The organism is Agrococcus sp. Ld7 (genome assembly GCF_045064095.1).
GTDB lineage: Bacteria > Actinomycetota > Actinomycetes > Actinomycetales > Microbacteriaceae > Agrococcus.
Genome location: NZ_JBISGY010000025.1, coordinates 1 through 56,607, shown reverse-complemented (window position 1 = coordinate 56,607; position 56,607 = coordinate 1). Strand labels below are relative to the sequence as shown.

The following is a 56,607-nucleotide window of genomic DNA, read 5'->3' as shown; positions in this document are numbered from 1 at the left end:
CCGTCCGCGAAGCGGACGAGCTCGTTCGCCATGACGCCGGGCAGGCCCTCGACGTGCGCGATGCCGTCCGCGGCGTCGATGACGTGACCGACCTCGGCCGTCGTCGAGGTGGATGCCTCGTAGGACGAGACGAAGTCGGCGAGGGCGCCCTTGATCTCGTCGGGGCTGATGGTGAGCTCTGACATGTGTCTTCCTCTTCGGGACTTTCGACCTAGCCGAGCTGCAGGCGGAGGTCGGTGAACTTGGAACGGACGGTGCCGTCGATGATGTCGTCGCCGATCGAGACGCGGAGCCCGCCAAGGACTGCCGGGTCGACGATCTGCTGCAGCTGCAGCGAGCGGCCGTACTGCTGCTCGAGGCCGGCACGGAGCCGGTCGAGCTGCCCGGCAGGGATCTCACGGGCCGTGGTCACGGTCGCGAGCGAGCGGCCCGCGGCCGAAGCCACCTCCGAGGCAGCACCGCGGAGCAGTGCGCCGATGCGACGGCCGCGCGGTGTGCGCACGAGGTGCTCGAGGATCACCGCGGCGGTCTCGCTCGACCTGCCTGCGAGCAGGCGCTCCACGAGCTGTGCCTTGTCGTCGGCCGAGCCGCGCAGGCCGCCGAGGGCCAGCTCCAGCTCGGGGTCGGACGCGACGATCCGCTGGAAGGAAGCGATCTCGCCCGCGACATCCGCGCTCCCCGCAGCCTGGACGGCGACGCGGATGCCCGCGCTGTCGATCGCGGTGAGGATGTCGTCAGCATCCGACCAGCGCTGGCGCGCCAGGTGCGCGACGATCGAGACCGTCGTGGACCCGAGCTGCCCGAGCACGCGCTCGGCGAGTGCCGCACGCGCATCCGGGGTCGAGACCGAGTCGGCGAGGGCCGAGAGCACCTGCGGGCTGCGCTCGATGGCGCGCGAGGCTCGGAAGAGCTCCCGTGCGTCCTCGAGCCCCGCATGGGGCTGCGCCCGAAGCGCCTCGTCGATGCCGGCTCGTGCCTGGCTGGTCGCGCTGCCCACTAGTGCTTCGCTCCCTCGCGCTCGAGGTCAGCGAGGAATCGGTCGACGATGCTCGCCGAGCGCGCGTCATCCATCGACTCGCCGACGACCTTCTCGCTGAGGTCAAGGGCGAGCGTGCCCACCTCGGACTTCAGCGAGGAGAACGCCGCCTGGCGCTCCTGCTCGATGCGCTGCTGCGCCTGCGCGGTGATCCGCTCGGCATCCTCGATGGCGCGAGCCCGGAGGTCGGCCTCGATCTTCGAGGCGTCGGCGCGAGCCTTGTCCTTGATGTGCGCTGCCTCGGCGCGAGCCTCCGCGAGCTGGGTGTTGTACGACTCCAGCGCTGCAGCGGCTTCCGCCTGCGCCTCCTCGGCCTTCTTGATGCCGCCCTCGATCGCTGCGGCGCGCTCGTCGAGCAGCGCCTGCATGCGAGGCAGGACGACCTTCCAGAAGATCGCGAGCAGGACGACGAAGACGACTGTCGACCAGAGAATGTCGTAGAAGGCGGGCAGCAGGGGGTTCGGTGCTTCCCCCTCCTCCGCCATCCTGAGTGCAGTTGTCAGCATCGGGTCCTCAGACCATGAAGAAGAACGTGGCGATGCCGATGAAGGCCAGCGCCTCGGTGAACGCGATGCCGATGAACATCAGGACCGTCAGGCGGCCCTGGAGCTCGGGCTGGCGCGCGACACCCTCGATCGTCTTGCCGACGACGATGCCGACGCCGATGGCCGGGCCGATCGCGGCGAGGCCGTAGCCGACCGTGCCGATGTTGCCGTTGATCTCGGCGAGAATGGTCGTGGCGTTGTCCACGGTGTTTCCTTCCGTTGTGTTCCGGGAGTCCGGGGGTTGGTCAGTGCTCTTCAGCCAGCGCGAGCTGGATGTAGACAGCGGTGAGAATGGCGAAGACGTAGGCCTGCAGCACGGCGACGAGCAGCTCGAAGGCTGTGAAGACGAAGCCGAACGCGAGGGTGCCGATGCCCAGCAGCGGGAACAGGCCCCCGGCGCTGAAGAGGAAGAACTGCGTCGCTGCGAAGAACAGCACCAGCAGCAGGTGGCCGACGAACAGGTTCATCATCAGTCGGAGCGTCAGCGTGACCGGTCGCAGGATGAAGGTGGAGACGACCTCGATGGGCGTGACGATGATGTAGAGCGGCCACGGCACGCCGGTGGGGAAGAGCGAGTTCTTGAAGAACGCGCCCGGGTGCTTCTTCACGCCTGCGTAGATGAACGCGATGTACGAGACGATCGCCAGCACGAGCGGCACACCGATCACCGACGTGCCTGCGATGTTGAGACCCGGGATCACGCCCGTGAGGTTCATCGCCAGCACCATGAAGAAGATGGTGGTGATGATCGGCAGGAACCGCTTGCCGTCCTTCTCGCCCAGCAGGTCGTAGGCGATGCCGTCGCGCACGAAGCCGAGGCCCATCTCGATGAGGCTCTGCCCGCGGGTCGGGATCAGGCGCAGCTTGCGGGTGCCGAGCACGAAGATGAGGATCACGGCCGCCGCGGCGATGAAGCGCACCAGCATGATGCGGTTGATGCCGAAGATGGGCGACTCGCCGTCGAACCAGGGGATGGTCGGATCCGCGAACAGGAAGACCTGCGGGAAGAAGTCGGCAATGCTCGGCGGGTGGAACGGCTCGGGCTCGGTTCCAGCAGAGGCCAGCAGCGTCATCAAGGCGTTCAGCGTTTCTTCCTCAACCTCATGGCGCCTGGCGCCGGTTCGACGTCGTTGCGCCCCCTCGGGCAACCAGGCTCACGAAGGAGCGGCGCAGTGGGGGGGAGCACTCAGAACACTATCAGAGCGGTGCGGCCCGGTCGGCCACGCCGCTCGCCGAATCAGGCTCGCGCACCGGATGCGGGACGCCCCTGCGTCTCGTCGTCGGCGTCACTGTCGATCGTGGGCTGCCGGCTGGTCGCGATCACGATCACGTCGATGGCGAGCGATCCCAGCACCGCCGCCAGCAGCGACCCGAAGGCGACGCCGCGGTGCAGCCACTCCTGACCGCCCAGCACGAACACGAGCACGATGAACAGCACGAACTTCAGCAGCCAGCCGCCCAGCACGATCCCGAAGAAGGCACCGGAGACCATTTCGCCCTTCGAGACCTTGAGCGCCAGCAGGATGCTGCCGGCCGTGAGCATGCAGAAGATGATCGCCAGTGCCGTGCCGACCAGCGCGGACGCGACGCCCGCACCTCTCGCCAAGAACCATCCGACCAGGCCGCCGATCACGGCGACCGCCGCGGCGAGCACGCCGCCCCACAGCAGGATGCGCTGCATGATCTGGCTCGTGTTCACCGGGTGTCTCCCTGCCGCTCGGTCTGTGCGTCGACGTGGGCGTCGATCTCGGTCGACTCGATCTTCCCATGAGGCGCGCGCCGCTCACGCATCACGCGCAGGGCAGTGCGCCAGATGCGCCTGCTGACGGGCGCTGCCGTGAGCAGCGCGGAGAACACGAACCCGACGAGCATCACGCCGACGGCGACCCACCAGGGCCAGATGAGGAAGAGCAGGCAGCCGGCCGACACGACCGTCGTCCAGGTGTAGAAGATGAGCACGGCGCCGAGATGCGAGTGCCCCATGTCGAGCAGGCGGTGGTGCAGGTGCTTGCGGTCGGGCGCGAACGGGCTGTTGCCGTTGATGACGCGGCGCACGACGGCCAGCACGAAGTCGGTCATCGGCAGCACCAGGATCGCCAGCGGCAGCAGCACCGGGATGAATGCGGGCAGGATCTGGCTGCGGCCGCCCATGGTGCCGAGGTCGATCTGGCCGGTGACCGCGATCGCGCTGGCTGCCGTGAGCAGGCCCAGCATCAGCGCTCCCCCGTCGCCCATGAACATCCGCGCCGGGTGCCAGTTCGTCGGCAGGAATCCGAGGCAGACGCCCACGATGATCGCGGTGATGAGGCTCGCGAGCGAGAAGTAGGCGTTCTGCTGACCGAGGTTCTGGCTGATCATCCAGATGTAGCCGAAGAACGCGGTCGATCCGATGATCGTGGTGCCGGCAACCAGCCCGTCGAGGCCGTCGATGAAGTTCACGGCGTTCATGACAGCCACGATGATGAGCACGGTGAGCACGATCGCCATCGTCGACGAGGGCAGCGTGAGGCCCGCGATCGGCAGGCTGACGATCTGCACGCCCCAGAACGCGACGCCACCGGCGACCAGGATCTGCGCGCCGAGCTTCAGCATCCAGTCGAGGTCGAACAGGTCGTCGAGCACGCCGACGGCGCAGATGGCGACGGTGCCGCCCAGCAGTGCCCAGACGCGCGTGGGCTCGGCGAAGATGCCGGCGAACTCGGGGATGAGCGCGGCGATGCCGAACGTGGCGAGCACGCCGACGGCCATCGCGACGCCGCCCAGGCGGGGCGTGGGGCGCGAGTGCACGTCGCGCTGCCGCACGGGCGGGTGGATGGAGTGCTTCAGTGCGAAGCGGAGCACGATCTGCGAGGCGACGAACGTGATGACCGCCGCCGCGACCGTGATCAGCAGGAAGCTCACGGCGTCATCCGTCGACGAGCAGGTCGCCCAGCACGTCCGCGATCTGCTCGCGGGGCAGCACGCCCTGCCGGACGATGCGGAAGACGCCCGGGCTCGAGCAGTCGAGGATCGTCGAGCCGTTCTGCTCGCCCGGCTGCGCGCCGCTGCCCACGGGACCCGCGTCGAGCACGACGGAGACGGACTCGCCGAGCATCTCGACCGCCTGCGCCGCGAGCGTGGGCGCCGGCTGACCGTGCAGGTTCGCGCTCGAGACCGCGAGCGGCCCCGTCTCGCGCAGCAGCTCAATGGCGATCACGTGATCGGGCACCCGGAGCGCGACGGTGCCGCCGGTGTCACCCAGATCCCAGCTGAGCGACGACTGCGCGCGCAGGATGACCGTGAGCGGGCCCGGCCAGTGCGCATCCAGCAGCGGCTCGAGTTCTGCGGGAACCTGCTCGGCGAGCGCGCTCGCCATCGCGCGATCGGCGACGAGCACCGGTGGCGGGGAACCGCGGTCGCGACCCTTCGCGGCCAGCAGTCCGGCGACGGCCTCGTGCGAGAAGGCGTCGGCGGCGATGCCGTAGACGGTGTCGGTCGGGATCACGATGCTCCGGCCGGCCGCGACCGCCGTGCGGGCCGCGCGGACGCCTGCGAGCAGGGACGCGGGATCGGCGCAGTCGTGGATGGCGGGCACCAGCCAATGGTACCGCCGGTGCTGCTAGCGGATGGCGGCGGTGACGCGGTCGCGGCCGCTGAGATCCGCGTGCGTGCGCGAACCGCTGAAGCCGCTCGCGTCGAGCAGCTGCCGCACGCTCGCCCCCTGCTCCTCCGTGTGTTCGAGGGCGACCAGGCCGCCCGGCTCGACAAGCTCCGCCGCGAGCGCGACGAGCTCGCGGACGAGATCGAGGCCATCCGCGCCGGAGTAGAGGGCGGCGGCCGGATCGTGGCCGCGCACCTCGTGGTCCGCCGGCACGGCAGCGTGCGGCACGTAGGGCGGGTTCGACACCAGCGCCGCGAGCGAGCCCGGTTCGACTCCGACAGCCGCGAGCGCCGCGCGGTCGCGGGCGTCGCCGTGCAGCAGCACCGTCTGGGGTGCCAGCGCCTGAATGTTCTGGCGCGCCCAGGTGAACGCCGCCGGGCTCGCCTCGACCGCGATCACCCGGGCGTCGCTCTCCCGGGCGATGGAGATCGCCACGGCGCCGCTGCCGGTGCCGACGTCGAGCACTCGCTTGGTGCCGCTGCGCATCCGGCGCAGGTGGTCGAGCGCGACGTCGACCAGCAGCTCGGTCTCCGGCCGCGGCGTGAAGACGCCGGGGCCGACCGCCAGTTCGATGTGGCGGAAGGGTGCGAGGCCCGTGATGTGCTGCAGCGGCTCGCGCGCGAGCCGCCTCGCGACGGCCTGACGGAAGCGCGCCAGCGCATCCGGCTCGAAGACCCGCCCCATCGCCATGGCGATGCGCAGCTCGCCGAGGCTGCCGCCCAGGGCCCAGGCCGCGAGCAGCTCGGCGTCGGGGCCGTCGATCCCCGCGTGGCTCAGGCGCGCACGCGCGTCGCGGATGATCTCGCCCACAGCCGGTTGCGCCACGGCATCACGCTACCGCCGGCCGGACCGCGATCGCGCCGCCCGGTGCCGCCGGCGCCGGACCGCGATCGCGCCGCACTCCGCTCGCGGGCTGCGGCGCCGGGAATGCGTGCGGTCCGTCCAGCGCTGGACCAGGCAGGCACGCGTAGAGTAGAAGCACTGCTTCCACCCGATGAAAGGCAACGATATGGCTCGCATCTCTGATGACATCACCGGAACGATCGGCGGCACTCCCCTGGTGCGCCTGCAGCGCATGGGAGAGACCGACGCGACGGTGCTCGTCAAGCTTGAGTCCCACAACCCCGGCGCGTCCGTGAAGGACCGCATCGGCAAGGCCATCATCGAGGCCGCTGAGGCATCGGGCGAGCTGCAGCCGGGCGGCACGATCGTCGAGGGCACCAGCGGCAACACCGGCATCGCGCTCGCGATGGTGGGCGCGGCCCGCGGCTACACCGTGATCCTCGCCATGCCCGAGACCATGTCGGTCGAGCGCCGCGCGATCCTGAAGGCCTACGGTGCCCAGCTCGTGCTGACGCCCGGCGGCGACGGCATGCGCGGCGCTGTCGAGCGCGCGCAGCAGATCGTCGCCGAGACGCCTGGCGCCATCCTGGCGCGCCAGTTCGAGAACGAGGCGAACGTCAAGGTGCACCGCGAGACCACCGCCGAGGAGGTCTGGGCCGACACCGACGGCGAGGTCGACATCTTCATCGCCGGCATCGGCACCGGCGGCACCATCACGGGCGCGGGCGGTCGGCTGAAGGAGCTGCGCGACGACATCCGCGTCGTCGCCGTCGAGCCGGCCGACTCACCCCTGCTCACGAAGGGGCAGGCCGGCCCGCACAAGATCCAGGGCCTCGGCGCGAACTTCGTGCCCGACATCCTCAACCGGGACGCCTACGACGAGGTGGTCGACGTCGAGCTCGACGACGCGGTGCGGGTTGGGCGCGAACTGGCGGCCAAGGAGGGCATCTTCGCGGGGATCTCGTCGGGCGCGATCGTCTGGGCCGCGATGGAGATCGCGAAGCGCCCGGAGTCGGCCGGCAAGACGATCGTCGCGATCGTGTGCGACACCGGTGAGCGCTACCTGTCGCTGCCGATCTTCGCCGACCTGGCCTGACGGCTGCCCATGGGCTGGCTCAACATCCGCGAGGACATCGAGAACGCGAAGCGGCACGACCCGGCCGCGCGCGGCCCCGTGACGATCGCGCTCACCTACTCGACCCTGCACGCGGTGTGGGCGCACCGCATCCATCACCGCATGTGGCATGCGGGAGCCCGGTCGCTCGCGCGCGCCGGCAGCCAGTGGATGCGCTTCGTGACGGGCGTCGAGATCCACCCGGGCGCGCGCCTCGGGCGGCGCTTCTTCATCGACCACGGCATGGGTGTGGTGATCGGTGAGACCGCCGAGACCGGTGACGACGTGATGCTGTACCACGGCGTCACGCTGGGTGGCACGGCGAACGCGTCCGTGAAGCGGCATCCCACGCTCGGGCACCGGGTGCTCGTGGGCGCTGGCGCGAAGCTGCTGGGCCCGATCGCGCTCGGTGACGACGTCAAGGTCGGTGCGAACGCCGTCGTGTTGCGCGATGCACCGTCGGGGACGACGCTCGTCGGCATCCCCGCGAAGCCGGTCGGGCAGCTCGCGCCCGCCGAGCTGCCGCACATCGAGTACGTGATCTAGCGCGCCGCGCGGCGCGTGCGGCGAGCGTGTGAGTGTGCGGCGAGCGCCGGACAACCGGTACGGCAATGTCGCGCCAGACCTGGTCGCGCGACGATCCGGTACCGCTCCCCGCACCGCACGCACCTCCCGCGGCACCGGTACGAAGATGTCGCTCCGAGCCCGCCCGCGCGACGATTCGGTACCGCTCCCCGTGATGCACGCAGGCAGCTCCCGCATCGCACGCACCGCAGGCGCCTCAGGCACCTCCCGCGGCACCGGTACGACAATGTCGCGCCAAGCCGGCCCGAGAGACGATTCGGTACCGCTCCCCGCACCGCACGCAGGCACCTCCCGCGGCACCGGTACGAAGATGTCGCGCCAAGCCCGCCCGCGCGACGATTCGGTACCGCTCCGGTGTCAGGGGTGCGGCGCGGATGCGTTGGGCGCGGATGCGTTGGGCGCGGATGCGTCAGGCGCGGATGCATTGGGCGCGGATGCGTTCGGCGCGGCGGGCGCGGCGGCGTCCGGGCGCTCGGTCAGGGCAAGCCCTGCCACGGCGATGAGGATCCCGGCGACGAACGCGAGCAGCAGCGGGTTCGCCGGCTGCGCACCCGTGGCGAGCGCCCAGAGCACGGTGAGCGCGCCGCCGACGCCGGTCCAGACCGCGTAGCCGGTCGAGAGCGGGATCACCCTCACCGCGCGCTCGAGGCCGAGGAAGCTCAGCAGCGCGGCGACGGCGAAGACGATCGACGGCACGAGCCGCGTGAAGCCCTCGGACTGCCCGAGCGCGGTCGCCCAGGCAGCCTCGAGCACGGCGCTGACCAGGAGCACGCCCCATGCGGTTCCCCGGCGCATCTCAGCTCACCAGCTGCAGGCCGACGAGGCAGCCGACGAGGAGCACGAGCAGCAGCGAGCGCACGAGCGACATCCGCTCCTTGCCGCGTGCCAGCTGCAGCAGCACGGTCGCGACCGCGCCGACGCCGACCCACACCGCATAGGCGGTGCCGGTGGGGATCTCGAGCATCGCGATCGCGAGACCGCCCATCGAGGCGGCCATGGCGAGCGCGAAGAGCACCGTCGGCCGCCACTTCCTGAAGCCCTTCGACGACTGCATCGCGGCGGCCCAGACCGCCTCAAGCAGTCCGGAGACGACGAGGATCACCCAGCTCACGCCCTCGCGCCCATCATGACCAGTCCCTGCTGGCCGTCTTGTCGCGATGCGGGTACGGCTCCCTCGTCCGCGGATCCTGCGTCGGATCCAGGCGCAAGACTAGCAAGCGGCCGGTCCCCCGGCACCCGCGCGGTCCTCAGACGTGCTCGAGCATCGCGGCCCTCGCCCGCTCGGCACCGGATGTCGCCACGAGCGATTCGCCCAGCGCCTGCAGCCTGCTGCGAGCGGGATCGGCGAGCGCGAGCAGCCGCTGCGCTGCGAGCGCGATCTCGGCGGGCGACGCGCTGTTCGGGTCGAGCGCCTCGCCCAGTCCCGCCCGCTCCAGAGCCGCCGCGCCTGCGAACTGGTCGGTCGACATCGGCAGGAGCAGCAGCGGCACCGAAGCCGTGAGCGCCTCGGTCACGCTGTTGTTGCCGCCGTGCGAGATCGCGAGCGCCGACCGCTGGAGCAGCCTGACCTGCGGCAGCACCTCGCGCACGAGCCAGGAGTCTGGCACGCGACCCAGCGCCTCGCGCGGCGTCGAGCCGTTCGCGAGGGCGACGCGCACATCCAGCGGTCGCAGTGCCTCGGCGATCGCCGCGAGCACATCCCCGCGCACCGAGAGGAAGCTGCCCAGACTGACATAGACGATCGGCCGGTCGTCGCGCGCGAGCCAGGCCTCGACCTCGATATCGGCGGGCTCGCTGCGCACCGCCGAACCGAGGAAGGCATGCCGCGGCAGGAGGCTCGCGCGAGCATCCGCGTGCAGCTCACCAGGGTAGTTCAGCAGCAGCACGTCGCCGGTCTCGGCGAACGCGTCGTCGGTCGGCGCGGCACCGGGGTCGAGCGCCGCGAGGGCGGTGTTCCACTGCTCGGTGAAGCCATCCCGCACGGCCTCGCACACCCCGCGCAGTCGTGCGAGCTCGGTCTCGGTCGGTCGGATCGCGTCGGGGAACACGGGCGGCAGCCCGTAGACCTCGTCGCCGACGGTGAGCGCGCTCGGATGCCCGAGCACGACGTCGGCGTGCCGCCGACCTGCCGCACCGAGTGCGATCCGCGCGGCGAAGGCGAGGTGGTCGACCAGGATGTGGTCCGGGCGCACCCGATCGACCACGGCCAGCACATCCCGCGCAACGCCCAGCGGGTTCCACAGCAGGTCGCTGCGCCGTGCGTGAGCCTGGAACTCGAGCGTCGCGATGGCACCGCGCCGGGTGGCGTCGAAGAACCCCCGGAGCGCAACATCCTCGCCCTTGGGCTGGTCCTCCGCCCGGATCACCCCGGGGTTGGAGCCGCGCCCCAGCTGCAGGTGCTCGCGCTCGTAGCCGAAGTCGCGCACGATGTGATCGGTCGCCGGGCCGGTCGCCACCACCACCCGCTCACCCGCATCCCGCCACGCCGTGGCCAAGGTCGCCAGCGGGTAGAGGTGCGAGGCGTAGTCGGGGGTGATCACGAGCAGCGTCATGATGCGCCCTCGTCGGTCTCGGTCGCCCGGGTCCAGCCGGACGCCGACGACCGCGCGGCCGCCGCGTAGACGCGCTCCAGCGCCTGCGCCATGGTGCCGATGCCGAAGCGCTCGCGCAGCCGATCGCGCGCCGGCTCCGCATGTGCTGCCACTGCCGGATCCCGAGCGAGCCCGAGCGCACGAGCGATGGCGGCCGCGAGCGCGCTGCGCGAGGTCGTGTCGACGAGCAGGCCGGTGCTGCCGTGCTCGATGTAGGTGGCGGGCCCGCCGCCTGATGGCGCGACGGCGATGAGTCCCGCGGCCATCGCCTCGAGGATCGCGATGCCGAACTCCTCCTTCAGGCTGGCGCAGACATAGATGCCGTCGGGCGCGGCCAGACCTGGGCGACCCAGGCGCACGGCCGCGAGCCAGGTCGCGACGACCGCGTTGCGTCGGTGCCCCGCCAGCAGGAGTCCTCGGTTCGCGGCGGTCGCCGGTGGCACGACCTCGGCGATGCGCGCGAGCTGCGCGGCCTCGTCGATGCTCGGGTGCAGCAGATCGCCGCCGATGACCAGCAGGTTGCATCGCTGGGTCAGCTGGGCGTCTCCCTCCCAGGTCTCGACGAGCGTCGCCATGCCCTTCACGCGGTGCATGCGGCCGACGCTCACCACGAGCGGCAGGTGTCGACGCTCGCGCGGCAGCGTGCGCAGCAGCTCGTCGAGGTCGGCGAGGTGCGCGTGCACCGCATCCTGGGAAGCAGCACCGGCGACGAGGTGGCGGGCCGCGTCGATGGCGTCGAGGGCCACACCCTCCGCGACGACGGTCGCCGACACCGCAGGGTCGCCGATGTCGACGCCCAGCAGGGCGGCGATGGTGCGCTCGATGTCGGGACGGGGAAGCAGCACGAGGTGGTCGGACGCCGCGGCGATCTCGCGCACCAGCCGATCGCGCAGCACGAGATGCTCGACGAGGTCGGCCGCACCGAAGCTCGCGCGGCTGAGTGTGCCCTCCGTCTCGCGAGCTGCCACGAGCCCTTGCGGATCCGGCGCGAGCGTGAAGACGACGGGGATGCCGAGGTCTCGCGCCGTCTCAGCCGCGGCCATCGAACCCACGTCGGCCATCCGCAGGTGGATGGCGTCGACGGGCGCGGCGGCGCGCAGGATCCGTCGAACGCCCCGACGCGCGGCGACCCGCAGCGGCCAGGACTGCGCCTGAGCGGGAGGCGGGCCCCAGATCGGCACCGAGGCGTAGTGGAGGCCGGGTGCCGCGATGCTGTCGATGCCGACCAGGGCATCGGCGGAACGGCCCCGCGAGATGGTCACGACCCGTTCGATGCCGGGTGTGGCGGCGAGCGCGTCGCCGAGCTGCACGAGCAGGGTGGCGATGCCGCCGTTGTCCCCACGACCGGCGTGCGTGAGGTCTGCATCGATGTCGGCGTGGAGGAACAGCTGCGCAATCGTCAGCCCGTGCGTCTCGCGCGCCGCTGCCCTGACGGGGGTGAGGTCGTGCAGGGCGGCGCGCGCGACCTCGGCGAGCTCGTCGGTGCCGGCGGCGATCTCGTCGAGGACCGCGCGAGCTGCGCTGCCGCTCGCCTCCCCCCGATCGCCGAGCGCGGCGACGGCGGCCGCCCGCACCGCCGGCCCCTCCTCGCGATCAGCGGCGCGTTCGATGAGGTCGGTCGTGACCGCGGCGCCCGGCACGAGACCGAGCGTCTCCACGAGCTGCGCCCGCGCGTCCCGGAGCGTCTCGTCGCCGACGGCAGCGACGAGCGCCGCAGCGACCGGGGTCGCGTCGTGTTGTGCCCAGCGCTCGAGCGTGCGCTGGGCCGTGAACGCATCGAAGCCACCCGACGCGACCATCATCACGAGGGCGTCGACGGCATCCGGGCTCGCGGGCCCGATCGCCAGCGCCCAGGCGGCATGCTCGCGCAGATGCGCTGGCCCGGAGCGCAGGATCTCGAGCAGCGCCGCGTGACCCGCGGATGCCGGCAGGGCGCCGAGCGCAAGCACCGCACCCGTGCCGGTGACCTGATCGGAGGCATCGGCCGCGGCCTCCATCAGCGGAGCGAGGTCCGACGGCGAAGCCGTCTGCGCGGCGTCGACGAGATCGTCGATGAGGCGCAGCGCTGGCACGATTCCGGGCGCCCGGCGCATCGCGTCCAGGCAGCGGATGACCGTGCTCGGGGCCGTCGTGGCAGCGGTCGTGGGCGCGTGCGAGGCACTGCCGTCGGCTTGCTCCATTCGCTCACGGTAGGTCGCTGCGGCGAAGTTGTCGAATCTATCAACCGGCTGTCAATTGCCGGAGCAGACGGCAGCGCGTGCTCGTCGTGGCTCGCCCTCGCCGAACGGCATCCGAGACGGTCGCGCTGTCAGTCCGCGCCGGGACGGAGCGGGCCGTTGGTGCTGTCGTCCAGCAGCGCGTCATCGCCCAGCGCCGTGTGCGCCCTCCAGGTCGCGAGCGTCAGCCCGATCACCAGCACGATCGCCGACAGCACGGCGAGGACCGCCCACTCCCCGATCCCGGTCCCGAGCCCAGCGGCGAGCGCGCCGACGGCTGCCACGGCGGCGATCGCTGCGGCGAGCCAGGTGAGCGGCGTGGCCGCACGGTGCGTGAGCGCGAACGTCGCCGCATCGGTGCGCAGGCGTCGACCCGGAAGCCCGAGCGCGAACGTCGGCGCGACGCGCCCCAGCCCGATCAGGTGCACGGTGACACCCACGGCCAGTGCACCGATGGTCAGCAGGGTCGAGCCGAGCCACATGGCGACATCGGGATCCATGCGCTCATCCTCGCACGGTGGGGCACACAGGGGCTGGCTGGTTCGGAGCGGCCGTGGTCAGGGGCGATGTCGACGGTCAGCCGGTGTCGCCGCGCGGTCAGGCGGTGTCGATCGTGCGATGCGCCTCGTGCTCCCCCGGCCACTCGAACGCCTCGACGGAGGCGGCGAGCGTGTCGTCGTCGAGCACGACGGAGTCGGGTCCGGGCTGCCGCGCCCGCATCCGCTCGCGCAGCACGTCGGATGGCGCGCGCACGACCACCAGGTCGATCGGCACATCCATCGCGCCGCAGCGCATCCGCCACCGATCGCGCACCGCACGAGTGGCGAGCGTTGCGTCGAGCACCACGCTGCGGTCGGCGCCGATCGCGTCAGCCAGGCGTTCGTGCAGCTCGGCATCGATCTCCTGCACGAGCTCCCGCGGGGGCGTGCCGCCCTGCACGCCGCGCGCCCAGGCCTCCCGATCGTAGGAGAGCAGGAGCGCTCCGGCGGCCTCGAGCTCGCGCGCGAGCGTCGTCTTGCCCGCGCCCGCGGGCCCGCACAGCAGCGTCACCCTGGCCATGGCGCGAGCCTACGCCCGCGCGGCGAGGGGCAGACTCGAGAGCATGTCAGGCGGGCTCGCGCCCACCGCAGCTGCTGTCCGCGGGGGTGCGATCAAGCGGCCGTGCGGCCGCGGGCGAGCGGCGAGGCCGCCATGCCGATCGCCGCGACCGCGAAGCCGCCGCACACGATCACGAGCGCGGAGCCAATGCCGATCGCGTCGCCGAGGAGCCCGCCGAGCGGCGCCGCGACGACGATCATGGCGCGGTTGATGGTGCGCATGGTGGCGTTCATGCGCGCCTGCATGCGATCGGGCGTCGCGCGCTGCCGCAGCGCCATCTCGCTCGGGTTCGACAGCCCCATCGCGACGCCGGTCACCGCCAGCCCCGCGACGACGAGGGCGAGACCAGCGGCAGGCGCGAGCGGCAGCAGCGCCGCGAGGGCGACCACGCCCCACGACAGCGGCATCACCGCGTGCTCGAGGATGATCGTGCGCGCCATGCCGAGCCGTGTAGCGATCATGCCGGAGAACGCGGTGCCCAGCAGCGTCGCGCCGCCCAGCACACCGAGCACGAGCCCGAGCCCTGCCGCACCGGCATCCAGCTCGAGCAGCACCAGCGGCACGAGCAGCGTCATCGCGGCGCCGTTGCAGAAGAACCACACGTGCGTCCACCGCGCGAACGGCCCGAGGCGCGGATGGCGATGCACGAAGCGCAGACCGTGGCCGATCGCTCGCCCGAGTCCATGCGTCCGCCGCTGCGCACGCTCGTCGCGTGGCAGACCCCACAGCACGAGCGCCGACAGCAGGTGCGCGACAGCGGCGAGCAGCAGCGAGACAGGCGCGCCGAGCCACGCGATGATGACGCCGGAGACCGCCGGGCCTGCGGACTGCGCCGTGTTGGAGCCGATGTCGAGCCGCTGGTGGGCCGGCAGCAGTCGATCGCGATCCACGAGGCGCGGCACGAACGCCTGCGATGCCGCGTCGTTCACGAGACTCGCCGTGCCCAGCAGCACAACCGCGAGCAGCAGCACCCAGAAGGCGCCGCCGCCCGCGAGCCAGACTGCCGCGAGCCCACCGAGCACCAGCGTCCGGACCAGGTCGCTGACGATCATGACCGTGCGTCGCCGCATCCCCTCGACGATCGCGCCGACCAGCAGGCCCAGCACGACGTAGGGCAGGAAGCGCGCCGACGACAGCCAGCCGACCTCGGTCGCCCCTCCCCCGAGGTCGAGCACGACCAGTGTCTGCAGCGCGATGACCGCGAGCCCGAGGCCCGTCTCGGTGGCCAGCTCCACGCTCCAGAAGCGCCAGAAGGCGCCGCCCATGCTGGCGGCGCCCTCGCGTGCGGACCCGCGGCTGTCTCGCCCGGGCCTGCGGTTCACGGCTGTGTCAGTCCTCGTCGCCCGCGAGGGCGGCCAGGCGCGCCTCCTCGTCGGCGGTGATGCAGGAGTCGATGACTGCCTGCAGTGCGCCATCCATCACCGTGTCGAGGTTGTAGGCCTTGAACCCCGTGCGGTGATCGGCGATGCGGTTCTCGGGGAAGTTGTACGTGCGGATGCGCTCCGAGCGATCCATGCCGCGGATCTGCGAACGACGGGCATCGGATGCCGCCGCGTCGAGCTCCTCCTGCTGGCGCGCGAGCAGCCGCGCTCGCAGCACGCGCATGCCCGCCTCGCGGTTCTGCAGCTGGCTCTTCTCGTTCTGCATCGACACCGTGATGCCGGTCGGCACGTGCGTGATGCGCACCGCCGAGTCGGTGGTGTTGACGCTCTGGCCTCCGGGGCCCGACGAGCGGTAGACGTCGATCTTCAGGTCGTTCTGGTCGATCTGGATCTCATCCGGCGCATCGACCTCGGGGAACACCAGCACGCCGGTGGTGGAGGTGTGGATGCGCCCCTGCGACTCCGTCGCCGGCACGCGCTGCACGCGGTGCACGCCGCCCTCGTACTTCAGCGACGCCCAGACGCCCTCGGCAGGGTCGTTGGACGACGACTTGATGGCGATCTGCACATCCTTGTAGCCGCCCATGTCGCTCGCGGTCGATTCGAGCATCTCGACCTTCCAGCCGCGGCTGGTCGCGTAGTGCGAGTACATGCGCACGAGGTCGGCAGCGAACAGCGCCGACTCCTCGCCGCCCTCGCCGCCCTTGACCTCCATGATCACGTCGCGCCCATCATCCGGGTCGCGCGGGATGAGCAGCCTGCGCAGCTTCTCCTCCGCCTCGTGGGCGACCTGCTCGAGCGCCGGCACCTCGTCGGCGAAGGCGTCGTCCTCACGAGCGAGCTCGCGAGCCGCCTCGACGTCGTCGACCGCACCGCGCCAGCGCTCGTGCGCCGACTTGACCTGGCTCAGCTCGGCGTAGCGCCGGTTGACCCGGCGCGCACGCACGGCGTCGGCGTGCAGCGCCGGATCAGCGAGCTGCTGCTCGAGGTCGGCGTGCTCGGCGAGGAGCCCCGAGACCGACTCGAACACGTCAGTCCTTGTCGTGCTGGCCGGGCACCGACTTCGAGACCTTCATGAGGAACTCGACGTTCGACTGCGTCTCCTTGAGCTGCTTCAGCACCAGTTCGAGCGCCTGCTGGGTCTCGAGGCCGGCGAGCGCCCTGCGGAGCTTCCACATGACCTTCGTCTCCTCGACGCCCATGAGCATCTCCTCGCGGCGTGTGCCGGATGCGTTCACGTCGACCGCGGGGAAGATGCGCTTGTCGGCCATGTGGCGCGACAGGCGCAGCTCCATGTTGCCGGTGCCCTTGAACTCCTCGAAGATCACCTCGTCCATCTTCGAGCCCGTCTCGACGAGCGCGGTGGCGAGGATGGTGAGCGAGCCGCCGTGCTCGATGTTGCGCGCTGCGCCGAAGAACTTCTTCGGCGGGTAGAGCGCGCTCGAGTCGACGCCGCCGGAGAGGATGCGGCCCGACGGCGGTGCCGAGAGGTTGTAGGCGCGGCCGAGGCGTGTGATGCCGTCGAGCAGCACCACCACGTCGTGCCCGAGCTCGACCAGGCGCTTGGCGCGCTCGATCGCGAGCTCCGCCACGATCGTGTGATCCTCGGCGGGCCGGTCGAAGGTCGACGCAATGACTTCGCCCTTGACGGTGCGCTGGAAGTCGGTGACCTCCTCGGGGCGCTCGTCGACGAGCACGATCATGAGGTGCACTTCGGGGTTGTTCTCGGCGATGGCATTGGCGATGGCCTGCATCACGAGCGTTTTACCGGCCTTCGGCGGCGAGACGATGAGGCCGCGCTGGCCCTTGCCGATCGGCGCCACCAGGTCGATCACCCGGGTCGAGAGCTTGTTCGAGGTGGTCTCGAGCCGCAGGCGCTCCTGCGGGTAGAGCGGCGTGAGCTTCGAGAACTCGACGCGATTCAGCGACTCCTCGGCCGTCTGACCGTTGACCGAGTCGACCCGCACGAGCGCGTTGTACTTCTGGCGGCTCGACTGCTGCTCACCCTCGCGCGGCTGCTTGATGGCGCCGACGACGGCGTCGCCCTTGCGCAGGCCGTGCTTCTTGACCTGGGCGAGCGAGACGTAGACGTCGTTCGAGCCGGGCAGGTAGCCCGACGTGCGCACGAAGGCGTAGTTGTCGAGCACGTCGAGGATGCCGGCGACGGGCAGCAGCACGTCGTCCTCATGGATCTCGGTCTCGGCGTCGTGGCCGCGCGTGCGGGTGCGGTCGCGGCCGCGCGTGCGGCGCGACGTGCTGTCCTGATCGGCCTGCTGCTGCGACTGGTTGCCACCCTGGCTTCCGCCCTGGTTGCGACCACGGCCACGGCCGCGGCGCGAACCGCCGTCGTCGTCGTCCGAGTCGTCGTCCTGCTGCTGACCGCGCTGCTGGTTGCCGCCCTGCTGGTTGCCGCCCTGCTGGTTGCCGCCCTGCTGGTTGCCGCCCTGCTGGTCACCGTTCTGGTTGCCCTTGCCACGGCTGCGGCGACGACGCGAACCGCCCTGCTGCGAGTCGTCCTGGTCGTCCTGGCCGTCCTGACCCTGGTCGTCCTGGCCGCGCTGGTTGCCCTGGTCCTGGTCGTTCTGACCGCCCTGGCCCCCGCGACGGCGGCCGCGGCCACCGCGCTCGTCCTGGTCGTCATCCGAATCGTCGCCACCATCGGCGCGGTTGTCGGATGCGCGGCCTCGGCTACGGCGCGAGCCCGACCCGGTTGCGTCCGACTGCGTGCGGTCGCCCGACTCCTGCTGGCGCTCACTGCTCGCCTGGTCGGCGTCGTCCTGCTCGCCGCTGGCGCTGGCCTGCTTGGCACCGCTCTGCTCTGCGCCAGCCTGCTCTGCGCCAGCCTGCTCGGCGTCAGTCTCGACGGCGTCAGCCTGGTCGGCGTCAGCCTTGCTTCTCCCGCCCTTGGCTCCGCTGCGGCCGCCGGACTTCTTCGCGCCCGCCTTGCCGCCGCGAGCCTGCTCGCCGGTGGACTGCTCGTCCTCGGTCTGCTGAGTGCCGGCCTGCTCGGTGCCGGCCTGCTCGGTGCCGGCCTGCTCGGTGCTGGCCTGCTCGTCGGTCGATGCCGCGTCATCCGTCTTGCGCGCACGGCTCGTGCGGCGCGCCGGGCGCTTCGCGGTGGTGTCCGCCTCGGCCGAGCCGGTCTCGGACGCGGGGGCGTCGGAGGACTGCGCCGCCTCGCCCTGCTCGCCGTCAGCCCGCTCCGTGCCGGTCTCGCCAGCAGCTGCCTCGTCGGCGCGCTTCTCCGCAGCGGTGCGGCGCGTGCTCGTGCGGCGCTTCGCGGGGGCCTTCTCGGCCGGCGCGGCGTCGGCGGCCGACGCGGCGTCGGCAGCCGGCGCGGCGTCGGCGGCCGGAGCGACCGCGTCAGCGGCGGGCGCGGCGGCCTGCTCATCTATCGCCGCGGCCTGCTCAGCCACGGACGACGTCGTCGCGCGGCGCGAGCGGCGCTTCGGGGCTGCCGGTGCCTCCGACTGGGCCGCGGGCTGCGCGTCGGCCGGAGAGGCGGACTGCTCGGTGGCGGAGGTGTCGGCAGCGACTGCTGCCGAGGTGTTGTCTGTGGTCTCGCTCGTCATAGCGCGAGTGCTCCTTCGAAATCGGCCCGCGCGCGATCGACGCGGACATGGGACCTTGTCTCCCGCTGCGCTCACGGCCTCGTCAGCTACGGGAGCTGCTGGGCGGTCGAACGCATCAGAAATGCAGAGAGTGGAGTCGGAAACACCCCTCGCCGGGCTACGCCGCGGCGCTGGTGGGGATGGGCTCCACTGTACCACCGCGAATATCGACGGCGAGCAGGCGCGCAGTCCACGCCTGGGCTCGATCCTCGACGATCGCGGCGGCCTCGAGTCGGGCTGCTGGGTCGGTGGCGAGCACCAGCACCGATGGGCCGGCACCGGACACCACAGCTGCGTGGCCGGCGGCGCGGAGGTCGCCGACGAGCGCGCTCGTCTCCGGCATGGCGCTGGCCCGGTAGGACTGGTGCAGGCGATCCTCGGTGGCGTCGAACAGCAGCTCCGGGCTCTGCGTGAGCGCCGCCACGAGCAGCGCCGAGCGCGACACGTTGAAGACGGCGTCGGCGTGCGGCACGGCGTCGGGCTGGAGGCTGCGAGCGAGCTTCGTCGACATCGTCGCCTCCGGCACCGCCATCAGCAGCGAGACGCCGCGGTGCACCGCGAGCTGCTTGTGCCTGGGGCCGGTGTCATCCACCCACGCGATCGTCAGCCCACCGAAGATGGCTGGGGCGACGTTGTCGGGGTGCCCCTCGAGCTCGGTGGCGAAGCGCAGCACGTCGTCGCTCGTGACGTCGACGATCCCGTCGAGCAGCCCCTTCGCAGCGAGCACGCCCGAGACGATCGCGGCACCGGATGAGCCCATGCCGCGGCCGTGCGGGATGCTGTTGGTCGCCTGCAGGCGCAGCCCCGGAGCCTCGACGCCGACCCGGTCGAAGACATGCAGGATCGCCCGCGCCACGAGGTTCGTCTCGTCGGTCGGCACGCTGAGCTCGGAGCCCGCCTCACCGACACCCGACACCTCCACGTGCACGCCGGACGCGGTCGCCTCGACCTCGAGCTCGTCATGCACGTTGAGCGCCAGGCCGAGGGTGTCGAACCCGGGCCCCAGGTTGGCGCTCGTGGCGGGCACGCGCACGGCCACGCGGCGCCCGTCGGGCACGGCGCCGGCAGCGGATGCGGCGCTCATGCCAGGCCCAGCAGCTGCGCGACGTGCGTCGTGTCGGCGTCGGCCGACTCCGGAGCGGCATCCGAGCCGTCCTCGAGCTTCAGACCCCACTGTGCGTCCTTCAGCCCGTGGCCAGTGACGGTGAGCGCGATCGTCGAGCCGGCGGGGATCTCGCCGGCCGCGTGGCGCTCCAGCAGGCCCGCGACCGAGATCGCAGAGGCGGGCTCGACGAAGACACCGGTGGATGAGGCGAGCAGTCGCTGCGCCTTCAGGATTTCGGCGTCGTCGATGGCGCCGATGAAGCCGCCGGACTCGTCGCGCGCGTCGAGCGCCTGCTGCCACGACGCCGGGTTGCCGATGCGGATCGCGGTCGCGACCGTGTCTGGCTCGTGCACACGCGCGCCGTTGACGATGGGCGCCGCGCCGGCAGCCTGGAAGCCGAGCATGCGAGGCCGCTTGGTGGCGACGCCGGACGTCTCGGCGAGCGAGTAGCCGCGCCAGTAGCTCGTGATGTTGCCCGCGTTGCCGACCGGGATGCAGTGGATGTCGGGGGCGTCACCGAGCACATCCACGATCTCGAGCGCCGCGGTCTTCTGACCCTCGATGCGGTCGTCGTTCACCGAGTTGACGAGGTGCACGGGGTAGCGCTCCGCGAGCTCCTTGGAGATCTCGAGGCAGTCGTCGAAGTTGCCGCGCACCTGCACGATGCGGGCACCGTGCACGACCGACTGGGCAAGCTTCCCCATCGAGATCTTGCCCTCCGGCACCAGCACGATCGCCTGGATGCCCGCCGCCGCCGCGTAGGCCGCGGCCGCTGCGGAGGTGTTGCCGGTCGAGGCGCACGCGATCGCCTTCGCGCCGCGCTCGACGGCGCGCGAGACCGCCACCGTCATGCCGCGGTCCTTGAACGAGCCCGTCGGATTCAGCCCCTCGAACTTCACGAACACGCGCGCGTCGGTCATCTGCGAGAGCACGCGCGACTCGATGAGCGGCGTGCCGCCCTCGCCGAGCGTCACGACCGTCGATGCATCCGTCACGTCGAGCACGTCGGCCCACTCGCGCAGCACGCCCTGCCACTGATTCGCCATGGTTCTCTCCCTAGTCGATGAGGCGGATGACGCTGTCGATCCGCTTCACGTCGTCCTGGTCCTGGAGCGCCGCGAGCACATCCGCGATCCGCCCCTCCGTCGCCGTGTGGGTGCCGAGCACGAGCGTCGCGGCGTCGCCGCTCACGTCCTGCCGCACCGATTCCACGGATACCCCGTGCAGCGCCACCAGCCCCGCGACGACCGAGAGCACGCCCGGCTTGTCGGCGACCGTGAGCGCGATCTCGTGCCGCGCCCGGACATCGGCGAACGGTGCCCGGCCGAGGTTCGCGTGCGTCGATCCGGCCATGCCGGGGCCGCCCGCCACGTGCCGACGAGCGATCGAGACCAGGTCGCCGAGCACCGCGGATGCCGTCTCCGGCCCGCCAGCGCCCGCACCGTAGAACATCAGGTCGCCCGCCGATTCAGCGGTCACGAAGATGGCGTTCATCGCCTCGTGCACCGCCGCGAGCGGGTGGGTGCCCGGCAGCGAGACGGGGTGCACGCGCGCCGAGACGCGGTCGACGGCGTCGGGGTCGTTCGTGTCTCCCGGCATCCGCTCGCAGATCGCCACGAGCTTGAGCACGCGGCCGTTGAGCTCTGCCTGCCGCACCATCGCATCCGTCACACCCGTGATGCCCTCGCGGTGCACCTCGTTCGCCGGCACCTCGGTGTGGAAGGCGAGCGAGGCGAGGATGGTGGCCTTGCTCGCCGCGTCGAAGCCCTCGATGTCGGCCGTCGGGTCGGCCTCGGCGAAGCCGAGCTCTGTGGCGGTCGCGAGCGCGTCCTCGAGCGAGGCACCCTGGGTGTGCATGCGGTCGAGGATGAAGTTGGTGGTGCCGTTGACGATGCCCATCACGCGCGTGACGCGGTCGCCCGCGAGCGACTGCTCGAGCGGGCGGATGATCGGGATCGCGCCGCCGACCGCCGCCTCGTAGGCGACCTGGGCGCCGACGATCTCGGCCGCCTCGAACAGCTCGGGCCCGTGCGCTGCGACGAGCGCCTTGTTGGCGGTGACGACGTCGGCACCGGCGGCGATCGCGTCGAGCAGCAGCGTGCGCGCCGGCTCGATGCCGCCCAGCAGCTCGACCACGATGTCGGCGCCCGCGATGAGCGCGTCGAGGTCGGTCGTCAGCAGCTCGCGCGGCAGCGGCACGTCGCGCTCCGCGTCGACGTCGCGCACGCCGATGCCGACCAGCTCGAGCGGGGCGCCGACGCGCGCGGCGAGCTCCTCCTGCTGGTCGAGCAGCAGCTTCGCCACCTGCGAGCCGACGCTGCCGGCGCCGAGCAGCGCGATGCGGAGGGAACGGTAGGAGTTCATGCGGATGCGGCTCCGTTGTCATCGGTTCGTTGCGGGGCGCTCGCGTCGAGACCGGCGTCGAGGCCGGCGTCGCGCGCGAGGAGATCCTCGATCGTCTCACGGCGCACGAGCGTGCGGACGCTCGGTGCGCCACCCGCGCCTGTCGCGACGGCGAGCACCGGCGGGCGGGGTGCGAGGTTGTAGTTCGAGGCGAGCGAGTGGCAGTAGGCGCCGGTGGCGGCGACCGCGAGCAGATCGCCCGGTCGCACGTCGGCGGGCAGCCACTCGGCATCGACGACGATGTCGCCCGATTCGCAGTGGCGGCCGGCGACGCGCACGAGCGCGGCATCCGCGTCGGATGCGCGGCTGACGATGCGCGCCGCGTACTGCGCCCCGTAGAGCGCGGGGCGGGCGTTGTCGCCCATGCCGCCGTCGACCGAGACGTAGGTGCGGGTGCCGGCGTCGAGCACCACCGGCTTGACGGTGCCGACGGTGTAGACGGTGATGCCGGCAGGCCCGACGATCCAGCGGCCGGGCTCGATCGCGATCCTGGGGACCTCGATGCCGAACTCGTCTGCGGCGGCGCGCACGGCATCCGCGAGGCCTGCCGCGATGGTCTCGATCGGCTCGGGGCTGTCTGCGGCGGTGTAGGCGATGCCGAAGCCGCCGCCCAGGTTGAGTTCTGGCATGGCCTCGGTGCCGCCGAGGGAGGCATGCAGCGCGAGCATGCGGCGGGCGGACTCGGCGAAGCCGTCGGCGTCGAAGATCTGCGAGCCGATGTGCGTGTGCAGGCCGACGAGGTCGAGGCTCGGCAGTTCGCGGATGCGGTTGACGATCGCGGGCGCGTCGGCGACGGGGATGCCGAACTTCTGGTCCTCGTGGCTCGTGGCGAGGAACTCGTGTGTGGAGGCGTGCACGCCCACCGAGATGCGCAGCCGCACGCGCTGCACGCGGCCCGCCCGCTCGGCGGCGGCGGCAATGCGCTCCGCCTCTGCCGGAGAGTCGATGACGAAGGTGCCGACGCCGGCGCGCACCCCCACCTCGATCTCGTCGAGCGACTTGTTGTTGCCGTGGAAGCCGATGGCTGCCGGGTCGATGCCCGCACGCAGCGCGACGGCGAGCTCGCCGCCCGTGCAGACGTCGAGGCGCAGGCCCTCGTCGCGCATCCACCGTGCCACATCGGCGGTGAGCAGCGCCTTCCCGGCGTAGTAGACGTCGACGGCGCCGAATGCCGCCTCGAACGCGGTGCGGATGCGCCGGGCGCGGTCGCGCACGACCGTCTCGTCCACGAGCAGGAAGGGTGTGCCGTGCTCGGTCGCGATGTCGGTGAGCGCCGCTCCCCCGACGTGCACCGTGCCGTCGATGCGCTCGGTGCAGGCCGGCCAGATGCCGTCGACGAGCGCGTTCGCGTCGTGCGTCTCTGGCAGCTGCGGGGCGAGCGGATGCGGCACGGGAGCTCCGTCCGGGTGGAGATGGGGTGGCCTGGCGGGCAGGCGGCGACTGCGCTTGTGGCGCTGCGTTCCATCCTACGAGGCCGGGCATGGCCGAGGCTCCCTGCGCGCAGCGCGGAGACGCATGTCGTAGCGTGCCGATCGTGCCTGTTCCCGATGCCGCCTGGTTCGAGCGCGACCCGCTCGAGCTCGCCCCGCTGCTGCTGGGCGGCGTGCTGACGCGATCGGATGCGTCGGGCACCGTGGCACTGCGGCTCACGGAGGTCGAGGCCTACCGTGGCGCCAGCGACCCGGGCGCGCACACGTTCCGCGGCAAGACGGCGCGCAACGCCACGATGTTCGGCCCGGGCGGCCACGTCTACTGCTACTTCACCTACGGCCTGCATCACGCGGTGAACATCGTCGCGGGTCCGGAGGGCTCGGGCTGGGGCGTGCTCGTTCGAGCCGGGGCGGTCGTCGACGGGCACTCGCTCGCGCTCGAGCGCCGCTCCGTTCGGCGCGCGACTCCCCCAACCGGCGAGCTCGCGCGCGGCCCGGGCAACGTGGCGCAGGCGCTCGGCGCAACCCTCGCCGACGACGGCGCCGCGTTCGTCGACGGCGGCGCGGCGTTTGTCGGCGACGACGCTGCGTTCGTCGGCGACGGTGCGGCGTTCGCCGACGGCGCTGCGTTCGCCGACGACTCGGCGCGCCCGGCCGCCGTCGGTGACTCGGCGCGCCGGACGTCCGTCGGTCGAGGAGGGCCGCAGGCCCGTCACGAGACCCCCGCAACCGCCCCCGCGCATCGAGGAGGGCCGCAGGCCCGTCACGAGATGCCGGCAACCTGGACCTTCACCCCCGCCGCCGAACCCCCACCCCATCGCACCGGCCCGCGCGTGGGTGTCAGCGGACCTGGCGGCGACGCATCCGCCTTCCCCTGGCGCTTCTGGATCCCCGGTGAGCCGAGCGTCTCGGCCTACCGGTCGGCGGCGCGGCGCCCGGCCCGCGCGTCGGGGCCACCGCATCCGCACGCCTAGCAAGGGGCGTCTGCCCGGGCCGACGTCCCAGAAGGAGGACGCGCACCGAGCAGAGGACGATTGATCCTCCGCTCGGGACAGATCCGGAATCCGTCCTCGCTCTGGGACGGGCACGGCCAGGCGTGGGCGCGCGGCGGCTACATCCGCTCGGGCGCGCTCACTCCCACGGTCGACAGCGCCGTGCGCAGCACCTGGCCGGTCGCGTCGTTCAGCCACAGGCGCGTGCGGTGCACGGCGGTGACCTCCTCGTCGCCCACCGGCGTGACGCGGCAGGCGTCGTACCAGCGGTGGTAGAGGCCGGCGAGCTCCTCGGCGAATCGCGCGACGCGGTGCGGCTCGCGCAGCTCGGCCGCCTGCGCGAGCACGCGCGGGAAGTCGGCGAGCGCGCCCAGCAGCGCCGACTCGCTCGGGTGCTCGAGCAGCGACGGGTCGAACTCGCTGCGGTCGATGCCGGCGGCGGCCGCGTTGCGCCCGACGGCGGACATGCGGGCATGCGCGTACTGCACGTAGTAGACCGGGTTGTCGTTGGTGCGCTGGGTGAGCAGCTCGAGGTCGATGTCGAGCGGCGTGTCAGCGCTCGAGCGCACGAGCGCGTAGCGAGCGGCGTCGACACCCACCGCATCCACCAGGTCCTCCATCGTCACGATGGTGCCCGCGCGCTTCGACATGCGCACCGGCTGCCCGTCGCGCAGGAGGTTGACCATCTGACCGATGAGGATCTGCAGGTTGTGGTGCGGCTGGTCGCCGAACGCGGCGCACATCGCCATCATGCGGCCGACGTAGCCGTGGTGGTCGGCGCCGAGCATGATGATGTTCTGCTCGAAGCCGCGCTCGCGCTTGTTCTGGTAGTAGCCGAGGTCGCCCGAGAAGTACGCCGGGGCGCCGTTGGAGCGCACCACCACGCGATCCTTGTCGTCGCCGAACGAGGTGGTGCGCAGCCAGAGCGCGCCGTCCTCCTCGAAGACATGGCCGCGCTCGCGCAGCGTCTCGATCGCGCGATCGACCGAGCCGTCCGACTGCACCTGGTGCTCGTGGAAGTAGACGTCGAAGTCGACGCCGAACTCGTGGAGGTCGCGGCGGATCTCGTCGAACATGAGCTGCACGCCGCGGGCGCGGAACTCCTCCTGCAGATCGGCGTCGTCGAGGTCGAGCAGGTCGCCGTCGTAGGCGTCGTCGACCTTGCGCGCGATCTCTGCGATGTAGGCGCCGCCGTAGCCGTCCTCGGGCGTGGGGTCGCCGCGGAAGGCCGCGACGAGGCTGCGCGCGAAGCGGTCGATCTGCCCGCCGTGGTCGTTGAAATAGTACTCGCGGGTGACGAGCGCGCCCTGGCGCTCGAGCACGCGGCCGAGGCTGTCGCCGACGGCTGCCCAGCGGGTGCCGCCCATGTGGATGGGGCCGGTCGGGTTTGCAGAGACGAATTCGAGGTTGATGCGGATGCCCGCGAGCGTCTCCCCCGAGCCGTAGGCATCGCCGGCCTCGACGATCGTGCGGGCGAGCTCGCCCGCCGCGCCCGCGGCCAGCGTGAGGTTGATGAAGCCCGGGCCCGCGACCTCGGCGCCGGCGATGCCGTCGATCTCGGCGAGCGAGGCAGCGACCTCGTCGGCGAGCTCGCGCGGGTTCGCTCCCGCCTTCTTCGCGAAGCGCATGGCGGCGTTCGTGGTCCAGTCGCCGTGGTCGCGGTTGCGGGGGCGCTCGAGCACGATGTCGCTCTCGCTCACCTCGACCTCTGCGGCTCGTCGCCCGACCGCCGAGCGGACGGCGGCGAGCACGGCAACGGAGAGATCAGAGGGCTGCATCCTTCGATTCTAGTCCGCGTGCCCGCCGGGACCCGTCGGCCCTTCGCCGTATTCTGGCTGCATGTCACGCCCTCGTCTGCTCCCCCGCCGCCTCCTGCCCGCCGCGATCGTGGCGGCCGCGACAGCCATGGTGCTGACGGGGTGCGAGCCCGGCGCGCTGGCTCCGACGGAGGCGCCGAATGGATCGGACGCCCCCTCCACCTCGGCGCCCGCCGAGCCGAGCGAGACCCCCGGTGCAACGGACGAGCCCGTTGACTCGGCACCGGCCGAGCCCGCGGCGACGCCGTTGCCGACGACGCCGCCGGTCGCGGGCGAGCTGCCGTGCACCGATGTCTTCACCGCCGACCAGCTCTACGACTTCAACCCGAACTTCGCCCCGTCGAACCAGCAGGGCCAGCTGCCCGACACCATCCGAGCGATCGCGGATGCCGGCGGCACGGTCTGCGCATACGAGCACGTGACGGGCTCCGACCGGCTCGTGATCGCCGTGCTCGAGGATCCTGCGTCGTTCGACTACCCCGCGTTCGAGACCTCCGGCGAGGTCGGCGTCGCGACGAGCCGGTCGAGCAACGTGCTCATCAGCGTGGCCTCGGTCTACTTCGTGAGCGAGCAGGACGCCCAGCCCATCATCGACGACGTCTCCACGAACCTCCTCTAGCAGGAGGTCGAGGAGACAGCGACCGCAGGTCGCCGCCGTCACCCCCGTAGGTCGAGGAGGCTGCGACCGCAGCCCGCCCCCGACACCCCGTAGGTCCAGAAGGCTGCGACCGCAGCCCGCCCCCGTCACCCCCGTAGGTCGAGGAGGCTGCGGGCGAAGCCCGCCGCCGTCACGAGCTTGGCGGGGCGCCCTGCGGGCGCCGCTTTGGATGGGCGAAAGTGGGCTATGGCTGGGTCTGGTGGCGGGCCATGCTGGGTGTGCTGCGGTCGACGCCGGTCGGTCTTAGTGCTTGTGAGCCTGTTCACGAGCTTGGCGTGGAGGGCTTCCACGGGGACCGTGGATTGGTGCGTCGACTACTACGACCACCGCAACCCCGACCAGATCAAACGACGCGCGCTCCGCAGCCTGCGCGGCCTCGGCTACGACGTCGACCTCACACCAGCAGCCGCATAGCTCACGTCACTTTCCTAGGAGACCGAACGCGCCCCGCCCTACAGAATCCGATACCGCTGCCGCGGATCATCGACGGTGCCCTCGGGCAGCCCGTCGTCCTCCGCGTCAACGGTCAGCGACATCAGCCGCACCGAGCTCCCGGTCGTCGTCGCCCACGCGGTCTCGAGCGCATCCGCGCCCGTCGCGATGCGGATGAGGCTGCCGCGCGGCGCGAGCCCCGTCGCATCCACCACCCACCAGTCATCGTCGATGAACACCTCGGTGACCGCGTGGAAGTCCGGCGGCACCAGCCCCGGCGCGTAGACGCCGACGTAGCGAGCGGGGATTCCCGCGGCCCGCGCGAGCGCAGTCATCACGTGCGTGTAGTCGCGGCACATGCCGCCGCTCTTCGCGAGCGTCGAGACCGCGGAGTCGTCGATCACGGACAGCGAGGGCTCGTACGTGAAGCCGCGCGCGATCCAGTTGCGCATGGCGTCGATCTGCTCGAAGCCGCTCGCTCGCCCGAAGCGCTCGTCGACGAAACCGCGCAGGGCGCTGGCCTCGACGTAGCGCGAGTCCTGCAGGTAGCGAGCCGGGTCGCCGTCAGCGACCGGGCGCTGCAGGTGCGTCAGCGTCGAGCGGATGTCGACGTCGAGCCTGCCCGCACCGGCCGAGAACCGCAGCTCCCGCGTGTCATGCGCGGCCGGCTCGATGCTCCACTCGACGGGCTCGCCGTCGAGCGTGACCGAGATCCGATCGTCGGAGCCGTACGCGGCCGCCGGCAGGGCGAGGAGCACGAATCCGGTGTCGCCCACGAGCGACATCGAGAAGGCAGCATGGGCGGTTCGCATCAGTGTGATCCTCCCACAGCGACCTGGAGCGAGCCGCTACGGCGCGGGCTGACCGGCGGGCATTGCGTAGACGAAGCCCGTGATGTCGAGCTGCCCCGAACCGAGCTGCACGGGCGCCATCTGTCCGGGATCCACCTGGCCCGGGTCGATCTGCCCTGGATCGATCTGCCCCGGGTCCATCGCTGTCGGCTCGGTGAAGGTCGCGGTGGAGACGGAGACCAGGCGCGTGCCCATCTGCAGCGCGTGCAGGAACGCCGACAGCTGCTCGGTGCTGCCCATGACGGAGACCGTCACCGGGATCGCCGCGAGGTTGTCTCCCGTGATCAGCGGGCTGGTGAAGGGCACGGGTCCGCTGTCGATGGCCTCCGGCGCGGGCTCGGGCGCCGGAGCCTCCGACTCGTCGCCGGAGGCCTCGGCGGGCTCGGCGGGGGTCTCCGCAGCAGCAGCCGCTGCCGTGTCGTCGATTGGCGGCAGGTAGACCATCGCCGCGGTGGTCGTGAGTGCGCTGAGGGTTACGCCGTGCTGCTGCGCCAGCGCATCGACCTGACGCAGGAACTCCGCGTACTCCTCGCCGGAGGGGACCCCCTGGTTGAGCGCGTCGTGCTCGGCGTGCAGCTCGCCGATGCGAGCCGCCGCATCCTCGAGCGCGATGAGTCGGGTCTCGTGCACGAGGTTCTGCGTCTCCACTGCGGAGCGATCGCTGTCGGCGCGCGCTGCGGCGTCGAGGCTGGGCGAGATCGCGCCGAACCATCCGCCGAGCGCCACCCCGACCGCCAGCAGCCCCGCGCCCAGGCTCCAGAGCCGGTCCTTGGCGTTCATCAGTTCTCCTCCGCATCGGTGCCGGCGGCATCCACCGCGCCGGTTTCGGCGCTGCCGGTTTCGGCGCTGCTCGCTTCGGCGCTGCTCGACTCCGCATCGGGCGTCTCCGCCGGGCCGGCGTCGAGCGGCGCATATCGAGCGCTGTACGCACCCTCGTCGAGGTGCAGCACGAAGGTGGTCTCGGCGATGCCGGCGTCGACGACCGCTGTGGTCGGCACCTGCACGTCGGTGAAGCCCGGCACTGCTTCGAGCGCATCCACGACATCCGCTGCCGACATGATCGTCGAGCTCTGCACGGTGATCGAGACGGTCGCGACGCGCGGCCCCTGCAGCGGCACACCGGCCTGCGCGTACGGCTCCATCGGGGATGCGCCGTCGACGGCGAGCGCCGTGACCACGGCGCCCTCCGGCAGCGTCGCGCGCACGTCAGCGAGCACCGACTGCCAGTCGATCTCGGTGCCGGTGATCACCTGCCGAGCGGCGGTGCGCTCCTCGATCTGCCGCTGCAGCGTCGTGACCTCGACGAACTCGGACTGGCGCGCCAACAGCGCTTCGGTGCGCTGCTCGGCGGAGGCGAGCTGCACCTCGGCCAGGATCGACGCGTAGGTCGCTGCGGCGCCGCCGCCTGCTGTCGCGACGATCGCGAGCACGGCCACCGCGATGACGCCTCGACGCGCACGGTTGCTCTTGCGGGTGTCGCGCACCTCGCGCGGCAGCAGGTCGACGCTCGGGGCGCCTCCGAGCACCAATGGGGATCCGCCGGTCGGCGCCTCGCCGATGGTGAGGCCGAAGACCTTCATGCTGCGCTCCGCATCGCCAGGCCGACGGCTACGACCGCCCGCGTCGAATCTGCCGCCGTGCGCTCTCGATCACGATCGCGCACGTCGAGGGCGCCGAACGGGTTGCCGCGCTGGATGGGCAGCCGCAGCACCTCCCCCAGCGCACCGGTGAACCCGGCAAGGCTCGCACCGTCACCGGTCAGCATCGCGCTTCGCACCGGCAGCTCGGGCCTCGCCGCGGTGAAGTAGGTGATGGTGTTGCGCACGCCCGTGACCAGCTCGCCGGTCACCTCACGGATCGCGTCGACCGCGGGCTGGTCATGCGGAGCGAACTCCTGCAGCCCCAGGCCGAGCACGCGCTTCGCGGTCTCTGCGCTCTGCCGGTCGATGTCGAGCCGCGTGTGCAGGGCGTGGGTCACCTCGTCGCCGCCGGTGGGGATGATGCGCACGAACTGCGGCACGCCGCCGCTGACGATGACGACCGATGTCGTGTGCGCGCCGACGTCGACGACCGCGACCGCGTGGTCGGCATCCGTCACGGGCAGCAGCGCACGACTGATGGCGAAGGGCACGAAGTCGACCGACTGCGGCTCGAGCTTCGCGCGGCGCACGGCATCGATGGTGGCGAGCACGCCCTCCTTCATCGCGGCGACCAGGAGCCCGTGCACCTGGCCGTGCCCCGCGTCCGAGATCGGATAGAAGTCGAGGATCGCGTCGGCAACCGGCACCGGCAGCAGGTCATGCACCTGGAAGGGCAGCGACTCGCGGATGATCGGCAGCGGCGCACTCTGCACCGTGAGCTCGCGCGCGATCACCTTGTCGTTGCCGATGCCGAGCACGACACGGTTGGTCGAGAATCGGCCCTGCTTCCACAGCGTCTTCAGCGCCGACGTGATCACCTGCGGCTCGACCACCTCGCCTCGCTGCAGCACGCCGCTCGGCAACGGGACCGAGTGGTAGCGCACGAGCTTCGGTCCCTTGCGCGTGCGCGTGACCTCGGCGGCGCGGATGCCCGCGGCGCCGATGTCGAGCCCGACGATGCTGTTGCTCATCGTTATCCCCTTATTCCAGTCCTACGAGGCGCAGGTAGGCGTGCCAGATCGGCTCCCCTGCGAAGATTGCGGCGCCCGCGCCGGCGAGCATCCACGGGCCGAACGGGATGCCGCTGCCACGGCCGACCCGGCCGAGCAGGGCGAGCACGAGTGCGAACAGCCCGCCGAGCAGGAAGGCCGCGAAGGCGCCCACGGCGAGCTCGGGCCAGCCCAGCCAGCCGAGCGCCATGCCGATCACGCCCGCGAGCTTCACGTCGCCCATTCCCATGCCGCGCGGGTAGGCGAAGGCCATGAGCAGGTAGGCGGACCACAGGATCGTTGCGCCGAGCGCGGCGCGCAGCATCGCGCCGGGATCGCTCATTGCGAGGCCGGCGATGCCGAACAGCGCGGCGAGCGCCGGATAGGAGGGCAGCACGATCGCATCGGGCAGGCGGTGCGTGTCGAGGTCGATCCAGGCGAGCGCGATGCCGATGCCCGCGAGCACGAGGAAGGCGAGTGTCTCGGCGATCGCGCCGATGCCGTCGGCGAGCGAGATGTCGAACGCCGTCCAGGGCGCGAAGCGCAGCACGATGGCCGCGAACGCGACGCCGGTGAGCAGCTCGACGAACGGGTAGCGCACCGAGATCGGCGACGCACAGTCGCGACACCTGCCGCCCAGCAGCAGCCAGCTGAGCACCGGCACGTTGTCGAACGGCCGGATCTCGGTGCCGCATCCGCCGCATGCGCTGGGCGGGCGCACGATCGAGCGGCCGGCCGGCACGCGGAAGATGACGACGTTGAGGAACGAGCCGATGAGCAGGCCGAAGCCGCCGGTGACGGCGGTGGCCGCGACGATCATCGCTCGGTCCCATCGGCAGTGAACGCAGCGTCGGTCTCGATCCACGTGGATATGCCGTACGACGTCGTCACGGGAGAGAGGAAATGTGGCGGCGAGCGGAAGCGAAGGCGTGGGTCGTAGATGTAGTCCTTCAGGTAGCCGCTCTCGTAGCCCACGACGCCGCGGAACGCCTGCGCGATCGAGCCGCGCACAGTCAGCCGTCCGTCTCGATCACCGCTCACGTCGGTGTTCTGCACCGCGAAGCTGCGGAGCGAGAGGATCGCGGCCTCGATCGTGATGTTCGGCGAGTCGGGGCCCCGGCCCGAGCAGTTTTTCCCCGAGCACTTCCGGTACGACGGGTTCCAGACGTAGACCATGTTGTTGCCGATGAGCCCGAGCATGTCGTCGTCTCGATCGACGTATGTGGTGCTGCCGGTGACGTAGATGAAGTTTTCGGCCGCGATCGTCGCCTGGCCATTCACACGGCCTTCGATGAAGAGGTCGCCGCTGTGGCAGTCGTATGCGGGTACCGCCGCAACGGGATCTGGAGTGACTTCGCCCGAGACCGGGTAGCCGATGTTGTTCCCATTCGCGCATCCATTCGGACGAGCGCGATAGTTCGGATCACCGACGGTCGACCGCACATTCTGCACGTAGACGGCGCCTGCCTCCGGCACACTCACCGTCGCACCGCTCGCCGAGTTCAGCTGACTCAGCGAACCGCACGCACTGGGGTTCGCGGGGACCTGGCCCGGTCGGGTCGCTCGCGTCAGCGGGGAGCGCACGGTCATCGTGCCGTCGCTGTGCATCACAATGCGCGTCGGCCCGGTGTAGACGCATCCTGTTTCCAACGCGGCCGCGCGAATCTGGCCGTTCGTCTCGGGCATGCCAAGCACAGGCAGGTAGGAGGGCGAGTTCCCGCGCTGCGGGTCGCGCACCTCGAATTTTGGCGTGCCGCCGTTGCCGACACAGCGGTATCGGGCGCCGCTGGGCGGGTTCCAAGACGTGGTCACCGCACCCTTGAACGTCGTGCCGCACGCATAGATGATGTCGTTCGAGTGCACCTGTCCATTGATCACGTCGCCCGGTGCGAATGTGATGATGCCGCAGCGATCGTTCGGCCGGTTGCTGTTCGACGGCCGCGCTGGGCTCGACCATGCATACCGATAGCAGTCGCTGCCATAGGAGTTGAGTGCCGGATCCTGGATCTCACGATCGGTGAAGTAGAGGTAGTGCACGAAGCCCGACTGCCGCAGATCGGCAACAATGCTCCGCGTCTCCTCTCCGACCCTCCCTGTGGAGCGAATGCGAAGCACACCCGCGCTGTAGTACGCGGTGGTATCGACTTCGTAGCGGAAGCTCGCGGTGCCGTCCGACCCTGGAACGGTCGCCCATGCCCCGTCGAATCCGAACGCTGGATTGCTTCGATCCTCGCGCAAGGTGCTGCCCGCGCTGAATGGGGCGTCCTCGTTTCCGAGCTGCACTCTGAGCGGCTCCTCCGAGATCCAGCTCTGGTACTCCTCGATACCCGCGTACGCCGCGGCCAGGGCCCCGTTCCAGTTCACGTCATCCTTCGCGTAGCGCATGCCGGCGACCGTGAACACGACCGCCGTCGCGATGAGCGCCGTCACGAGCGCGCCGATCCCGATGACGAGGATGAGCGCGATCCCACGTTCGCGATCATCCACCGGTGTGCGCAATGCGCGCCCGCCCGGCAGGCCTGTCAGAGCGCGTCGCATCATGGCGCTGTCCTCATTCTCGTCAGGTCGAGGTTCGGCAACGACACAACCGAGCTCATCTCAGCCACGGATGCATCGCTGTTGGCGTGGGTCTGCACGGTCACTCGCACCTGCACAGCGGTGATCTCATACCGTTCGGCTTCTGTCAGCGCGCGCGCAGGAAGTGGTGTGCCATCCGCGCGCAAGAACGTGAACGGAGCAGCCGAGATGACATCTCGAGCGATCACGCGGCTCGTGCTTGGCGCGCCGCTGTAGACCCATACGCCACCAGACTTCCTGGAGGCGACGCGTGTCTCGACGAGCTCGCCCTTGGGATTCACGGCCAGCGTCACGCGAGTGGGCCCATCCGCGGTGCTGGTCACACCGACATATGTGTTCATCGTCGCGGACTCAGGCGCGGCGGCGGTGAAGACCGGCGCCAGCCGCTGGCCGTTCGTGTCGATCTCCGTACCAGCGCGAATGACTCGGGTGACGCTCTGCATGGCCAACGCTGCTTGGTTGGTGCTGTCCTGTTGGGATTCCTGGCGGGAAAAGTTTTGAGAGAGTGAAACAACCATGGTCGTGATCAGCGTCGCCACGATCGCGAGCAGCGAGATCGCGACAAGCAGCTCGATGAGCGTCAAACCTCGGTCGCGCTCATCGACGCGTTGGCGGCCCCTCACGGCGCCACCTCACGCGGATCGAGCGTGACGACGTCGGCCCCCTGGGTGGAACCGCGGCTGACATTCGTCGCGGTGACGCTGCCACCGGAGGAGTTCGTGAAGCGCCACGTGCCGAACGGGACGGCCACCGTCGTGTTCGCTGCGACGTTCCCGTAGCTCAGCTGCACGGTCGCAACGCAGCTAGGGTCGTCGGCGCGCCCCGTCGTCGACGTCGCGAGCAGCCCCTTGACGCTCTGCGGAATTGTGACGATGCCCATCGGCACGTCGGTCGCCGCGACGGCCCCTGGCTCGGCGCTCAGCTCCGGCGCCGATCCGGATCCGAGGCTCTCACCGCCTACCGTGGCCTCCTGCCAAGAAGCCGGGTCGATCGCAGCACACTCCGCGCCACTCGTCTGCTGGAACTGCCCGGCCACCACGCGATAGCTCACGCGCGGATGTGTGGCCACCGTCTGGCGACGGTTCGTATTCGGCAACGTGATCGTCCGCACTCCATAGGTGCTGAGCAGTGTGAGGTGCATCGGGCTCGGCAGTCGCGCCGTCGTACCTGCCGCGAATGTCAGATCCAAGCGGGCCGCGAGGTCGTACTGGAGGCCGACCGTGGTCGAGGAGCCAGCCTGCACGCTCACATCGCGCTGCTGCGGGGTCTCCTGCAGCACTCCGGTGTAGCCGCTCTTCGCGATCGCGACGTCGTAGGTGCCGTTCGGCACCTGGAGGAAGTAGGCGCATCCTTGCGCATCGCTCGTGGTCGTCGGGAGGCTCGCGCCACCGGAGGTCGCGGTGAGCGAGACTGCGGCTCCCGCGACGCCCTCGCCGAGCGAATCGATGATGGAGACGAGCACGGTGCCCTTCGACGGGTCGTTGATGCGCTCTGCTGGATTGATGAGGGTGTCTGCGCGCACCGGCTCGGCACCCTCGCGCATGCCGTCCCACGTGACGGTGATGTGCACACGCTTGAAGCGGAGGCTGCCGCCGCCGCCGCACGAGGCGGTCGAAGACGGGTCGCTCACCCAGGCCGTCTCGCGCCGCACATGGAAGGTCGTGCCGTTCACGGGCATGTCGTGCGACTCGTCGAGCAGCGCGAAGAGGTCGGGGGTATCGAGTGCGAGGTCGATCTCGCCTGCTGCGAGATTCGCGGCTACGTGCTGCGCACGCGACTGCTGGGTGATCGTGGTGATCTGCACCAGAGAGGAGAGCACGAGCGTCGAGATGATGGCGAAGACGAACATCGCCACCATGACCTCGATGAGCGTCATGCCGCGGTCGTTGTCGGCGACGGGTCGCAGACGCTTGCGAATGCTGCGCATGGTGCTCTCCTCTCTGTTGGCCGATGAGCGTGGAGACTGCGAAGAGATGACGCAGCCGCGCTCGCTATGACTTACTTCTTCTCGACCCAGTTCTGCAGGCCGCCCGCAGTGGTGTCATACGTCAGCGAGTCCCCACCAAGCTGCGGGTGAAGACCCACAACCGTGAAACTGTTGCCGTTCGCTGCAGGCGTCACCACGATGTATGTGCCACCCGTATCCTCGGTCGTCGAGAGTGACTGCCGGAAACCGTGGTCGCTGACGAGCAAGGCCTCGGTCATGCCGGTGTACGAACCGTTGTGCTGGACTGCGTACGTCTCAGCAGCGAGGGCGGCGGCCTTCAAGTCCGACTCGGTCTCGGCGCGCCACGCGCTCTCGCGCTGGTTCAGGAAGACGGGGATCGCGATGCCGGCGAGGATGCCGATGATGATGACGACGACGAGCAGCTCGATGAGCGTGAAGCCCTTCTGGGTCTCTTCGCCGTTCTGGAGTGCAGCACGGCGGTCGCCGAGCACGCGGAGCATTTTCTGCATGGAATTGCCTATCTGTGTTGGGGTTGGGGTTGGGGATGAGAGGGATTGTTCATCTGCGAGCAGCGTGACTACGTGAGGCCCATCACCTCAGATCTGCTCGAAGATGGTGAAGATGGGCATATAGAGGGCGACGATCATCGCCCCGATCAGAGTCCCGACGCCTGCAATCAGGATCGGCTCGATGATCGAAGTCATCTGGGAAGTGGTCGCCTCGACCTCGTCGTCGTAGGCGTCGGCGATCTTGGCGAGCATCATCTCCATGGATCCGGCGTCCTCACCGACGGTGATCATCTGCACCACCATGGGAGGGAACACCGGCTCCTGCGCCAGCTGGTCGGCCACTGCGCGGCCTTCGCGCACCGCCTCGGCGATGCGGTCGGATGCCTGTCGGATCACCGCGTTGCCGGAGATCTCTCCGACCACTCGGAGTGCGAGCACGATGGGCACGCCGGCCCCGAGCAGCGCCGCGAAGTTGCGGGTGAAGCGCGCGAGGGCGATCTTCTGCATCAGCACGCCGAACACCGGGAGCTTCAGCAGCACGGGGTCGACAGCCGCGCGCACCGCGTGATCGTGCTTGTGCTTGCCCCACCAGATGCTGAACGCGATCGAAGCGATGATGAGCAGCGGCCCGAGCCACACCATGTTGCCCGAGATGACGACGAGCATCTGCGTCGGCAGCGGCAGCTCGCCGCCCATGTCCGAGAACATCTTCTCGAAGATCGGCACGATGAACCACAGCATGCCCACGACCGCGAGCAGCGCCATGCCGACGACCACCATCGGGTAGGCCATCGCCGATTTCACGGTGTTGCGCAGCTTCACCTCCTTCTCGAAGGAGGTCGCGACCGAGTTGAGCGCGTCGTCGAGGAAGCCGCCGGTCTCGCCCGCGGCGATGAGCTGCACCATCAGCGGCGGGAAGACCTCGCCGTGCTTTGCGAAGGATCCCGACAGCGATCCGCCGGTCTCGACGTCGCTGCGCACCTCATCCAGCAGCTTCCGCAGCGTCTTGTTCTCGGTCTGCTCGGCCAGGATCTTGAGCGCTCGCAGCAGCGAGAGGCCCGCGGACGTCATGGTCGACATCTGCCGGCTCATGATCGCCAGATCTTTAAGCGCCACGCCCTTGCCGAACGGCAGCTCGATGTCGCGCTGCAGCCCGGTGCCGGCGCTCTTCTCGTCGACGCTCACGGGCGTGATGCCCATCTCCCGCATGCGCGAGATGGCTGCGCCCTGGCTCGGCGCATCGATGCGACCCTTGACCGCCTTGCCGCCGACGTCGCGGCCGCGGTACTGCCAGGTCTTCGCGATGGTCATGCGCGCTGCCCCCTCGAGAAGGTGTCGCCGAAGTCGACACCGGCGTCGAGCCCGGCCGTTGCACCGCCGGTGGCGAGCATGTCGCGCAGCTCGTCGACGTTCTGCGCCTTGTCGCGCGCCGCCTCCTCGCGGATCATGCCGCGGTTGACGAGGTCGGCCAGGTGCTGGTCCATCGTGCGCATGCCGAGTGCGGCACCGGCCTGCAGCGCGCTCGCGATCTGGTGCGTCTGCCCCTCGCGGATCAGGTTCGAGATCGCGGATGTCGCCACCAGCACCTCGCTCGCGGCCACGCGCCCGCGGCCGCCGCTGCGCGGCACGAGCGTCTGGCAGACGACGCCCTGCAGCGTCGCGGCCAGCTGCGCACGCACCTGGCTCTGCTGGTGCGGCGGGTAGACGTCGATGATGCGGTCGATGGTCTGCGCGGCCGATTGCGTATGCAGGGTGGCGAAGACCAGGTGCCCGGTCTCGGCGGCGGTGAGCGCGACGGAGATGGTCTCCAGGTCGCGCAGCTCGCCGATCAGGACGACATCCGGATCCTGTCTCAGCATGTGCTTGAGGGCCGAGGCGAAGCTGCGGGTGTCGTGGCCGACCTCTCGCTGGTTCACGACCGCCTTCTTGCGCGGGTGCAGGAACTCGATCGGGTCCTCGACGGTGATGATGTGCTCTGCGCGCGTGCGGTTGACCAGGTCGATGAGGGCCGCGAGCGTCGTCGACTTGCCGGATCCCGTCGGGCCGGTGACGAGCACCAGGCCGCGCGGCAGGGTCGCGAAGCGCGAGATGCTCTGCGGCAGCTCGAGCTCCTCGATCGAGCGGATGCGCGTGGGGATCAGTCGGAAGGCGGCGCCCTGCGCGGAGCGCTGCTGGTAGATGTTGACGCGGAAGCGCGCGGTGTCGGAGAGCTGGAATGCGAAGTCGAGCTCGAGCTCGCGCTCGAACTGCTCGCGCTGCGGCCCGGACAGGATGGCGCTGATCGCGCGCTCGACCCGCTCCCTGGACCACACGCCGAACTCCTCGAGCGGCACGAGCGAGCCGTCGACGCGCATCGTGGGCGGGGACTCTGCGGTCACGTGGAGGTCGGATGCCCCGACCCGAACGACCCACTGGAGTGCGACGAGCAGATCCTGCTCATCGCCCGTCGGCTCCGGCAGCTCTGGCGCTGCCTCGCCAGACGGCTCGAACCGCGTCTGCGCGGCGCGCTGCCGCAGGCTCGCGCGGGTCTCGCCCGCCGCCTCGAAGATGCTGGTCATACGATCACCCGCACCACTTCGTCGATGGACGTGAGGCCCATCGATGCCTTGTGCCACGCGTCCTGCCGCAGCGAGCGCATGCCCTGCGATGCAGCGACCCGGGCGATCTCGGCCGTCGACTCGCGTGCGACCGTGAGCCGCTCGATCTCCTCGGTGACCGTCATGACCTCGTGGATCGCGATGCGGCCGCGGTAGCCGGTCTTCGAGCAGTGCGTGCAGCCGACGGGCTGGAAGACGGCGGTGCTCGCGTCGACCTCGAAGCCCATCGCGGCGAACTGCTCGGGCCGGCGCGCATCCGGCTGCTTGCAGCGGTCGCAGAGCCGGCGCACGAGTCGCTGGGCGACGATGCAGTCGAGCGCGGAGCCGACCAGGAAGGGCTCGATGCCCATCTCTGTCAGTCGCGTGACGGCGCTCGGCGCGTCGTTGGTGTGGAGGGTGGAGAGCACGAGGTGACCGGTGAGCGACGCCTCGATGGCGATCTGCGCGGTCTCGTGGTCGCGGATCTCACCGATCAGCACGACATCCGGGTCGCTGCGCAGGATCGAGCGCAGCGCCGCGGCGAAGCTGAGGCCCGCCTTCGGGTGCACCTGCACCTGGTTGATGCCGGGCATCCGGTACTCGACCGGATCCTCCACCGTGATCACGTTGACCTCGGGGCGCGCGACCTCGTTGAGGGTCGTGTAGAGGGTCGTCGACTTGCCGGAGCCGGTGGGCCCGGTGACGAGGATCATGCCGTAGGGCTTGCGGAACGAGGCCTGGTACCGGTCGAAGTTGTGCGGCAGCAGCCCGAGGTCGGAGAGCTGCAGCTTCAGGCTGCCCGTGTCGAGGATGCGCATGACGACCTTCTCGCCCCACACGGTGGGCAGCGTCGCGACGCGGAGGTCGATCTTGCGGCCGTCGTGCATGACCGACATGCGGCCGTCCTGCGGCCTGCGTCGCTCGGCGATGTCGATGTCGCTCATGATCTTCAGGCGCGAGATGATGCCCTGCTGCATGTTCTTCGGAGCGCCCGGCATCTCGTGCAGCACGCCGTCGACGCGGTAGCGCACGCGCACCGAGCGCTCGGCTGGCTCGATGTGGATGTCGCTGGCGCGGTCCTGCACGGCCTGGGTCACGAGCAGGTTGACGAAGCGCACGATCGGCGCATCCTCGTCGGCTGCATCGGCCATCCCGAACCCGGCGGTCTCCTCGGCGGGCTCGTCATCCTGCAGCGTGGTGGTGATGTCGTGCAGCTCGCTGTCGGCACGGTGGAAGCGATCGATCGCGGCCAGCAGGTCGCCGCGCTCCGCGACCGCGGGCTGCACCGGCATGCCGGCTGCCTGCCGGATGTCGTCGATCGCCAGCACGTCGGCGGGATCGGACATCGCGACCACCAGGCGGCCGCCCTCGACGGCGAACGGCAGGATCGAGTGGCGGCGCGCGGTTGCGCTCGGCACCCGGGCGACGGCGCCGCTGTCGACCGCGACCTCGCTCAGCACGACGAACGGCACCCCGGCCTGCATGGCCCTCGCGAGAGCGGCCTGCGCCCCGGAGATGGTGCCGTCGTCGATGAGCATGCGGATCGCTGCCTCGTCATCGACGCCGGCGCCGACGAGCTCGTCGCGACGAGCCATGGAGAGATCACCCTGGCGCACCAGCAGGTACGTCAACGATGCGAGGTCGCGCCGTCGCTCGCTGGCAGGTCCTACGGCCTCCGCGGTGCGCGCCGGGACCGCACCGAGAGGTGCGTGCATGGAAAGGGGTCCTTCGTGACAGGTGCGGGGCTGGGGTCCCGCTGCGTTGGGAGACCGCCCTGGGGAAGCGATCGAGAGGAGCGTGACACGAGGGTTGCGGCTTGCGCAACGATGCTGTCCCCAAGTTTTGCTCAAGAACCTTCGTGCTTGCTCAGCAAAGTTCTTATTTCGCTGTGGCGCGCTTGACGATAACGGCGTTACCGCACAGACTTGCCCCATGAACCCAGACATGGCTGCGTCGGCGAGAGCGAGTGCACGCTCGCAGCGGCACGACGCCGAATGCGCGCGCACCTTCGCGACAGAGGGCCGCCATGAGTGACCGCGCCCCGGGCGGCGACGAGGAGCCCCAGGCCGGCCTGCGCGAGCGCAAGAAGCAGCTGACGCGGCGCACGATCGCCGATGCCGCCTTCGAGCTGACAGCCGAGCGCGGACTCGATCACGTGACGATCGATCAGATCGCGGAGCGCGCGTTCGTCTCGCCGCGCACGGTCTCGAACTACTTCACGTCGAAGGAGGCTGCGATCGTCGCTGCGGCCAACAACGCGCCGGTCGAACTGCTGGTCGGCCTGGAGGAGCGCCCCGCCGACGAACCCCCGCTCCGCTCCCTGCACGCGGTGCTCACCGAGGGGATCCGCGCTTGGAGCCCCGAACAGCTCGAGGCGCTTCGCGCCAAAGAGCAGATGGTCGACCGCTACCCCGCTCTCGTGCCGCACCGCATGGCGCAGTACGACGAGCTCGAGAGCCTCATTCGCACGTCGATCGCGGCTCGCTCCGGGGCGGACCCCGAAACCGACGCGTTCTCGCGGCTGATCGCTGGCGCTGCGACGGCCGCCGTGAAGACGGCGATCCGCGTCTGGGACAACACCGAGGGCGAGGCAGGCAGCATCGCCGACCTCGTCGACCAGGCGTTCCTCGATCTTGAGGCGGGACTGAGTTCCGAGGACTGATCGCTGCGCGTCGACCGTCGGGCGCCGCCATCGGCACCGCAACGGGCGCGGCGTCGGGCACCCCGCTCGGTCATCGGGTCTGCCTGCGCGGTGGTAGATTGGGCGGCGCTGCGTTGCGCAGCCCGGCCCCCATAGCTCAGGGGATAGAGCGTCTGCCTCCGGAGCAGAAGGCCGCAGGTTCGAATCCTGCTGGGGGCACGGATGTCCTGCGTCGCGACGGCGCGGATGGGACGCCTCACGGGCACTCGGTGGGTGATCGAATCCCTCTCCTGCACGATCATTGCGCGACACGCAAGCGCACTCGTCAGCAAGAAGTGCTGAGGATTCGCTGAAAACAGCGTACGCTTACTCTCATGGGACGCCCAAGACTGCACGATGAGCACCTTCGACAGCGACTGCTGGAGGCAGCCACTGATCTGATGGCCGTCGACGGCCCGGACTTCTCGCTCCGACCGCTCGTCGCCTCCGTCGGCACTTCGACGTCGGCCGTCTACTCCCTGTTCGGCTCCCGCGGCGAGCTGCTCGAGGCCATCACCCTGCGTGCCGCCCGGTCCTTCATCGATGCGCAGGAATCGGCGCAGGTCGACCACCCGGTGCAGCGCATCCTCGGGCTTGCCCATGCGATCCGCGCGTGGGCGATCGCCCACCCGGCCATGTTCCACGTCGTCTTCGGCCGCGCGCATGACTCGGCGTCGGTCGCTGAGGCGCGCGAGAGCACGATCGAGCCGCTGCAGCGCGCTGTCAGCGCCGCGATCGACGACGACGTCCTGCATGGCGACCCGGTCACCACGACGCACACGATCTTCGCCGGCGTGCACGGCTTCATCTCGCTCGAGCTGCTCGGCCACTACGGCGCCGAGCAGGCCGACGCGCTCTTCAACGCGATGCTCGCGGCGATCTGGCGCAGCTGGTCGACGCCGGAGCACGCGAACGCCGTCGCCGCGTAAGGCTTGCCGCGCATACCCCGAGGGGGTATGATCGAAGCATCATGAGCGTTGAGATCGCACCTCCGGCACCCCCGCACGGCTACGCCGCCGACAAGGATGCCCTGCTGAAGCGCCTGCGTCGCGCAGAGGGCCAGGTGCGCGGCGTCGCGCGGATGGTGGATGAAGACGTGTACTGCATCGACATCCTCACCCAGGTCTCGGCTGCCACGAAAGCGCTCGAGACCGTCGCGCTGCAGCTGCTCGAGGATCACCTCGCGCACTGCGTCGCCGAGGCATCCGCGCAGGGCGGCCCCGTCGCCCAAGAGAAGCTCGCTGAGGCCAGTGCGGCAATCGCGCGCCTCGTGCGCTCGTGAACCGCCACTCCCCCACTCCGGCACCGATCATCACGAACACGCAGCACACCGCGGTGCAGCTGCCGAACGAAAGGCATCCCATGCTCCAGGACATCGAGATCACCTCCACACCCGCCGCGACCGATGAGCAGGCGGGCGGATGCTGCGGCGGCGGCTGCTGCTCGACCACGGCCAAGGTCGCATCGACCGACGCCGGCACGACGCAGTCGTTCCAGGTCGAGGGCATGACCTGCGGCCACTGCGTCTCCTCGGTCACCGAAGAGGTCTCGGGCCTCGCCGGGGTCGAGCAGGTCGACGTGCAGCTGGTGGCAGGCGGCCGCTCGACCGTCACGGTCGCCTCGGACGCGCCGCTGCGCCTCGACGACGTGCGCGCCGCCGTCACCGAGGCGGGCTACACGCTCGTCGAGGCCTGATCGGTCTTCACTGAGAGCGCCGTTCCCGATATCGGGGGCTTCGCGTTGGGGCGGCGGGTCTCGTGAAACGAGCACCTGCGGTGCCCGCTCCTCGACCGGCGGGTGGGTCTCGACGAGGGGTGGGTCTCGAGCGGCGTGGCGGGTCTCGTGACGCGAGCACCTGCGGTGCCCGCTCCTCGACCGGCGAGTGGGGCTCGACCGGCGGGTGAGGCTCGACCGGCGGGTGGGGCTTGACCGGCGGATGGGGCTTGACCGGCGGATGGGGTGGCGGTGGATACCCCCTGGGGGTATAGTGATGGCCGTGAGTGACACCGCGACGACCATTGACCTCGAGATCGGCGGCATGACCTGCAGCTCGTGCGCGAACCGCATCGAGCGCAAGCTGAGCAAGCTGCCGGGCGTCGAGGCGAGCGTGAACTACGCGACCGAGGTCGCGCGCGTGACGCTGCCCGACGGCATGACCATCGCCGACGCCATCCGCACGGTGGAGCAGACCGGCTACTCCGCCGCCGTCCCGGAGCCCGCATCGAGCGACGACCACGACGCGCGTGGCGCGAGCCTCAAGACGCGGCTCATCGCATCCGCGATCCTTGGCACGCCCGTACTGCTGCTGTCGATGGTGCCGCTCCTGCAGTTCCCGGGCTGGCAGTGGGTGGCGCTCGCGCTCACGCTGCCGGTGGCGACGTGGGGCGCGTGGCCGTTCCATCGCGCCGCGGCCGTCAACCTGCGCCACGGCGCCGCGACGATGGACACGCTCGTCTCGCTCGGCGTCATCGCCGCCCTCGGTTGGTCGCTCTGGGCGATGCTCTTCGGCACCGCCGGCCGCATCGGCATGCACATGGAGATGCGCTGGTTCGGCAGTCACGGCGACGAGCTCTACCTCGAGGTCGCCGCGATCGTCACCGTCTTCCTGCTCGCCGGCCGCGCGATCGAGCATCACACCAAGCGCTCCAGCCAGCAGGCCATGCGCTCGCTGGCGCGCCTCGGGGCGAAGGAGGCGAGCGTGATCCGCGACGGTGCCGAATCGCGCATCCCCGTCGGCGAACTCGTGGTCGGCGACCGCTTCCGCGTCGTGCCCGGCGAGAAGATCGCCGCGGACGGCGTGGTCGTCGAGGGCGCGTCGGCGATCGACGCCTCGCTGCTGACCGGGGAGTCGTTGCCGGTCGAAGTCACGACGGGCAGCGAGGTCGTCGGGGCCACCATCAACGGCCACGGGATGCTCGTGGTCGAGGCGACGCGCGTGGGAGCCGACACCGAGCTGAGCCGCATCGCGTCGCTGCTTGAGCGCGCACAGGACGGCAAGGCCGACGTGCAGCGCATCGCCGACCGCGTCTCGCAGTTCTTCGTGCCGACCGTGCTGGTGCTCGCGCTGCTGGCCCTCGTCGGCTGGCTCGTCCTCACCGGCGACGTCACCGCGGCCTTCACCGCCGCCGTCGCGACGCTGATCATCGCGTGCCCGTGCGCGCTCGGGCTCGCGACCCCGACGGCCCTGCTGGCCGGCACCACCCGCGGCGCCGAGCTCGGCATCCTCATCCGGGATGCGCGCGTGCTCGAGTCGAGTCGAGGCATCACAACGATGCTCGTCGACAAGACCGGCACCGTAACGGAGGGGCGGATGAGCGTTGAGACCGTCACGGCGGCGACCGGCGAGGACGCGGATGAGGCGCTGCGCAGCGCCGCGGCGGTGGAGCGCGCGAGCGAGCATCCGATCGCGCGAGCGATCGTCGAGGCAGCGGGCGAGACGCAGGTCGCGACCGATGTGCGCGCCGCGCAGGGCGCAGGCGTGGTCGGCGTCGTCGACGGGCGCGCGGTGCAGGTCGGCAAGCCCGCGTGGCTCGCCGCCGACTGGAGCGTGGCGATGCCGGCAGAGCTCGCCGCCGCCTTCGAGGCAGCCGAGGCGAAGGGCGCCACCGCGCTCGCGATCGCGTGGGACGGCACCATGCGCGCCGTGGTCGCCGTGCGCGACAGCGTCAAGCCCTCGAGCCGGGCCGCCGTCGAGCGGCTCGCGAAGCTCGGCATCGACGTCGTCATGCTCACCGGCGACCATGAGCGGGCAGCCCGCGCCGTGGCGGACGAGGTCGGCCTGCAGCGCGTGATCGCCGGCGTCTCACCGGCGCAGAAGGTCGATGCCGTGCGCGCGGAGCAGGCGAGCGGCGCGAAGGTCGCGATGGCAGGCGACGGCGTGAACGACGCCGCAGCCCTCGCCGCCGCCGACCTCGGGCTCGCGATGGGCACCGGAACGGATGCCGCGCAGCAGGCCGCCGACATCACGCTCGTGCACGGCGATCTCGCCGGCGCGGCCGATGCGATCGCGCTCTCGCGACGCACGCTGCGCACGATCCGCGGCAACCTGTTCTGGGCTTTCGCCTACAACGTGCTGGCGATCCCGCTCGCGATGGCGGGGCTGCTGAACCCGCTGATCGCCGGCGCTGCCATGGCCTTCTCGAGCGTGTTCGTCGTGCTGCACTCGCTGACGCTGCGGCGGTTCCGACCCACCGCCTGAGCGAGCAGGGCGTCAGCGGCTGCCGGCGTGCCCCGCAGCCGTGACCGTCTCGCAGTCGCGTCTCTCAGGCATCGAGCCCGTCGAGGAACTCCTGCACCCGCTTTCGGACGCGGTCGCGGATGCGCCGCACCGCATCGGTGCCGAGCCCCGCCGGGTCGTCGAAGTCCCAGGACTCCACCCGCTGACCGTCGAGCACATCGAACGGGTGGCGGATGAGCATCGTCACGATCACATCGGCCGCGCGCGCGACATCCTCGGTGAGGGGCTTGGGGTACTGCTCGATGAGCGGCACCCCGTCCTCCTCCATCACGTCGGCGACGATGCGGAGCACCTCGACGGCGGGGTTGATCGCAGCGGAGAGCGCCTCGACCCGATCGCCACCGAGGGCGTTGAGATAGGCCGCCGCCATCTGCGAGATGCCGTCGTTGCGGATCGATTCCACGACGATGCGGAGTGGGCCGCCGTCGTCGCGGCGGTCGCCGCGCTCGATGGCGCGCAAGCGGTCGGCGGCGAACCGCAGTGCGCGCGGGGGCAGATGCGTGTGCGAGCGCGCCGCACGAGCGAGGGACGCGTGCGAGTCGAACACGATCCGCTCGACGTAACGCTCGTCGAGCGTGGGATGCTGGCCGGCCAGCTGCGCGGCACCACGGCGGAGGATCTGCTCCGGCGCATCCGCATGGTCCATCGTCGCGGTCATGTCGGCTCCCTCGCTCGACGTGGCCTCTTCAGGGTACGACCGAGGCGTCAGCGTGCCAAGGCCCGGGGTCGCCCCGGCTCGCGCCGCGCGCAGCCAACCGCGAAGCACGCTCAGAGCTCCGGGGCGTGGCGCTCGAGGAACTCGTACAGCTCCGCGTCGTCGACGCCGGGGAAGGTGCCGCTGGGCAGCGGCGCGAGCGTGTGCTGGTGCATGCGCGCCGAGGCCCAGGACTTGTGCCGCCAGCGACCCGCGAGCGCGTCGTCGGGCCGGGCGCAGCAGCGCTCGTCCGGGCACTCGGAGCGCTGCCGGAATGCCGTCTGCGCACCGCGGAAGTACTTCGCGTCGTCGAAGGGCACGCCGAACGAGATGGAGAACTCGCCGTCGGCGCCCGAGCCGATCTGCGTGGAGCACCAGAAGGTGCCACCGGGCGTGTCGGTGTACTGGTAGAACTCCGTCGTGCGCGACGTGCGCTCGAACGCGCTGCGGGCGGCGAACTTGCGGCACACGAGCTGGCCCTCCGCGTGGCCCGACGCATCCACGGGGATCGGGAGCCCGTCGTTCTCGTAGACGCGCGAGAGCGAGCCATCCTCCTGCACACGCAGGAAGTGCACCCTGAGGTCGAGGTCGCGGGTGGCGAGGTTCGTGAAGCGCATCGCTGCGGTCTCATGCGTCACGCCGAACGCGTCGCGGAAGTCCTCCACCGCGAGGTTGCGCTCCTTCTTCGCGCGCCGCAGGTACTCGACCGCTCGCGAGCGCGGCATGAGCGTGGCCGCGGCGAGGTAGTTGATCTCGAGGCGCTGGCGCAGGAACTCGCGGTAGTCGCGCGGCTCCCGGTGACCGAGCAGGCGGTGCGCGATGGCCTGCAGCGCCATCGAGCGCAGTCCGTGGCCGCCGGGGATCGACGCCGGCGGCAGGTAGATGCGCCCGGTCTCGAGGTCGGTGACCGAGCGCGTCGAGTGCGGCAGGTCGGTGACGTACACGAGCTCGAAGCCCAGCCGCGCGGCGATCTCACTCACCGTGCGGTGCGTGAGGCTGCCGCCCTCGTAGCCGACCGCTCGCAGCTGCTGCTCGGCGAGCTCATCGAGCTCCGGCAGCGTGTTGTCGGCATCGCGCATGGCGTGGCGCAGCTCCGTGGCGTCGCGCCGAGCCTGCTCGGGCGTCGCGATCGCCTCGCGCGCCCTGCGGTCGAGCTCGCGGTGCAGGCCGACGAGCGCGCGCAGGGTCTCCTCGCTCATCGAGCGGGTCGGTCGCACCGCAGGCAGGCCGAGGCGCTGGTAGCTCGCGCCCTCCTGCAGACGCGCGAGATCGAGCTCGAGCCGCGAGCGCTCCGTCGGGGGCTCGGGGTCGAGCAGCTGCGACGTGGAGACATCCAGCACATCCGCGATCGCCTGCAGGTGGCTGAGCTTGGGCTCGCGGTGACCGTTCTCGATCAGCGAGAGCTGGCTGCCCGCGAGGCCGATGCGCTCGCCGAGCGCATCGAGCGTGAGATCCGCTGCGGAGCGGAAATGCCGGATGCGGTGCCCCAGGACTGCTGCGTCAACCATGCGGACAGTCTACGAAACTTCCTGCGAATCTTCGCCATGTTTCGCAGATCGAGCCTTCGTGCGTTCAGAAAAGCGGGCGCTGCGGGACAACTTTCGTCGATGTGAAGGATGCATCGTTTCTTCTGCCGCATTCTGCCCCGCACCGTCGCGGTGCCGACGAGACTCGAATCATGACGATCCTCCCCCCTGCGCCGGCCCGCTCATCCGCCAAGCCCGTGAAGCCCGCCCGGGTCAATGCCCCCGAGGGGGCCGACCCCGGCGTCGTCTCCTGGGTCGCATCGGTCGCAGAGCTCGTCGAGCCAGCCGACATCGTGTGGGCCGATGGCACGCCCGAGGAGCACCAGCGCCTTGTCGACGTCATGCTTGAGGCGGGCACCATCGTGCCCGTGCCGAAGCGCCCCAACAGCTACCTCGCCCGCTCGCACCCGGACGACGTCGCGCGCATGGAGAGCCGCACGTTCATCTGCGCTGAGGATCAGCAGGACGCCGGCCCGACGAACAACTGGCGCGACCCGAACTCGATGCGTCAGGTGCTGGGCGGACTCTTCGACGGAGCGATGCGCGGGCGCACGATGTACGTCATCCCGTTCTCGATGGGCCCGGTCGGCGGCCCCATCTCGAAGCTCGGCATCGAGATCACCGACTCCCCCTACGTCGTCGCGTCGATGCACGCCATGACCCGCGTGGGCACCGCAGCGCTGGAGGCGATGCACGGCACGAGCGACTGGGTGCCCGCCGTGCACTCGGTCGGGGCGCCGCTGGCGGATGGCGAGCAGGATGTGTCGTGGCCGTGCAACTCGACCCGCTACGTCTCGCACTTCCCCGAGACGCGGGAGATCTGGTCGTTCGGCTCGGCGTACGGCGGCAACGCGCTGCTGGCCAAGAAGTGCTTCGCGCTGCGCATCGCGTCGGTGCAGGCCCGCGACGAGGGCTGGCTGGCCGAGCACATGCTGCTGCTGCGCATGCGCCACGAGGATGGCCGCACGATGCACCTCGCCGGCGCGTTCCCGTCCGCCTGCGGCAAGACGAACCTCGCGATGCTGCAGCCGACCATCCCCGGCTGGACCGTCGAGACGCTCGGCGACGACATCGTCTGGATGCGTCCGGGCAGCGACGGTCGGCTGTGGGCGATCAACCCCGAGAACGGCTTCTTCGGGGTCGCGCCCGGCACGAGCGAGAAGACCAACGCCACCGCCATGGCGATGATGGAGCACGACACCATCTTCACGAACGTCGCGCTCACCGAGGACGGCGACGTCTGGTGGGAGGGCATGACGAAGGAGGCGCCGGCGGGCCTCACCGACTGGCAGGGGCGCCCCTACGACCCGGCCAACGGTCCGGCGGCGCACCCGAATGCGCGCTTCACCGTGCGCGCCGAGCAGGCGCCGTCGATCGCGCCCGACTGGGATGCGCCGCAGGGCGTGCCGCTCGACGCGATCATCTTCGGCGGCCGACGCCCGACGCAGGTGCCGCTCGTGATGCAGGCGCGCGACTGGGAGCACGGCGTGTACGTCGGCGCCACCGTCTCGAGCCAGCAGACGGCCGCGGCGGAGGGCACCGTCGGCGACATCCGCCGTGACCCGTTCGCGATGCTGCCCTTCTGCGGCTACAACATGGGCGACTACTTCTCGCACTGGATCGACATGGGGCACCGGCTCGGGCGCCACGCGCCGAAGATCTTCTCGGTCAACTGGTTCCGTCGTGACGACGACGGCGGATTCCTGTGGCCCGGCTTCGGCGAGAACGCCCGGGTGCTGGAGTGGATCGCGGGCCGCGTGGCCGGTACCGCTGGCGGCGTCGACACCGCGATCGGCGTCATGCCGGCGGAGGGCGCGCTGAACCTCGACGGGCTCGACCTCGACCCCGACGTCGTGGACGAGCTGTTCGAGGTGCAGCCCAAGGCGTGGCTCACGGAGCTCGTCGACCTGGAGGCGTTCTTCGGCCAGTTCGGCCACTCGCTGCCCACGGGCCTGGTGCGTCAGCTCAACCACGTGCGGTGGCGCCTGGAGCACGCGCAGCAGGCGCAGGCCGCGCAGGTCGCGCAGGGTGCATTGGTCTGACGGGCGCTCGCTCGCTCACGCTGAGGGCGCGATCCCGTTCGGGGTCGCGCCCTTTGCGCGTGCGGCGCAGGCGCGCGGTGAGTGGGGACGCTGCGCGGGGGTGAGTGGGGACGCGGCGCGCCGCAAAGATGTCGCCAGCGGCTCGTCAGAGGCCCTCATACGCGCCGAGCGCGACATTTCTGCTGAGCGCGCGCCCCTGCTCGCCGCTACGCATGGCGAGCGCGTCCCTGCTCCGCCAGTACGCACGGCGCACGCCCCTGCTCCGCGGCTACGCACGGCGGGCGCGAGCGGACGCCACTCGCTGCACGAGCGCGGCGCCACGTCTCCCGAGATCGCCCCTCGTGATGCGCACGATGATCCAGCCGGCAGCTTCGAGGCGCGCGTAGCGGTCGATGTCGCGGATCCACGTGCTCTGCTCGCGATGACCGTCCCCCTCGTACTCGATCGCGATCTTCAGGTCGGGATAGCCGAGGTCGGGGTGCAGGTCGATGCCGTCGACGACGATGAGCGGGTGCACCTCCGGCTCCGGCAGCCCGGCCTCGACGATGAGCAGCCGCGTCACGGTCTCGAATCGGGATTCGGAGCCCACCCGCGCATCCGTCAGTGCCGCTCGCAGCGCCGTCACTCCTGCGAGCCCTGCGCAGCCCTCGAGGAAGGCCGCCAGCTGCTCGGGTGTCGCGTAGCCGACACTTGGTTCGCGCGGCACTCGCAGGTCGGGGTAGCGCTTGGCTGGCGTCAGCAGCGCATCCACCACCTGCACCAGGTGCTCGTGCGAGAGCTCCCGCGCGAGCGTGAGCGCCGTCGAGGGCGGATCGAGCATGCGCAATCCCTCGTGCACGACGCAGAAGAGTCGCTCCTTCGCGACCGTCATCTCGCGGATGCCCTTCGAGCGCGCGCGATTCGACCCTGCGGGTCGGGCGACGTCGAGCAGCTCTGCGCGCGTCCACTTCTGCGCAAGCGGCAGACCCCACAGCCGCGCGGCGGTGCGGCCCGCGAAGGCGTGGTCGGGCGACATTCGCTCGGCGTAGGCGAGGGCGTGCTCAGGCAGCGTCGTGATGGGTGCCGACCGCACGCCGCGGAACGGCCGCTCGAGGTCGTCGCCGCGCAGTCGGCCCGTGCCGACGCCTGCCTGCCGCGCGGCAGCGAGCGTGAATGCTCCCTCGTCGAACGGCTGCGGCAGAGGCGTGTGTGAGCGCATAGATCGGAGGATGCGACATGGTCGCGCTCGCTCGCGCCCCGCGCGCCCGCGGCTGTGGAGAGTGGATGCCTCGATGTGCGGCGGTGCCCCGCGGCAGAGATGTCGGTATCGGCGCGTGTGACTCGCGGTTGCGAGCCGCTGGCGACATTTCTGCGGGGGGAGGTGGGGGAAGCGGGGGCGGCGCGCAATGGCCCCCATCGTCCACCACGCGCGCCCGCTGCGGGGCGCGGCGGGCGCGCTGCGCCCCGCAGCGGGCGCGCGTGGTGGACGATGGGGGCATGCAGCCGAACCCGCTCTATCGGATTGGTGCGCCAGAGGTGCGCGACCTCATCGCCCGCGCGCCGTGGATGCAGCTGATCTCGCACCCCGCATCCGGCGCCGTCGCCTCCCCCGCCCCCGTGCTGGTCGCGCCCGAGGATGACGGTGAGAGCGACGCGATCGTGCTCGAGACCCACCTGGGGCGAGCGGATGCGCGGCTGCACGGCCTGCTCGAGCCAGGCCAGCACACGATGCTGGCGATCGTGCAGGGTGAGCACGGCTACGTCTCGCCCAGCTGGTACCTCGGGGACGACGCGGGGCAGATCCCCACCTGGAACTTCGAGCAGGCGACGCTGACGTGCGACGTCGAGCTGCTGGATGCCGACGCGAACCTCGAGACGCTGCGCCGCCTCGTCGCGCACTTCGAGCAGCAGTACGCACCCGACGACGGCGTGCGGCTCGACCTCGGCGACGAGGGCAATCGCGGCATGGCGATGGGCACCGTCGGCCTGCGCCTCAGGGTGCGCTCCTTCGACGCGAAGTCCAAGATGAGCCAGAACAAGTCGGCGCAGACCCGGGCGTCGGTCGTCACGCACGTGGAGGCATCCAACCCCCGACTTGCCGCTCGCATGCGCATTGCTGCGGCGGATGTGCTCGCCTCCGCGAAACCCACGGCAGACTGACCCCAACCTTCGACCACGGTCGTTCGTCTGAGAGAGCAAGGGAGTCTCGTGACAGCCAGGTGGGAGCAGGTCTGTGCCGAGCTGGTCGCCGAGCGCGGCGACGCGCTGGTGCGGTACGCGATGCTCCTCAGCGGCAACGAGGAGGAGGCGCGCGACATGGTGCAGGATGCGCTCACGGCGACGTTCGGTCGGCTGCGCAACGGCTTCGCGGTCGAGCAGGCAGAGGCCTACGTGCGAAAGGCGATCGCGAACCGCTTCCTCGACGGCGCGCGCCGCGGGCAGCGGTGGCGCAGGATCGCACCGCTCGTCGGCGAGCGTGAGCGTGTCGACTCGGGCTCGACACTCACGGGCGAGCGGCTCGACATGGCGGCGCGGCTGCAGCGGCTCAGCCCTCGCGAGCGCGCCTGCATCGTGCTGCGCTACGACGAGGACCGCACCGTCGACCAGGTCGCGGCGGAGCTCGGCATCTCGTCGGGCGCGGTCAAGCGGTACCTGTCGGATGCGCTGCACAAGCTGCGCGAGATCCTGGAGCGGGAGGGCCGCGCGTGAACGACGACGAGCTGCGCCGGCGGCTGCACGAGATCCCTGCGCCGAGCGCGCGGCTGGATGCCGAGGCGGTGCTCGCCGGTGCGAAGCGTCGCCGGCGGCCGAAGACCATCGCCCTCTCCTCTGCGGCGACCGTCGCCGCAGTGCTCCTCTTCGCGCCGCTCGTGGCGCCGGGAATCTCGTCGCTCGGGCCGAGCGGCGCCGACTCGACGGATGCGGGCGCGGCGCAGGAGGCTGCACCGCAGTCCTCGCCCTCCAGCTCGGCTGACGACGCCGACGGCGACGGCACCGACTCTGGCGCCGCGACCGAGGCCGGCCCAGCCGGCGAGGAGGCGCTGCCGCTCTGCGGGCTGCCGAGCGCTGGCGAGATCGGCCTGGTGGTGTCGTTCGCCGAGCGCCCGACGGGCGCGACGCCGGTGCAGGTGCGCGTCGTCGGCGACGAGGATGCGCGGGTCACGGCCGTCGCGGTCGACTCGCTCGCGATCATCGACGGCGGCGCCACGGTCGAGGCGGGCGCGTCGCGGGAGCAGCTCGTCCTCGATGCGGGCGAGTCGGCTCCGCTCACCGTCGTCACCGTGACCCTGGAGCCCGGCGCGTGCGGCGTCGGCGAGCCCGCGGCGGCGACGCCCGTCGCCATCGTCGGGGTGGACGGGATGGAGCCCATCGCGGTCGTCGGCTCGCCCTGGGAGTGAGCGAACGGCGCGGGCACGACGCCGGATCCCGCACCGCTCGCCTCGCTCCGAGGTCGCGCCTGCACTGATCCGCGGCCGAGTGCTGCACCGGCTCGCCCTCCCGCTCATCCGGCCGTTCGCTGCCAGCGACAGCGACGGACGAGGCTCCAAGGGTGGCGACAGGGTGCGCTGGCTAGACTCGCGCCAGGTCGGCACCCCGAGACGCCGGCGGCTGGGAGCGCAGATGCAGGTCCGGATGGTTCGCCCGTTGGCAGTCGCGGCGCTGAGCGCCGCCGCCGCCCTTGGACTCTCGGCGGGCGCGCTCGCGACCGAGGAGCCCGTCGACCTGGGCGGCGACGTCTTCGTCGACACCACCGGGCAGTTCTCGGGCGACGTCGCCGAGGTCACGAACTACCTCGAGCAGCACAACGCCAGCTCGGAGGCCGACGTCTATGCCGTTGTGGTCGACTCGTACGACGGCATGTCGCGCATCGACTGGTCGGTCGCGAGCGCAGAGGCATCCGGGCTCGGGCAGGATGCGCTGCTGCTGACGATCGCGTGGGACGACAGCGAGTGGGGCTACGCGCTCGCCAGCGGGTATCCGCTCTCCGACAGCGACATCGATTCGATCAGCCAGAGTGCGCTGCTGCCGGCGCTCAACAACGGCGACGTGGCCGGCGGTGTGATGGCGACCGCCGACGCCGTGGCCGAAGCGGTCGCGAGCGGCGGTACGGGTGGCAGCGGCGGCACGGGCGGCACGGAGGTCAACGTCGACGGCTCCGCCGTCTGGCCGGTGGTCGCGCTGGTCGGCGGCGTCGTCGTGGTCGGCGGCGGCGCATGGGCGATCTCGCGCGGTGTTCGCTCGAACCGCAAGCGCAAGGGCGAGCAGGCTGCGGTGCAGCAGCAGCAGCTGAGCCTGCAGGAGCTCAAGCAGCGGGCGGACATCGCGCTCGTGCAGCTCGACGACACGGTGCAGCAGAGCGAGCAGGAGCTCGCCTTCGCGAACGCGCAGTTCGGCGAGGAGGCCGTCGCCCCCTACCGGCAGGCGCTCGACAAGGCGAAGGGCGGGCTGCGCGAGGCATTCGGGCTGCAGCAGCAGCTCGACGACGCGTTCCCCGACACCGATCAGGAGGTGCACGAGTGGTCGAGCCGCATCCTGCAGATCGCGGAGGGCGCCGGCAACGAGCTCGCCAGCCACGGCACCTCGTTCGAGCAGCTGCGCAACCTCGAGCAGAACGCACCGCAGGTGCTCGAGTCGGTGGCGCAGTCGCGCGCCGCGCTGGACGGACGCATCGCGAACGCGAAGCAGATCCTCGACCGCCTCGATGACGTGCACTCGGGCGCCTCGATCGACCCGGTGCGCGAGAACATCGCTGGCGCCGAGCGGCAGCTGCCGAACATCGACCAATCGATCGCCGCCGGCCGCGCCGCCGTGCAGGCCTCGAACGGCTCCGAGGCGGCGCTCGCCGTGCACGCGGCCGAGGCTGCGCTCGCGCAATCCTCCGGCCTGCTGGCCGCCGTCGAGCGCGCCGAGGGTGACCTGGGCAACTCCGCGCGCCAGCTCGACGAGCTCGTGCAGGATTCCATCGGCGACATCGCGGCCGCCAAGACGCAGCGCGCGACCAGCACGACCGATCTGACCCCGCTCATCCGCTTCGTCGAGGAGCAGGTCGCGATCGCTCAGCAGCGCCCCACCGACACGCTCACCGTGCTCGCCAACCTGCAGCGCGCGAACCAGCGCCTCGACGAGGCGACCGGGCAGGCACGCGCGCAGGGCGAGCAGGCACAGCGAGCGCGATCGAACCTCGAGCGCTGGATCGGTTCGGCGCGCGCCAACATCGACCGCGCAGAGGATTACATCTCCACCCGGCGCGTCGGCGTCGGACCGCACGCCAGGCAGCTGCTCGCGACCGCCCAGCAGGAGCTCGCGCAGGCGCTGCGCCTGCAGGGGCAGGACGACGACGCGGCGATGCAGTACGCGCAGGCGGCATCCGAGCACGCCGAGCAGGCGATGCAGGATGCCTCCGGCGACGTGGGCGGCTGGGGCGGCCGGTCGCGCAATCCCTACTACGACCGCCGCGGCGGCCGCGGGCAGGACATGCTCACCGGTGGCCTCCTTGGCTACATCCTGGGCGACATGATGAACGGCTCCGGCGGCCACGGCGGCGGCCACAGCGGCGGCTACTCCGACCCCTTCGCGGGTGGCTCTGGCGGCTCCGGCGGCGGCGGGCTCGGCGACCTCTTCTCCGGCGGCGGCGGCTCATTCGGCGGCGGAGGCGGCGGCTTCTTCGGCGGCGGGTTCGGCGGCGGAGGCGGCTTCGGCGGAGGCGGCGGCGGATTCGGCGGCGGAGGCGGCAGCTTCGGCAACTGACTCGTCACCGCGCCATCGTCGACCCTCGATCGCCATCTATCCGACCCGACATCCACCACACCCATCACAATCGACAGACACCATTGACCGGCCGCTCCCGGCGGCACCCCGCAGGAAGGAACACCATGTCCAAGCAGTCCATCCTCGGCCGCATCGCGCAGCTCGCGAAGGCCAACGTCAACGCGCTCCTCGACCAGGCAGAGGACCCGCAGAAGATGCTCGACCAGATGGTTCGTGACTACACGAACTCCATCGCCGACGCAGAGGCGGCCATCGCGCAGACGATCGGCAACCTGCGCCTGCAGGAGCAGGACTACCAGGAGGACGTGCGAGCCGCCGAGGACTGGGGCCGCAAGGCACTCGCAGCGTCGCAGCGTGCCGACGAGATGCGCACCTCCGGCTCCCCGGATGCCGCGAAGTTCGACAACCTCGCGAAGATCGCCATCGGCAAGCAGATGCAGTCGGAGTCGGAGGCTCGCTCGGCCGAGCCCTCGATCCAGTCGCAGAACGAGGTGGTCGACAAGCTGAAGTCGGGCCTCGACACCATGAAGGGCAAGCTCGACGAGCTCAAGTCGAAGCGCTCGGAGCTCATTGCCCGCGCGAAGGTCGCCGACGCGCAGTCGCAGGTGCACGACGCCGTCAAGTCGATCGACATCATGGACCCCACGAGCGAGATCGGCCGCTTCGAGGAGAAGATCCGCCGCGAGGAGGCCAAGGTGATGGGCCAGCAGGAGCTCGCGGCCTCGTCGCTGGACGCGCAGTTCGAGGCACTCGAGGATGTCGGCCACCAGACCGAGATCGAGGCTCGCCTCGCGGCGCTGAAGCACGGCGGGCAGCAGGCCGTCGAGTCTGGGGCGTCGCAGTCGCAGCAGGGTTCGGGCGATGCTGTTGAGGCTGAGGTCATCGATCGCTGAGCAGGGCTGAGGCGAGACACGAGGGGTCGGGCTGGTGCCCGGCCCCTCGTGCTTGGTGTCGCGGGTCTCGTGACGCGCACGCGCTGCGCGCGAGCGCTCCTCGACCGACGGGGGCGCGGGTCGCGGGGTCTCGTGACGCGCACGCGCTGCGCGCGAGCGCTCCTCGACCGACGGGGCGGGGGCCCCGACGGTCGAGGAG

The 56,607-nt window shown here is 70.9% G+C and carries 53 protein-coding genes, 1 tRNA gene and 1 riboswitch (1 of these 55 only partly in view); of the genes, 16 read left to right on the top strand and 38 right to left on the bottom strand.

Translation table 11 applies throughout. The features are described 5' to 3' along the window. The 9 genes from atpA to prmC form a co-directional block, all read right to left on the bottom strand. Window positions 1–185 carry the start of a F0F1 ATP synthase subunit alpha gene (gene atpA / locus ACJJVL_RS04850; protein ID WP_405217190.1) on the bottom strand. Its footprint begins 1,450 nt before the window's first position, so the window shows 185 of its 1,635 coding nt (coding positions 1–185); its start codon is at window positions 183–185; its stop codon lies off the left edge, out of view. A gap of 26 nt (window positions 186–211) precedes the next feature. Further along, window positions 212–997 carry a F0F1 ATP synthase subunit delta gene (locus tag ACJJVL_RS04845; protein ID WP_405217189.1) on the bottom strand — a complete coding sequence of 262 codons (786 nt, stop codon included), beginning with the start codon at window positions 995–997 and terminating at the stop codon, window positions 212–214. Next, window positions 997–1,542, bottom strand: coding sequence for a F0F1 ATP synthase subunit B (locus ACJJVL_RS04840; protein WP_405217188.1), 546 nt, complete (start codon window positions 1,540–1,542; stop codon window positions 997–999). Before ACJJVL_RS04840 ends, ACJJVL_RS04845 begins: the two co-directional genes overlap by 1 nt. A 7-nt stretch (window positions 1,543–1,549) precedes the next feature. Further along, window positions 1,550–1,786: an ATP synthase F0 subunit C gene (gene atpE, locus ACJJVL_RS04835; protein ID WP_092667153.1), complete on the bottom strand. Its 237-nt coding sequence runs from the start codon at window positions 1,784–1,786 to the stop codon at window positions 1,550–1,552. A gap of 40 nt (window positions 1,787–1,826) precedes the next feature. Then, window positions 1,827–2,654 carry a F0F1 ATP synthase subunit A gene (gene atpB / locus ACJJVL_RS04830; RefSeq protein ID WP_405217195.1) on the bottom strand — a complete coding sequence of 276 codons (828 nt, stop codon included), beginning with the start codon at window positions 2,652–2,654 and terminating at the stop codon, window positions 1,827–1,829. 164 nt (window positions 2,655–2,818) lie between these two features. After that, window positions 2,819–3,280 carry a hypothetical protein gene (locus ACJJVL_RS04825; protein ID WP_405217187.1) on the bottom strand — a complete coding sequence of 154 codons (462 nt, stop codon included), beginning with the start codon at window positions 3,278–3,280 and terminating at the stop codon, window positions 2,819–2,821. After that, window positions 3,277–4,482 (bottom strand): MraY family glycosyltransferase, encoded by a 1,206-nt coding sequence (locus tag ACJJVL_RS04820; RefSeq protein WP_405217186.1) that lies wholly within the window; start codon window positions 4,480–4,482, stop codon window positions 3,277–3,279. Before ACJJVL_RS04820 ends, ACJJVL_RS04825 begins: the two co-directional genes overlap by 4 nt. Before the next feature lie 4 nt (window positions 4,483–4,486). Further along, entirely contained in the window at window positions 4,487–5,155 is a 669-nt protein-coding gene (locus tag ACJJVL_RS04815) for an L-threonylcarbamoyladenylate synthase (protein WP_405217185.1), read from the bottom strand. Window positions 5,156–5,179: 24 nt separating this feature from the next. Next, window positions 5,180–6,046: a peptide chain release factor N(5)-glutamine methyltransferase gene (prmC, locus tag ACJJVL_RS04810; protein WP_405217184.1), complete on the bottom strand. Its 867-nt coding sequence runs from the start codon at window positions 6,044–6,046 to the stop codon at window positions 5,180–5,182. Between the two features lie 184 nt (window positions 6,047–6,230). On the opposite strand from prmC, the gene cysK reads away from it, so the two are divergent. Further along, complete coding sequence (gene cysK, locus ACJJVL_RS04805) at window positions 6,231–7,160, top strand: cysteine synthase A (protein ID WP_405217183.1); 930 nt, start codon at window positions 6,231–6,233, stop codon at window positions 7,158–7,160. A gap of 9 nt (window positions 7,161–7,169) precedes the next feature. Beyond that, the gene (gene epsC / locus ACJJVL_RS04800) at window positions 7,170–7,724 is read left to right on the top strand and encodes a serine O-acetyltransferase EpsC (RefSeq protein ID WP_405217182.1); all 555 of its coding nucleotides are present in this window, start codon (window positions 7,170–7,172) and stop codon (window positions 7,722–7,724) included. A 396-nt stretch (window positions 7,725–8,120) separates the two neighbouring features. Here the strand turns inward: epsC and ACJJVL_RS04795 are convergent, their stop codons facing one another. The 13 genes from ACJJVL_RS04795 to lysA all read right to left on the bottom strand — a co-directional run bounded on the left by ACJJVL_RS04795 (window position 8,121) and on the right by lysA (window position 23,560). Further along, window positions 8,121–8,534 (bottom strand): DMT family transporter, encoded by a 414-nt coding sequence (locus ACJJVL_RS04795; RefSeq protein WP_405217181.1) that lies wholly within the window; start codon window positions 8,532–8,534, stop codon window positions 8,121–8,123. 25 nt (window positions 8,535–8,559) lie between these two features. Next, window positions 8,560–8,874, bottom strand: coding sequence for a DMT family transporter (locus ACJJVL_RS04790; protein ID WP_405217180.1), 315 nt, complete (start codon window positions 8,872–8,874; stop codon window positions 8,560–8,562). A gap of 28 nt (window positions 8,875–8,902) precedes the next feature. Continuing rightward, window positions 8,903–8,967, bottom strand: a riboswitch (guanidine-III (ykkC-III) riboswitch). Between the two features lie 43 nt (window positions 8,968–9,010). Continuing rightward, entirely contained in the window at window positions 9,011–10,315 is a 1,305-nt protein-coding gene (locus ACJJVL_RS04785; protein ID WP_405217179.1) for a nucleotide disphospho-sugar-binding domain-containing protein, read from the bottom strand. Beyond that, entirely contained in the window at window positions 10,312–12,534 is a 2,223-nt protein-coding gene (locus tag ACJJVL_RS04780) for a glycosyltransferase (RefSeq protein WP_405217178.1), read from the bottom strand. The genes ACJJVL_RS04785 and ACJJVL_RS04780 overlap by 4 nt, the downstream gene beginning before the upstream one ends. A gap of 128 nt (window positions 12,535–12,662) precedes the next feature. Then, the gene (locus ACJJVL_RS04775; protein WP_405217177.1) at window positions 12,663–13,070 is read right to left on the bottom strand and encodes a hypothetical protein; all 408 of its coding nucleotides are present in this window, start codon (window positions 13,068–13,070) and stop codon (window positions 12,663–12,665) included. A 97-nt stretch (window positions 13,071–13,167) separates the two neighbouring features. Further along, window positions 13,168–13,629 (bottom strand): AAA family ATPase, encoded by a 462-nt coding sequence (locus ACJJVL_RS04770; RefSeq protein ID WP_405217176.1) that lies wholly within the window; start codon window positions 13,627–13,629, stop codon window positions 13,168–13,170. A 92-nt stretch (window positions 13,630–13,721) separates the two neighbouring features. After that, the gene (locus ACJJVL_RS04765) at window positions 13,722–14,933 is read right to left on the bottom strand and encodes an MFS transporter (protein WP_405217175.1); all 1,212 of its coding nucleotides are present in this window, start codon (window positions 14,931–14,933) and stop codon (window positions 13,722–13,724) included. 64 nt (window positions 14,934–14,997) lie between these two features. Beyond that, the gene (prfA, locus tag ACJJVL_RS04760) at window positions 14,998–16,080 is read right to left on the bottom strand and encodes a peptide chain release factor 1 (RefSeq protein WP_405217174.1); all 1,083 of its coding nucleotides are present in this window, start codon (window positions 16,078–16,080) and stop codon (window positions 14,998–15,000) included. 1 nt (window position 16,081) lies between these two features. Continuing rightward, on the bottom strand, window positions 16,082–18,622 hold the full coding sequence (gene rho, locus ACJJVL_RS04755) for a transcription termination factor Rho (protein WP_405217173.1): 2,541 nt from the start codon (window positions 18,620–18,622) through the stop codon (window positions 16,082–16,084). Between the two features lie 157 nt (window positions 18,623–18,779). After that, window positions 18,780–19,745: a homoserine kinase gene (gene thrB / locus ACJJVL_RS04750; protein WP_405217172.1), complete on the bottom strand. Its 966-nt coding sequence runs from the start codon at window positions 19,743–19,745 to the stop codon at window positions 18,780–18,782. Then, the gene (thrC, locus tag ACJJVL_RS04745; protein ID WP_405217171.1) at window positions 19,742–20,812 is read right to left on the bottom strand and encodes a threonine synthase; all 1,071 of its coding nucleotides are present in this window, start codon (window positions 20,810–20,812) and stop codon (window positions 19,742–19,744) included. Before thrC ends, thrB begins: the two co-directional genes overlap by 4 nt. Before the next feature lie 10 nt (window positions 20,813–20,822). Next, window positions 20,823–22,130: a homoserine dehydrogenase gene (locus ACJJVL_RS04740; RefSeq protein ID WP_405217170.1), complete on the bottom strand. Its 1,308-nt coding sequence runs from the start codon at window positions 22,128–22,130 to the stop codon at window positions 20,823–20,825. After that, window positions 22,127–23,560 carry a diaminopimelate decarboxylase gene (lysA, locus tag ACJJVL_RS04735; RefSeq protein WP_405217169.1) on the bottom strand — a complete coding sequence of 478 codons (1,434 nt, stop codon included), beginning with the start codon at window positions 23,558–23,560 and terminating at the stop codon, window positions 22,127–22,129. The genes ACJJVL_RS04740 and lysA overlap by 4 nt, the downstream gene beginning before the upstream one ends. A 143-nt stretch (window positions 23,561–23,703) precedes the next feature. On the opposite strand from lysA, the gene ACJJVL_RS04730 reads away from it, so the two are divergent. Then, a complete protein-coding gene (locus tag ACJJVL_RS04730) occupies window positions 23,704–24,573 on the top strand; it encodes a DNA-3-methyladenine glycosylase (protein WP_405217168.1) in 870 nt (289 codons plus the stop codon). Between the two features lie 137 nt (window positions 24,574–24,710). Here the strand turns inward: ACJJVL_RS04730 and argS are convergent, their stop codons facing one another. Then, window positions 24,711–26,369: an arginine--tRNA ligase gene (argS, locus tag ACJJVL_RS04725; RefSeq protein WP_405217167.1), complete on the bottom strand. Its 1,659-nt coding sequence runs from the start codon at window positions 26,367–26,369 to the stop codon at window positions 24,711–24,713. A gap of 61 nt (window positions 26,370–26,430) precedes the next feature. Between argS and ACJJVL_RS04720 the strand changes: the two genes are divergently transcribed. Beyond that, window positions 26,431–27,027 carry a hypothetical protein gene (locus ACJJVL_RS04720; protein WP_405217166.1) on the top strand — a complete coding sequence of 199 codons (597 nt, stop codon included), beginning with the start codon at window positions 26,431–26,433 and terminating at the stop codon, window positions 27,025–27,027. 491 nt (window positions 27,028–27,518) lie between these two features. Here the strand turns inward: ACJJVL_RS04720 and ACJJVL_RS04715 are convergent, their stop codons facing one another. The 12 genes from ACJJVL_RS04715 to ACJJVL_RS04660 form a co-directional block, all read right to left on the bottom strand. Continuing rightward, complete coding sequence (locus tag ACJJVL_RS04715) at window positions 27,519–28,310, bottom strand: transglutaminase family protein (RefSeq protein WP_405217165.1); 792 nt, start codon at window positions 28,308–28,310, stop codon at window positions 27,519–27,521. A gap of 36 nt (window positions 28,311–28,346) precedes the next feature. Continuing rightward, window positions 28,347–29,129 carry a hypothetical protein gene (locus ACJJVL_RS04710; RefSeq protein ID WP_405217164.1) on the bottom strand — a complete coding sequence of 261 codons (783 nt, stop codon included), beginning with the start codon at window positions 29,127–29,129 and terminating at the stop codon, window positions 28,347–28,349. Further along, window positions 29,129–29,929: a PilN domain-containing protein gene (locus ACJJVL_RS04705; RefSeq protein WP_405217163.1), complete on the bottom strand. Its 801-nt coding sequence runs from the start codon at window positions 29,927–29,929 to the stop codon at window positions 29,129–29,131. The genes ACJJVL_RS04710 and ACJJVL_RS04705 overlap by 1 nt, the downstream gene beginning before the upstream one ends. Beyond that, on the bottom strand, window positions 29,926–30,960 hold the full coding sequence (pilM, locus tag ACJJVL_RS04700) for a type IV pilus assembly protein PilM (RefSeq protein ID WP_405217162.1): 1,035 nt from the start codon (window positions 30,958–30,960) through the stop codon (window positions 29,926–29,928). Before pilM ends, ACJJVL_RS04705 begins: the two co-directional genes overlap by 4 nt. A gap of 10 nt (window positions 30,961–30,970) precedes the next feature. Next, entirely contained in the window at window positions 30,971–31,798 is an 828-nt protein-coding gene (locus ACJJVL_RS04695) for a prepilin peptidase (RefSeq protein WP_405217161.1), read from the bottom strand. Further along, a complete protein-coding gene (locus ACJJVL_RS04690) occupies window positions 31,795–33,519 on the bottom strand; it encodes a hypothetical protein (protein WP_405217160.1) in 1,725 nt (574 codons plus the stop codon). The genes ACJJVL_RS04695 and ACJJVL_RS04690 overlap by 4 nt, the downstream gene beginning before the upstream one ends. Continuing rightward, the gene (locus ACJJVL_RS04685; RefSeq protein WP_405217159.1) at window positions 33,516–34,178 is read right to left on the bottom strand and encodes a type II secretion system protein J; all 663 of its coding nucleotides are present in this window, start codon (window positions 34,176–34,178) and stop codon (window positions 33,516–33,518) included. Before ACJJVL_RS04685 ends, ACJJVL_RS04690 begins: the two co-directional genes overlap by 4 nt. Beyond that, entirely contained in the window at window positions 34,175–35,482 is a 1,308-nt protein-coding gene (locus ACJJVL_RS04680) for a carboxypeptidase regulatory-like domain-containing protein (protein ID WP_405217158.1), read from the bottom strand. The genes ACJJVL_RS04685 and ACJJVL_RS04680 overlap by 4 nt, the downstream gene beginning before the upstream one ends. A 71-nt stretch (window positions 35,483–35,553) precedes the next feature. Continuing rightward, window positions 35,554–36,003 (bottom strand): type IV pilin protein, encoded by a 450-nt coding sequence (locus ACJJVL_RS04675; RefSeq protein ID WP_405217157.1) that lies wholly within the window; start codon window positions 36,001–36,003, stop codon window positions 35,554–35,556. A 96-nt stretch (window positions 36,004–36,099) separates the two neighbouring features. Beyond that, complete coding sequence (locus ACJJVL_RS04670; protein WP_405217156.1) at window positions 36,100–37,323, bottom strand: type II secretion system F family protein; 1,224 nt, start codon at window positions 37,321–37,323, stop codon at window positions 36,100–36,102. Further along, window positions 37,320–38,570 carry a type IV pilus twitching motility protein PilT gene (locus ACJJVL_RS04665; protein WP_405217155.1) on the bottom strand — a complete coding sequence of 417 codons (1,251 nt, stop codon included), beginning with the start codon at window positions 38,568–38,570 and terminating at the stop codon, window positions 37,320–37,322. Before ACJJVL_RS04665 ends, ACJJVL_RS04670 begins: the two co-directional genes overlap by 4 nt. After that, the gene (locus ACJJVL_RS04660) at window positions 38,567–40,183 is read right to left on the bottom strand and encodes a GspE/PulE family protein (RefSeq protein ID WP_405217154.1); all 1,617 of its coding nucleotides are present in this window, start codon (window positions 40,181–40,183) and stop codon (window positions 38,567–38,569) included. Before ACJJVL_RS04660 ends, ACJJVL_RS04665 begins: the two co-directional genes overlap by 4 nt. 431 nt (window positions 40,184–40,614) lie before the next feature. Between ACJJVL_RS04660 and ACJJVL_RS04655 the strand changes: the two genes are divergently transcribed. The 6 genes from ACJJVL_RS04655 to ACJJVL_RS04630 all read left to right on the top strand — a co-directional run bounded on the left by ACJJVL_RS04655 (window position 40,615) and on the right by ACJJVL_RS04630 (window position 45,466). After that, complete coding sequence (locus ACJJVL_RS04655) at window positions 40,615–41,250, top strand: TetR/AcrR family transcriptional regulator (RefSeq protein WP_405217153.1); 636 nt, start codon at window positions 40,615–40,617, stop codon at window positions 41,248–41,250. Between the two features lie 125 nt (window positions 41,251–41,375). Then, a tRNA-Arg gene (locus tag ACJJVL_RS04650) sits at window positions 41,376–41,448 on the top strand. A gap of 155 nt (window positions 41,449–41,603) precedes the next feature. After that, entirely contained in the window at window positions 41,604–42,197 is a 594-nt protein-coding gene (locus tag ACJJVL_RS04645; RefSeq protein WP_405217152.1) for a TetR/AcrR family transcriptional regulator, read from the top strand. A 41-nt stretch (window positions 42,198–42,238) separates the two neighbouring features. Further along, window positions 42,239–42,550: a metal-sensitive transcriptional regulator gene (locus ACJJVL_RS04640; protein ID WP_405217151.1), complete on the top strand. Its 312-nt coding sequence runs from the start codon at window positions 42,239–42,241 to the stop codon at window positions 42,548–42,550. Beyond that, entirely contained in the window at window positions 42,547–42,963 is a 417-nt protein-coding gene (locus ACJJVL_RS04635) for a heavy-metal-associated domain-containing protein (protein ID WP_405217150.1), read from the top strand. Before ACJJVL_RS04640 ends, ACJJVL_RS04635 begins: the two co-directional genes overlap by 4 nt. 295 nt (window positions 42,964–43,258) lie before the next feature. Next, window positions 43,259–45,466 carry a heavy metal translocating P-type ATPase gene (locus tag ACJJVL_RS04630; protein ID WP_405217149.1) on the top strand — a complete coding sequence of 736 codons (2,208 nt, stop codon included), beginning with the start codon at window positions 43,259–43,261 and terminating at the stop codon, window positions 45,464–45,466. 64 nt (window positions 45,467–45,530) lie between these two features. Here the strand turns inward: ACJJVL_RS04630 and ACJJVL_RS04625 are convergent, their stop codons facing one another. Together ACJJVL_RS04625 and ACJJVL_RS04620 are read right to left on the bottom strand one after the other, a co-directional pair. After that, the gene (locus ACJJVL_RS04625; protein ID WP_405217148.1) at window positions 45,531–46,163 is read right to left on the bottom strand and encodes an arsenate reductase ArsC; all 633 of its coding nucleotides are present in this window, start codon (window positions 46,161–46,163) and stop codon (window positions 45,531–45,533) included. A 110-nt stretch (window positions 46,164–46,273) separates the two neighbouring features. Continuing rightward, window positions 46,274–47,707 (bottom strand): helix-turn-helix domain-containing protein, encoded by a 1,434-nt coding sequence (locus ACJJVL_RS04620; RefSeq protein ID WP_405217147.1) that lies wholly within the window; start codon window positions 47,705–47,707, stop codon window positions 46,274–46,276. Window positions 47,708–47,877: 170 nt separating this feature from the next. Here ACJJVL_RS04620 and ACJJVL_RS04615 point away from each other — a divergent pair, with 170 nt between their 5' ends. Next, on the top strand, window positions 47,878–49,767 hold the full coding sequence (locus ACJJVL_RS04615; RefSeq protein ID WP_405217146.1) for a phosphoenolpyruvate carboxykinase (GTP): 1,890 nt from the start codon (window positions 47,878–47,880) through the stop codon (window positions 49,765–49,767). A 268-nt stretch (window positions 49,768–50,035) separates the two neighbouring features. Here the strand turns inward: ACJJVL_RS04615 and ACJJVL_RS04610 are convergent, their stop codons facing one another. After that, window positions 50,036–50,965: a hypothetical protein gene (locus ACJJVL_RS04610; RefSeq protein ID WP_405217145.1), complete on the bottom strand. Its 930-nt coding sequence runs from the start codon at window positions 50,963–50,965 to the stop codon at window positions 50,036–50,038. 278 nt (window positions 50,966–51,243) lie between these two features. On the opposite strand from ACJJVL_RS04610, the gene ACJJVL_RS04605 reads away from it, so the two are divergent. From ACJJVL_RS04605 to ACJJVL_RS04585, 5 genes are all read left to right on the top strand, one after another. Continuing rightward, entirely contained in the window at window positions 51,244–51,906 is a 663-nt protein-coding gene (locus tag ACJJVL_RS04605; protein WP_405217144.1) for an FMN-binding negative transcriptional regulator, read from the top strand. Between the two features lie 48 nt (window positions 51,907–51,954). Then, the gene (locus tag ACJJVL_RS04600; protein WP_405217143.1) at window positions 51,955–52,455 is read left to right on the top strand and encodes a sigma-70 family RNA polymerase sigma factor; all 501 of its coding nucleotides are present in this window, start codon (window positions 51,955–51,957) and stop codon (window positions 52,453–52,455) included. Then, window positions 52,452–53,144, top strand: coding sequence for a hypothetical protein (locus ACJJVL_RS04595; RefSeq protein ID WP_405217142.1), 693 nt, complete (start codon window positions 52,452–52,454; stop codon window positions 53,142–53,144). Before ACJJVL_RS04600 ends, ACJJVL_RS04595 begins: the two co-directional genes overlap by 4 nt. Window positions 53,145–53,367: 223 nt before the next feature. Continuing rightward, on the top strand, window positions 53,368–55,494 hold the full coding sequence (locus ACJJVL_RS04590) for a TPM domain-containing protein (protein WP_405217141.1): 2,127 nt from the start codon (window positions 53,368–53,370) through the stop codon (window positions 55,492–55,494). 125 nt (window positions 55,495–55,619) lie between these two features. Beyond that, complete coding sequence (locus tag ACJJVL_RS04585) at window positions 55,620–56,408, top strand: PspA/IM30 family protein (RefSeq protein WP_405217140.1); 789 nt, start codon at window positions 55,620–55,622, stop codon at window positions 56,406–56,408. Window positions 56,409–56,607 lie beyond the last annotated feature (199 nt).

Coding starts and splice junctions, on each gene's coding strand:
- ACJJVL_RS04615 (WP_405217146.1), top strand. CDS start 47,878: ATGACGATCCTCCCCCCTGCGCCGGCCCGCTCATCCGCCAAGCCCGTG.
- ACJJVL_RS04775 (WP_405217177.1), bottom strand. CDS start 13,070: ATGGATCCCGATGTCGCCATGTGGCTCGGCTCGACCCTGCTGACCATC.
- ACJJVL_RS04705 (WP_405217163.1), bottom strand. CDS start 29,929: ATGAAGGTCTTCGGCCTCACCATCGGCGAGGCGCCGACCGGCGGATCC.
- rho (WP_405217173.1), bottom strand. CDS start 18,622: ATGACGAGCGAGACCACAGACAACACCTCGGCAGCAGTCGCTGCCGAC.
- ACJJVL_RS04785 (WP_405217179.1), bottom strand. CDS start 10,315: ATGACGCTGCTCGTGATCACCCCCGACTACGCCTCGCACCTCTACCCG.
- ACJJVL_RS04610 (WP_405217145.1), bottom strand. CDS start 50,965: ATGCGCTCACACACGCCTCTGCCGCAGCCGTTCGACGAGGGAGCATTC.
- argS (WP_405217167.1), bottom strand. CDS start 26,369: ATGCAGCCCTCTGATCTCTCCGTTGCCGTGCTCGCCGCCGTCCGCTCG.
- ACJJVL_RS04670 (WP_405217156.1), bottom strand. CDS start 37,323: ATGACCATCGCGAAGACCTGGCAGTACCGCGGCCGCGACGTCGGCGGC.
- ACJJVL_RS04630 (WP_405217149.1), top strand. CDS start 43,259: ATGGCCGTGAGTGACACCGCGACGACCATTGACCTCGAGATCGGCGGC.
- ACJJVL_RS04675 (WP_405217157.1), bottom strand. CDS start 36,003: ATGCTCCGCGTGCTCGGCGACCGCCGTGCTGCACTCCAGAACGGCGAA.
- ACJJVL_RS04605 (WP_405217144.1), top strand. CDS start 51,244: ATGCAGCCGAACCCGCTCTATCGGATTGGTGCGCCAGAGGTGCGCGAC.
- ACJJVL_RS04770 (WP_405217176.1), bottom strand. CDS start 13,629: ATGGCCAGGGTGACGCTGCTGTGCGGGCCCGCGGGCGCGGGCAAGACG.
- cysK (WP_405217183.1), top strand. CDS start 6,231: ATGGCTCGCATCTCTGATGACATCACCGGAACGATCGGCGGCACTCCC.
- ACJJVL_RS04690 (WP_405217160.1), bottom strand. CDS start 33,519: ATGATGCGACGCGCTCTGACAGGCCTGCCGGGCGGGCGCGCATTGCGC.
- pilM (WP_405217162.1), bottom strand. CDS start 30,960: ATGAGCAACAGCATCGTCGGGCTCGACATCGGCGCCGCGGGCATCCGC.
- ACJJVL_RS04660 (WP_405217154.1), bottom strand. CDS start 40,183: ATGGCTCGTCGCGACGAGCTCGTCGGCGCCGGCGTCGATGACGAGGCA.
- ACJJVL_RS04710 (WP_405217164.1), bottom strand. CDS start 29,129: ATGAACGCCAAGGACCGGCTCTGGAGCCTGGGCGCGGGGCTGCTGGCG.
- ACJJVL_RS04715 (WP_405217165.1), bottom strand. CDS start 28,310: ATGCGAACCGCCCATGCTGCCTTCTCGATGTCGCTCGTGGGCGACACC.
- ACJJVL_RS04680 (WP_405217158.1), bottom strand. CDS start 35,482: ATGCGCAGCATTCGCAAGCGTCTGCGACCCGTCGCCGACAACGACCGC.
- atpB (WP_405217195.1), bottom strand. CDS start 2,654: ATGACGCTGCTGGCCTCTGCTGGAACCGAGCCCGAGCCGTTCCACCCG.
- ACJJVL_RS04620 (WP_405217147.1), bottom strand. CDS start 47,707: ATGGTTGACGCAGCAGTCCTGGGGCACCGCATCCGGCATTTCCGCTCC.
- epsC (WP_405217182.1), top strand. CDS start 7,170: ATGGGCTGGCTCAACATCCGCGAGGACATCGAGAACGCGAAGCGGCAC.
- ACJJVL_RS04590 (WP_405217141.1), top strand. CDS start 53,368: ATGCAGGTCCGGATGGTTCGCCCGTTGGCAGTCGCGGCGCTGAGCGCC.
- ACJJVL_RS04655 (WP_405217153.1), top strand. CDS start 40,615: ATGAGTGACCGCGCCCCGGGCGGCGACGAGGAGCCCCAGGCCGGCCTG.
- ACJJVL_RS04625 (WP_405217148.1), bottom strand. CDS start 46,163: ATGACCGCGACGATGGACCATGCGGATGCGCCGGAGCAGATCCTCCGC.
- ACJJVL_RS04665 (WP_405217155.1), bottom strand. CDS start 38,570: ATGACCAGCATCTTCGAGGCGGCGGGCGAGACCCGCGCGAGCCTGCGG.
- ACJJVL_RS04695 (WP_405217161.1), bottom strand. CDS start 31,798: ATGATCGTCGCGGCCACCGCCGTCACCGGCGGCTTCGGCCTGCTCATC.
- ACJJVL_RS04585 (WP_405217140.1), top strand. CDS start 55,620: ATGTCCAAGCAGTCCATCCTCGGCCGCATCGCGCAGCTCGCGAAGGCC.
- ACJJVL_RS04720 (WP_405217166.1), top strand. CDS start 26,431: ATGTCACGCCCTCGTCTGCTCCCCCGCCGCCTCCTGCCCGCCGCGATC.
- thrC (WP_405217171.1), bottom strand. CDS start 20,812: ATGGCGAATCAGTGGCAGGGCGTGCTGCGCGAGTGGGCCGACGTGCTC.
- ACJJVL_RS04780 (WP_405217178.1), bottom strand. CDS start 12,534: ATGGAGCAAGCCGACGGCAGTGCCTCGCACGCGCCCACGACCGCTGCC.
- ACJJVL_RS04640 (WP_405217151.1), top strand. CDS start 42,239: ATGAGCGTTGAGATCGCACCTCCGGCACCCCCGCACGGCTACGCCGCC.
- thrB (WP_405217172.1), bottom strand. CDS start 19,745: ATGAGCGCCGCATCCGCTGCCGGCGCCGTGCCCGACGGGCGCCGCGTG.
- ACJJVL_RS04765 (WP_405217175.1), bottom strand. CDS start 14,933: ATGGGCGGCGCCTTCTGGCGCTTCTGGAGCGTGGAGCTGGCCACCGAG.
- ACJJVL_RS04645 (WP_405217152.1), top strand. CDS start 41,604: ATGGGACGCCCAAGACTGCACGATGAGCACCTTCGACAGCGACTGCTG.
- ACJJVL_RS04840 (WP_405217188.1), bottom strand. CDS start 1,542: ATGCTGACAACTGCACTCAGGATGGCGGAGGAGGGGGAAGCACCGAAC.
- ACJJVL_RS04740 (WP_405217170.1), bottom strand. CDS start 22,130: ATGAACTCCTACCGTTCCCTCCGCATCGCGCTGCTCGGCGCCGGCAGC.